Annotated in this window: 54 protein-coding genes and 1 tRNA gene (2 of these 55 only partly in view); 30 read left to right on the forward strand and 25 right to left on the reverse strand. The window is 64.5% G+C overall.

What is annotated here, in order from left to right; all coding sequences use genetic code 11:
* From J4G43_RS01575 to J4G43_RS01605, 7 genes are all read left to right on the forward strand, one after another.
* On the forward strand, positions 1–1299 hold the 3' portion of the coding sequence (locus J4G43_RS01575; protein ID WP_208083865.1) for a hydrolase. Its footprint begins 72 nt before the window's first position; 1299 of the gene's 1371 nt are visible here — the last part of the coding sequence; the start codon falls outside the window, past its left edge; its stop codon occupies positions 1297–1299.
* A gap of 34 nt (positions 1300–1333) precedes the next feature.
* A complete protein-coding gene (locus tag J4G43_RS01580; protein ID WP_208083866.1) occupies positions 1334–2701 on the forward strand; it encodes a cytochrome P450 in 1368 nt (455 codons plus the stop codon).
* A 51-nt stretch (positions 2702–2752) separates the two neighbouring features.
* Positions 2753–4162 carry an adenylate/guanylate cyclase domain-containing protein gene (locus tag J4G43_RS01585; RefSeq protein WP_208083867.1) on the forward strand — a complete coding sequence of 470 codons (1410 nt, stop codon included), beginning with the start codon at positions 2753–2755 and terminating at the stop codon, positions 4160–4162.
* 340 nt (positions 4163–4502) lie between these two features.
* Positions 4503–4991, forward strand: a complete 489-nt coding sequence (locus tag J4G43_RS01590; protein ID WP_063980339.1) for a tellurite resistance TerB family protein — start codon at positions 4503–4505, stop codon at positions 4989–4991.
* 231 nt (positions 4992–5222) lie between these two features.
* The gene (locus J4G43_RS01595) at positions 5223–6002 is read left to right on the forward strand and encodes an SDR family NAD(P)-dependent oxidoreductase (protein WP_208083868.1); all 780 of its coding nucleotides are present in this window, start codon (positions 5223–5225) and stop codon (positions 6000–6002) included.
* Positions 6003–6194: 192 nt separating this feature from the next.
* Positions 6195–6989 carry a glutamine amidotransferase gene (locus tag J4G43_RS01600; protein ID WP_208083869.1) on the forward strand — a complete coding sequence of 265 codons (795 nt, stop codon included), beginning with the start codon at positions 6195–6197 and terminating at the stop codon, positions 6987–6989.
* A gap of 112 nt (positions 6990–7101) precedes the next feature.
* Positions 7102–7914 (forward strand): enoyl-CoA hydratase, encoded by an 813-nt coding sequence (locus J4G43_RS01605; protein ID WP_208083870.1) that lies wholly within the window; start codon positions 7102–7104, stop codon positions 7912–7914.
* 124 nt (positions 7915–8038) lie between these two features.
* Here the strand turns inward: J4G43_RS01605 and J4G43_RS01610 are convergent.
* Positions 8039–8114 (reverse strand) — tRNA-Ala (locus J4G43_RS01610).
* 190 nt (positions 8115–8304) lie between these two features.
* Between J4G43_RS01610 and J4G43_RS01615 the strand changes: the two genes are divergently transcribed.
* From J4G43_RS01615 to folD, 3 genes are read left to right on the forward strand one after another with little or no spacing between them, the layout of a single operon-like run.
* Positions 8305–8595 (forward strand): YggT family protein, encoded by a 291-nt coding sequence (locus J4G43_RS01615; RefSeq protein WP_007598721.1) that lies wholly within the window; start codon positions 8305–8307, stop codon positions 8593–8595.
* Between the two features lie 15 nt (positions 8596–8610).
* Positions 8611–8979, forward strand: a complete 369-nt coding sequence (locus tag J4G43_RS01620) for a DUF167 domain-containing protein (RefSeq protein ID WP_208083871.1) — start codon at positions 8611–8613, stop codon at positions 8977–8979.
* Position 8980: 1 nt separating this feature from the next.
* A complete protein-coding gene (gene folD, locus J4G43_RS01625; protein ID WP_208083872.1) occupies positions 8981–9865 on the forward strand; it encodes a bifunctional methylenetetrahydrofolate dehydrogenase/methenyltetrahydrofolate cyclohydrolase FolD in 885 nt (294 codons plus the stop codon).
* A gap of 68 nt (positions 9866–9933) precedes the next feature.
* Here the strand turns inward: folD and ppa are convergent, their stop codons facing one another.
* Positions 9934–10470, reverse strand: coding sequence for an inorganic diphosphatase (gene ppa / locus J4G43_RS01630; RefSeq protein WP_014490715.1), 537 nt, complete (start codon positions 10468–10470; stop codon positions 9934–9936).
* A 178-nt stretch (positions 10471–10648) separates the two neighbouring features.
* A complete protein-coding gene (locus J4G43_RS01635) occupies positions 10649–11158 on the reverse strand; it encodes a GNAT family N-acetyltransferase (RefSeq protein ID WP_014490714.1) in 510 nt (169 codons plus the stop codon).
* A 261-nt stretch (positions 11159–11419) separates the two neighbouring features.
* Here J4G43_RS01635 and J4G43_RS01640 point away from each other — a divergent pair, with 261 nt between their 5' ends.
* From J4G43_RS01640 to J4G43_RS01655, 4 genes are read left to right on the forward strand one after another with little or no spacing between them, the layout of a single operon-like run.
* The gene (locus J4G43_RS01640) at positions 11420–12319 is read left to right on the forward strand and encodes an alpha/beta hydrolase family protein (RefSeq protein WP_208083873.1); all 900 of its coding nucleotides are present in this window, start codon (positions 11420–11422) and stop codon (positions 12317–12319) included.
* Positions 12316–12783: a DUF2269 family protein gene (locus tag J4G43_RS01645; RefSeq protein ID WP_208083874.1), complete on the forward strand. Its 468-nt coding sequence runs from the start codon at positions 12316–12318 to the stop codon at positions 12781–12783. The genes J4G43_RS01640 and J4G43_RS01645 overlap by 4 nt, the downstream gene beginning before the upstream one ends.
* 8 nt (positions 12784–12791) lie before the next feature.
* Positions 12792–14111, forward strand: a complete 1320-nt coding sequence (locus tag J4G43_RS01650) for an SDR family oxidoreductase (protein WP_208083875.1) — start codon at positions 12792–12794, stop codon at positions 14109–14111.
* A 60-nt stretch (positions 14112–14171) separates the two neighbouring features.
* Entirely contained in the window at positions 14172–14579 is a 408-nt protein-coding gene (locus J4G43_RS01655; RefSeq protein WP_208083876.1) for a thiol-disulfide oxidoreductase DCC family protein, read from the forward strand.
* Between the two features lie 12 nt (positions 14580–14591).
* On the opposite strand, the gene J4G43_RS01660 is transcribed toward J4G43_RS01655, so the two are convergent.
* The 3 genes from J4G43_RS01660 to J4G43_RS01670 form a co-directional block, all read right to left on the reverse strand.
* Complete coding sequence (locus J4G43_RS01660; protein WP_208083877.1) at positions 14592–15839, reverse strand: flavin monoamine oxidase family protein; 1248 nt, start codon at positions 15837–15839, stop codon at positions 14592–14594.
* A gap of 174 nt (positions 15840–16013) precedes the next feature.
* Positions 16014–17840, reverse strand: coding sequence for a translational GTPase TypA (gene typA, locus J4G43_RS01665; RefSeq protein ID WP_135213907.1), 1827 nt, complete (start codon positions 17838–17840; stop codon positions 16014–16016).
* Positions 17841–18129: 289 nt separating this feature from the next.
* Complete coding sequence (locus J4G43_RS01670) at positions 18130–18906, reverse strand: Crp/Fnr family transcriptional regulator (RefSeq protein WP_208083878.1); 777 nt, start codon at positions 18904–18906, stop codon at positions 18130–18132.
* Positions 18907–19094: 188 nt separating this feature from the next.
* Here J4G43_RS01670 and J4G43_RS01675 point away from each other — a divergent pair, with 188 nt between their 5' ends.
* Complete coding sequence (locus J4G43_RS01675; protein WP_208083879.1) at positions 19095–19478, forward strand: response regulator; 384 nt, start codon at positions 19095–19097, stop codon at positions 19476–19478.
* A gap of 24 nt (positions 19479–19502) precedes the next feature.
* Here J4G43_RS01675 and J4G43_RS01680 read toward each other — a convergent pair whose 3' ends face one another.
* Together J4G43_RS01680 and J4G43_RS01685 are read right to left on the reverse strand one after the other, a co-directional pair.
* On the reverse strand, positions 19503–21044 hold the full coding sequence (locus J4G43_RS01680; RefSeq protein WP_208083880.1) for an alkaline phosphatase D family protein: 1542 nt from the start codon (positions 21042–21044) through the stop codon (positions 19503–19505).
* A gap of 165 nt (positions 21045–21209) precedes the next feature.
* Positions 21210–22655 (reverse strand): TAXI family TRAP transporter solute-binding subunit, encoded by a 1446-nt coding sequence (locus J4G43_RS01685; RefSeq protein WP_208083881.1) that lies wholly within the window; start codon positions 22653–22655, stop codon positions 21210–21212.
* 151 nt (positions 22656–22806) lie between these two features.
* Between J4G43_RS01685 and J4G43_RS01690 the strand changes: the two genes are divergently transcribed.
* Positions 22807–23109 (forward strand): 4a-hydroxytetrahydrobiopterin dehydratase, encoded by a 303-nt coding sequence (locus J4G43_RS01690; protein WP_028152804.1) that lies wholly within the window; start codon positions 22807–22809, stop codon positions 23107–23109.
* A gap of 91 nt (positions 23110–23200) precedes the next feature.
* Positions 23201–23584 (forward strand): YkvA family protein, encoded by a 384-nt coding sequence (locus tag J4G43_RS01695; RefSeq protein WP_166105110.1) that lies wholly within the window; start codon positions 23201–23203, stop codon positions 23582–23584.
* A 253-nt stretch (positions 23585–23837) separates the two neighbouring features.
* Here the strand turns inward: J4G43_RS01695 and J4G43_RS01700 are convergent, their stop codons facing one another.
* The 3 genes from J4G43_RS01700 to J4G43_RS01710 all read right to left on the reverse strand — a co-directional run bounded on the left by J4G43_RS01700 (position 23838) and on the right by J4G43_RS01710 (position 27232).
* A complete protein-coding gene (locus J4G43_RS01700; protein ID WP_028152802.1) occupies positions 23838–24992 on the reverse strand; it encodes a TAXI family TRAP transporter solute-binding subunit in 1155 nt (384 codons plus the stop codon).
* Positions 24993–25010: 18 nt separating this feature from the next.
* A complete protein-coding gene (locus J4G43_RS01705) occupies positions 25011–25862 on the reverse strand; it encodes a hypothetical protein (protein ID WP_208083882.1) in 852 nt (283 codons plus the stop codon).
* Positions 25863–26257: 395 nt separating this feature from the next.
* On the reverse strand, positions 26258–27232 hold the full coding sequence (locus tag J4G43_RS01710; RefSeq protein ID WP_014490699.1) for an NADPH:quinone oxidoreductase family protein: 975 nt from the start codon (positions 27230–27232) through the stop codon (positions 26258–26260).
* Positions 27233–27472: 240 nt separating this feature from the next.
* On the opposite strand from J4G43_RS01710, the gene J4G43_RS01715 reads away from it, so the two are divergent.
* The 8 genes from J4G43_RS01715 (at position 27473) to J4G43_RS01750 (ending at position 36351) form a co-directional block, all read left to right on the forward strand.
* Positions 27473–28312 (forward strand): SDR family oxidoreductase, encoded by an 840-nt coding sequence (locus J4G43_RS01715; protein ID WP_208083883.1) that lies wholly within the window; start codon positions 27473–27475, stop codon positions 28310–28312.
* Between the two features lie 105 nt (positions 28313–28417).
* Complete coding sequence (locus tag J4G43_RS01720; protein ID WP_208083884.1) at positions 28418–29065, forward strand: invasion associated locus B family protein; 648 nt, start codon at positions 28418–28420, stop codon at positions 29063–29065.
* 218 nt (positions 29066–29283) lie between these two features.
* The gene (gene rlmN, locus J4G43_RS01725) at positions 29284–30486 is read left to right on the forward strand and encodes a dual-specificity RNA methyltransferase RlmN (protein WP_071908693.1); all 1203 of its coding nucleotides are present in this window, start codon (positions 29284–29286) and stop codon (positions 30484–30486) included.
* Between the two features lie 169 nt (positions 30487–30655).
* Entirely contained in the window at positions 30656–31150 is a 495-nt protein-coding gene (locus tag J4G43_RS01730; protein ID WP_063980357.1) for a hypothetical protein, read from the forward strand.
* Between the two features lie 54 nt (positions 31151–31204).
* Positions 31205–31981 (forward strand): phosphatase PAP2 family protein, encoded by a 777-nt coding sequence (locus tag J4G43_RS01735; RefSeq protein ID WP_085402964.1) that lies wholly within the window; start codon positions 31205–31207, stop codon positions 31979–31981.
* Positions 31982–32074: 93 nt separating this feature from the next.
* Positions 32075–33412, forward strand: coding sequence for an argininosuccinate synthase (argG, locus tag J4G43_RS01740; protein ID WP_208083885.1), 1338 nt, complete (start codon positions 32075–32077; stop codon positions 33410–33412).
* A 120-nt stretch (positions 33413–33532) separates the two neighbouring features.
* Positions 33533–35290 carry an alkaline phosphatase gene (locus tag J4G43_RS01745; protein ID WP_208083886.1) on the forward strand — a complete coding sequence of 586 codons (1758 nt, stop codon included), beginning with the start codon at positions 33533–33535 and terminating at the stop codon, positions 35288–35290.
* 104 nt (positions 35291–35394) lie between these two features.
* On the forward strand, positions 35395–36351 hold the full coding sequence (locus J4G43_RS01750; protein ID WP_208083887.1) for a homocysteine S-methyltransferase family protein: 957 nt from the start codon (positions 35395–35397) through the stop codon (positions 36349–36351).
* 54 nt (positions 36352–36405) lie between these two features.
* On the opposite strand, the gene J4G43_RS01755 is transcribed toward J4G43_RS01750, so the two are convergent.
* The 10 genes from J4G43_RS01755 to sdhC all read right to left on the reverse strand — a co-directional run bounded on the left by J4G43_RS01755 (position 36406) and on the right by sdhC (position 48328).
* A complete protein-coding gene (locus J4G43_RS01755; protein WP_208083888.1) occupies positions 36406–38565 on the reverse strand; it encodes an OmpA family protein in 2160 nt (719 codons plus the stop codon).
* Positions 38566–38751: 186 nt separating this feature from the next.
* Positions 38752–38994, reverse strand: a complete 243-nt coding sequence (locus J4G43_RS01760; protein WP_208083889.1) for a hypothetical protein — start codon at positions 38992–38994, stop codon at positions 38752–38754.
* Positions 38995–39078: 84 nt separating this feature from the next.
* Positions 39079–39465: a VOC family protein gene (locus tag J4G43_RS01765; RefSeq protein WP_208083890.1), complete on the reverse strand. Its 387-nt coding sequence runs from the start codon at positions 39463–39465 to the stop codon at positions 39079–39081.
* A gap of 22 nt (positions 39466–39487) precedes the next feature.
* The gene (locus J4G43_RS01770) at positions 39488–40312 is read right to left on the reverse strand and encodes an FkbM family methyltransferase (protein ID WP_208083891.1); all 825 of its coding nucleotides are present in this window, start codon (positions 40310–40312) and stop codon (positions 39488–39490) included.
* Between the two features lie 219 nt (positions 40313–40531).
* Complete coding sequence (locus J4G43_RS01775; protein WP_208083892.1) at positions 40532–42490, reverse strand: ABC transporter ATP-binding protein/permease; 1959 nt, start codon at positions 42488–42490, stop codon at positions 40532–40534.
* A 52-nt stretch (positions 42491–42542) separates the two neighbouring features.
* On the reverse strand, positions 42543–44699 hold the full coding sequence (locus J4G43_RS01780; protein WP_208083893.1) for a hybrid sensor histidine kinase/response regulator: 2157 nt from the start codon (positions 44697–44699) through the stop codon (positions 42543–42545).
* A 165-nt stretch (positions 44700–44864) separates the two neighbouring features.
* Entirely contained in the window at positions 44865–45647 is a 783-nt protein-coding gene (locus J4G43_RS01785) for a succinate dehydrogenase iron-sulfur subunit (protein ID WP_028151918.1), read from the reverse strand.
* Between the two features lie 42 nt (positions 45648–45689).
* Complete coding sequence (gene sdhA / locus J4G43_RS01790; RefSeq protein WP_208083894.1) at positions 45690–47525, reverse strand: succinate dehydrogenase flavoprotein subunit; 1836 nt, start codon at positions 47523–47525, stop codon at positions 45690–45692.
* Positions 47526–47528: 3 nt separating this feature from the next.
* A complete protein-coding gene (sdhD, locus tag J4G43_RS01795) occupies positions 47529–47933 on the reverse strand; it encodes a succinate dehydrogenase, hydrophobic membrane anchor protein (protein WP_028151915.1) in 405 nt (134 codons plus the stop codon).
* Positions 47930–48328: a succinate dehydrogenase, cytochrome b556 subunit gene (gene sdhC / locus J4G43_RS01800; RefSeq protein WP_028151914.1), complete on the reverse strand. Its 399-nt coding sequence runs from the start codon at positions 48326–48328 to the stop codon at positions 47930–47932. Before sdhC ends, sdhD begins: the two co-directional genes overlap by 4 nt.
* 508 nt (positions 48329–48836) lie before the next feature.
* Here sdhC and J4G43_RS01805 point away from each other — a divergent pair.
* Positions 48837–49697 (forward strand): sulfite exporter TauE/SafE family protein, encoded by an 861-nt coding sequence (locus tag J4G43_RS01805; protein WP_208083895.1) that lies wholly within the window; start codon positions 48837–48839, stop codon positions 49695–49697.
* Positions 49698–49806: 109 nt separating this feature from the next.
* Here the strand turns inward: J4G43_RS01805 and J4G43_RS01810 are convergent, their stop codons facing one another.
* Positions 49807–50316: a hypothetical protein gene (locus tag J4G43_RS01810; protein ID WP_208083896.1), complete on the reverse strand. Its 510-nt coding sequence runs from the start codon at positions 50314–50316 to the stop codon at positions 49807–49809.
* A 27-nt stretch (positions 50317–50343) separates the two neighbouring features.
* A complete protein-coding gene (locus J4G43_RS01815) occupies positions 50344–51873 on the reverse strand; it encodes a malonate--CoA ligase (protein WP_208083897.1) in 1530 nt (509 codons plus the stop codon).
* A 94-nt stretch (positions 51874–51967) separates the two neighbouring features.
* Here J4G43_RS01815 and J4G43_RS01820 point away from each other — a divergent pair, with 94 nt between their 5' ends.
* The 4 genes from J4G43_RS01820 to J4G43_RS01835 all read left to right on the forward strand — a co-directional run bounded on the left by J4G43_RS01820 (position 51968) and on the right by J4G43_RS01835 (position 55274).
* Positions 51968–52729 carry an SDR family oxidoreductase gene (locus tag J4G43_RS01820; protein ID WP_208083898.1) on the forward strand — a complete coding sequence of 254 codons (762 nt, stop codon included), beginning with the start codon at positions 51968–51970 and terminating at the stop codon, positions 52727–52729.
* A gap of 381 nt (positions 52730–53110) precedes the next feature.
* Complete coding sequence (locus tag J4G43_RS01825; protein WP_014490676.1) at positions 53111–53665, forward strand: fasciclin domain-containing protein; 555 nt, start codon at positions 53111–53113, stop codon at positions 53663–53665.
* Positions 53666–53848: 183 nt separating this feature from the next.
* Positions 53849–54478 carry a cytochrome b/b6 domain-containing protein gene (locus tag J4G43_RS01830; protein WP_071908680.1) on the forward strand — a complete coding sequence of 210 codons (630 nt, stop codon included), beginning with the start codon at positions 53849–53851 and terminating at the stop codon, positions 54476–54478.
* A 13-nt stretch (positions 54479–54491) separates the two neighbouring features.
* Complete coding sequence (locus J4G43_RS01835; protein ID WP_063980374.1) at positions 54492–55274, forward strand: molybdopterin-binding protein; 783 nt, start codon at positions 54492–54494, stop codon at positions 55272–55274.
* Positions 55275–55283: 9 nt separating this feature from the next.
* Here J4G43_RS01835 and J4G43_RS01840 read toward each other — a convergent pair whose 3' ends face one another.
* Positions 55284–56348 (reverse strand): IS630-like element ISRj1 family transposase, encoded by a 1065-nt coding sequence (locus J4G43_RS01840; protein WP_026192128.1) that lies wholly within the window; start codon positions 56346–56348, stop codon positions 55284–55286.
* A gap of 166 nt (positions 56349–56514) precedes the next feature.
* Positions 56515–56752 carry the end of a YbfB/YjiJ family MFS transporter gene (locus tag J4G43_RS01845; RefSeq protein WP_208083899.1) on the reverse strand. 965 nt of this gene lie beyond the right edge of the window, so 238 of the gene's 1203 nt are visible here — the last part of the coding sequence; its start codon lies off the right edge, out of view; it ends in the stop codon at positions 56515–56517.

Consider the following 56752-nt stretch of genomic DNA (forward strand, 5'->3'; position numbering starts at 1 on the left):
GGCGCGCTGGCGCAGACCGCGCCCACGGCTCAGAATGCCGAGGTGCCGCCGATCCTGTTCGTCCACGGCAATGGTGAATACGACGCGGTCTGGATGACGACGCTTTGGCGGATGGAATCCAACGGCGTCGCGCGCGATCGCATGATGGCGATCAATTTCACGGATCCGCTGGCGCGCAGCGACGACAAGGTCGAGCAGGCGGGCCGCTCCTCGACCGGGGACCAGCGCCGCGAGCTCGGGGCGGCCATCGCGGAATTGAAGCGCCGCACCGGCGCGGCCCGCGTGGCGCTGGTCGGCAGTTCGCGCGGTGGCTACGCCATTCGCAACGTCATCAGGAACGGCGGTGCCGGCGATGTCAGCCATGCCGTGCTGTGCGGCACGCCCAATCACGGCGTGTTCGCGACCGACGACCAGCCGAACAACGAATTCAATGGTCGCGGTACATTTCTGCGCGGCCGGAATGAGGGCGAGAGCGAGGTGACGCCGGGCACGGCCTTCCTCACCCTGCGCAGCGATGGCATGGACAAGTACGCGCAAGCCGACGGCCGCTTCATCGGCAAGCCCGGCACGCCGACCGGCGTTACCGTCGAAGGGCCGGAGTTGACGGGCGCCACCAATCTCGTGCTCGTCGCGCTCGACCATCGCGAAGTGGCGTTTCACCCGCGTGCCTTCCGCGAGATCTACAAATTCATTGCCGGCCGCGAGCCCGCGCGCATCGCAATTGTGCCGGAGCAGAGCGTCAGGTTGAGCGGCCTTGTGACCGGTACGCCAGGCGGCGTGTCGACCAATCGCCCGGTGGCGGGTGCAACCGTCGATGTCTTCCGCGTCGATCCTGATACCGGGGAGCGCAAAGGCGGCGCGGTGCACAGCGCGAAGACCGGCGCCGACGGCCGCTGGGGTCCGGCGCAGGTCGAGCCTTCCTGGTTCCTCGAATTCGCCCTGACGTCGCCGGACGCGCCGACGACGCATATCTACCGCACGCCGTTCGCGCGCTCGTCCGATATCGTGCATCTGCGTGCCGCGCGCCCGCTCGGGCCGGCGGACAAGGATGCCGGCGCCGTCGTGATCATGTCGCGACCGCGCGGCTATCTCGGCCTGCCGCGGGACGTGGTGCTGCTCGACGGCAAGGAGCCGGCCGACGTCAAGCCGGGTGTGCCCACGGATTCGGCAGCAACCTTGCGGCTCCCGGCCGCGGAGGCCGGGCGTAACATCGTGGCCCAGTTCGGCGAAGAACGAATTGTGGCGCGCGCCTGGCCCGCCTCCGAGAACAGGATTGCGATTGCCGAGCTGACTTACTAGCTATTGGCTTGGGTCACATCTGCGGGAGAGAGCCATGAACATCGCCAGTGTGCGTCGGCCCATCATCCCTCCGACCCCGCCGCGTGCGCCCGACGACATGTCGTTTCTCGGCCGGGTCGCGGTCCTCAAGCAGAACATGATCGCGACCTGGGGGCAGCGTGCCTACGAAGAAGAGGTCATCAAGGGCCGCTTTTTCCTCCACAACAGCTTCATTCTGAATCAGCCGAATGCAATTCGGCATGTCCTGCTCAGCAATTATGAAAACTACACGCGCACGCCGGCGGGGATCCGTATGCTGCGTCCGGTGCTCGGCGAAGGAGTTCTGATCGCGGAAGGCCACGCCTGGGCGCATCAGCGCCGTACGCTCGCGCCGGCCTTCACGCCGCGTGCGACTGCAAATCTCGTCCCGCATATGACCGCGGTGCTCGACGAGACCATCGCAAAGCTCGATGCGCGAACAAGCGAGCCGGTCGATCTGCGCGAGACGATGCAGCGTATGACGCTGGAGATCGCCGGGCGCACGATGTTCTCGTTCGGCATGGACCGTCACGGCCCGACCTTGCGCAACTTCGTCATGGAATACGGCGCGCGGCTGGGGCGGCCCTATTTCCTCGACATGCTGCTGCCGGTGTCCTGGCCGGCCCCGATGGATTTTGCCCGCGCCCGCTTCCGCAAACGCTGGACCGAGTTCGTCGCGATGCTGATCGCCGAGCGGCGCACGATGGGCAAGAAGGACGGCGCGCCGCCGCGCGACCTGTTCGATCTCATGGACGCGGCGCGCGATCCCGAAACCGGCAAGGGCTTTTCGGACGCGCAACTCGTCGACGAGGTCGCGACCATGATCCTGGCGGGTCACGAGACCACGGCGACGGCGCTGTTCTGGGCGCTCTATCTGCTCGCGCTCGATCCGGAGACGCAGGAGGAAGTTGCCTCCGAGACGCATGGTGAGCATCTCGACAGCATGGCCGACATCGATCGCCAGAAGTTCACCCGTGCGGTGATCGAGGAGACCATGCGGCTCTATCCGCCGGCCTTCCTGGTCGCGCGCGCCGCGCGCGAGAAGGACAATGCGGCCGGTGTCGAGATCGGCAAGGGCGACATCATCATGATCGCGCCCTGGCTGCTGCACCGGCATGAGAAGCTGTGGGATCAGCCGAACGCCTTCATCCCAAAACGGTTCATGTCGAAGGAGGCGCCCGACCGTTTCGCTTACCTGCCGTTCGGCGCGGGTCCGCGCGTCTGCATCGGTGCGCCATTCGCGCAAGCCGAATCCGTGCTGGCGCTGGCCCGGTTGATCGGCGCGTTCCGTATCGAGCTTGCCGACAGGGTTCCGGTGATCCCGCTCGGCGTCGTGACGACCCAGCCGGACCACTCACCTTTGTTCCGCATCACGCGTCGGTGACAGATATTCGTCTGCCCGATGGCGCGATCCACCCCAGATAGAGCCTCCGCCATGAGCGACATCCAGGCCCAGTTTTCCGTTCTGAAACAGACCGCCGATGCCAAGGTGGTCGACGCGATCGCGCGCCTCATCGAGGACGGCGAGGATCACGAGCTCAACCGCGTCAATGTCCTCGATTTCTCCAGGCAGCATGGCCTCGACGAAGAGCACACGATCTCCACCTTCCTGCATTCGGCGCGGCTCGGACTGTTCGATCTCGGCTGGAACGTGCTCTGTCCGGGCTGCGGCGGCGTGCTGGGCGCCCATTCGACGCTGAAGGCGCTCAAGCCGGACGATTATCACTGCGCGCTCTGCGCCTGCGGCTACAAGGCGTCGGTCGACGATCAGGTCGAGGTCTCCTTCACCGTCAATCCGCGCGTGCGGCGCATCGCAGCGCACGATCCCGATACGCTTCCGGTGTGGGAATATTTCAAGCAGGTGTTCTGGAGTTCCGGCGTCGACTTCAACAAGGAATCCTTCGCGACGCTCGCCAACGAGGTGACGCTCGATACGCTCGAGCTTCCGGCAGGCGAGAAGGCGACCATGTCGCTGCAACTGCCGGGCGACTTCATCATCATCTTCGAGCCGGTGACGCACGCCGCCCATTTCATCGACGTTCAGGGCGAGCCGACCAAGGAGCGCCAGCAGTTCGCGATCATGTACAACAAGGTGCAGGCTCCGACGGGGACGACGACCATGCGGCCGGGGCCGCTGCGGCTGTCGCTGGAGAACCAGGCCGGCGTGCGCGTGTTGCCGTCGGTGTTCATCGCGGCCGAGGCGCTCCATCATCTCATAGGCAAGCGCAAGCCGTTCCTCACCGCCAAGCGCATGCTGTCGAACCAGACGTTTCGCGATGTCTTCAAGGCGGACAATCTCAGCCTCGACCAGCGGCTCCAGATCACGTCGCTGACATTCCTGTTCACCGATTTGAAGGGCTCGACCGCGCTCTACGAGCGCGTCGGCGATCTCGCCGCCTTCGATCTCGTGCGCGCGCATTTCCATGCGCTGCTCGAGATCATCTCCTCCGAGAAGGGCGCGGTGGTGAAGACGATCGGCGACGCCGTGATGGCGACCTTCGTCCGCCCCGAGCACGCCATCGTCGCGGGCCTGCGGATGCGGGCCGCGATGGACGAGCTCAACAGGCAGCGCGGCACCGACGATCTCATCGTCAAGATCGGCATCCATGAAGGCCCGTGTCTTGCGGTGATGCTCAACGAACGCCAGGATTATTTCGGCCAGACCGTCAACATCGCCGCTCGCGTCCAGAGCCTGTCGACGGCGCGGGAGATCCACATCACGGGCCCCGTGCTCGATGCGCCCGCAGTCGCCGAGGTTCTCGAGCAACGCGCGATCAAGCCGATCCAGAAGCAGGCGGCCCTGCGCGGCATCGCCGACAAGATGGTGGTGTACGAGATACCGTGAGGACGGCACTCTCGATCATTGCGAGCGTAGCGAGCATCCAGAGTCTTTCCAGTGAAGCAGTCTGGATCGCTTCGCTGCGCTCGCAACGACGATGTGGGGACAGGTGCGTGCCACACCCTCTGTCGTCATGCCCGGGCTAGTCCCGGGCATCCACGTCTTTCTTCGCTGTGGCGCGTGGATGGCCGGGACTAGCCCGGCCATGACGGTAACCAGCTCGTCCAGGTTGCCGAAAGGTAATGCCCGCGCGGAGCTGACGCACGTTGCGGCGGTTGGGTTTCCCGCTCATATAATGCTGGTGGCGGCCGCACTCCCGCGGCTTCATCGTTTTTGGTAGGATCCTATGCTCGACGGCCTGCGCCAATTCATCGCTGACATTGTGGCTCCTCATGCCGCGGATCGTGCTTTCGGCGATGGCGATTACCGGCTTGCGGCCACCGCGCTGCTGGTTCACGTGGTCTCGCTGGACGGTCAGCCGACGGCGACCGAGCAGCGCAAGCTGCACAGCCTGATCGAAAGTCACTTCGGGCTGGATCGCGGTACCGCCGACCGCCTGATCGCGGACGCTACCCAGGTCGAGGGCGAGGCCGTCGACCTCTATCACTTCACCAGTGTCATTATGCGCTCGCTCGACGAAGAGGGCCGCAAGCGCATCGTCCAGATGATGTGGGAGCTGGTCTATGCCGATGGCCAGGTGTCCGAGTTCGAGGACAACGTCGTCTGGCGCGCCTCCGACCTGCTCGGGATCGCCCAGCGCGACCGGATCGACCTCAAGCATGCGGTCGCAAATCGCGCCGGTGGTCAGGTCAAGGACGGTGCCGTCGGGGGTTGAGCCGTCTCGACGCGGTATTATCGGCGGTTGTGCTGACCACATGACGAAACTTTAATATACTCCCGTCGGCCAGCCCGGCCCCGGATTTCCCCGTAAAATCCGTGGTTTTCCTGCTTCCCTGTTGCCCGCTCAAGCAGCCATGCTGCCGGTGACGCTTGCCTGTCGCGCTCGGCCTATGCTCTCGTTCCGCCATTGCGGGGCCAAAAAACTTCAATTCAAGAGACTTCGATCGTGACTGAGCGGGTAACATTGATCACCGGTGCCTCGGCGGGCATCGGCACGGAGCTGGCGCGTGTGTTCGCCGCCAACGGGCATCGCCTCGCGCTGACGGCGCGACGCGCGGACCGGCTGGAGGCGCTTGCGAACGAGCTCGCAGCCAAGGGCGGCAAGAAGCCGATCGTGATCGCCTGCGACCTGCAGGAGGCAGATGCGGGTGACAAAATCGCCGCCGCGCTCGCCGCCGAAGGCGTCGAGCTCGACCATCTCGTCAACAATGCCGGCTTCGGCGTGTTCGGCGATGCGATCGAGCGCGACCGCGTCGAGCAGGTCGGCATCGTCGATGTCAACGTCCGCGCTCTGACGGATCTGTCGCTGCGCTTTGCCGATCAGCTGATCAGGAACAAGGGCGGTCTTCTCAATGTCGGATCGGTCGCGGGCTTTCTGCCCGGCCCCGGCATGGCCGTGTACTACGCGTCCAAGGCCTATGTGATTTCCCTCACCGAGGCCCTGCGGGCGGAGCTCGCGCCGCGCGGCGTTCGCGTCACCGTACTTTGCCCGGGTCCGGTGCCCACCGAATTCCAGGCGCGCGCCGGCGTCGGGTCCGGGCATGACACAACTCTTCTCAACGTGTCTGCCGCCGATGTCGCGCAACAAGCCTATCGAGGCCTGATGGCCAACAAGCGGGCAGTGCTGCCTGGTCTCGGCATCAAGATCGTGCCGTTCGCGCTGCGTTTCTTTCCGCGCGGCTTCATCCTGTCCGCCACCAGCCGGTTCCAGAGGCAGAGGCACTAGATTTCTTGTCTTGACGCGTTTTCTTCACGCGAACCGGTATCCACTTCGCTCGAAAACGCTTTGAAGAAAGCTCAGAGCTCCGTAGTGGCCCGGAGCTTGCTTCATTATCGGGACGCGTGTGCGCGAACTCACACGATGTTAACTACCGCTTAGCTATGCTGGCGGTCTTAACCGATAGCACTCGCAGAGGCCATGTCGTTCCGAACGGACAGGTTTGGTGGCGCAGAATTGGTGCCCTTCCCAAGAAGGACGCCGAGCGCCGCCGCCTCCGAAGCCCGGTTGCCGGTTCTGATCATCCTGCATCAGGAATCCTCGACGCCCGGCCGCGTCGGCAATGCGCTGCGCGCGCTCGGCCATCACCTCGACATTCGCCGTCCCCGCTTCGGCGATCCCCTGCCCGATACGCTCGATCAGCATGCCGGCGCTGTTTTTTTCGGCGGTCCGATGAGCGCCAACGATCCCGACGATTACATCCGCCGCGAGATCGACTGGATCGAAATTCCGCTCCGCGAACAGCGGCCGTTCCTTGGTATCTGCCTCGGCGCGCAGATGCTGGCGATGCAGTTGGGAGCCCGCGTCGCAGCGCATGCGGAGGCGCTGACCCAGATCGGCTACTATCCGATCCGCCCGACCACCGCGGGCCACGCGCTCTGCCCGAATTGGCCGGCACAGGTCTATCACTGGCATCGCGAAGGATCTGAACTGCCCGTCGGCACTGAGCTGCTTGCGGAAGGCGATGATTTTCCGATCCAGGCGTTCCGCACCGGCAACGCTTTCGGGGTGCAGTTTCATCCTGACGTGACCTGCGCGATGATGCATTGCTGGACCACGCGCGGCTATGACGGCCTCAGCGCGCCCGGCGCGCGCGAGCGGCATCATCATTTCGCGGACCGTGCCGTGTACGACGTTGCGGAACGGGCCTGGCTCGATCATTTCATCGACGGCTGGCTGGCGCGCCGGCAGGTGCTGGCGCAAGCCGCCGAGTGATCGCGCCTCTGTGCAAGGCCTTGGCGCAAGCTCTTGCCTCACCGTTGGATATGCTAGGCTCGTTCCTAACGAGCGCGCGCGAACGCGTGCTGGCAGACACAGGGAGAGCGTCATGGCCTACGAACACATTCTGTATGAGATGAGCGACAAGGTCGCGACCATCACGCTCAATCGCCCTGATCGCATGAATGCGTGGACGCCGACGATGGAGCGCGACGTGCGTCATGCGATGGAAGCATCGAGCGCCGATGACAATGTCCGCGTCATCGTGCTCACCGGCGCGGGCCGCGCCTTCTGCGCCGGCGCCGACATGGATGCGCTGAAGGGGCTCGACCCCAACGACGTCAGGCGTGCCTCGAACCTGCCGCCCTTCGACATGAACCGCCGGCCGGACTGGCAGACGCGCTACGGCTTCTATCCGTCGATCGGAAAGCCCGTCATCGCCATGCTCAACGGCGCGACCGCCGGCATCGGCCTCGTGCACGCGCTTTATTGCGACCTGCGCTTTGCCGCCGACAACACCGTGTTCACGACAGCCTTCGCGCGGCGCGGACTGATCGCCGAGCATGGCATGTCCTGGATGCTGCCGCGCATCGTCGGCCACGCCAACGCGATGGATCTGCTGCTCTCGGCCCGGCGCGTCTCGAGCGAGGAGGCGCTGCGGATCGGCCTGGTGAACCGGCTCTGCTCGCCGGAAAAGCTGCGCGAGGAGACCTATGCCTATGCGCGCGACCTCGCGGACATGGTTTCCCCGAGCGCGATGGCCGTGATCAAGCGGCAGCTCTACGAGGTGCCGTTCCAGACCCTGGCGGAGGCCACGATCGAGGCCAACCGCGAGATGATGGTCGCGCTGAACGGCAGCGATTTCCGGGAGGGGGTGGCGAGCTTCATGGAGAAGCGGCCGCCGAGGTTTACGGGGAGGTAGGGGCTGAACTCGGGGAAAAGGTCCGCCGTCGCCCTTCGGGCTATGGCGGGACAGCCTTCGCTCGGTTCGCTACGAGGGAGCTCGGCCGGCTTGCCTAGCCGTAGCTCGCGAAGCGAGCGAAGGCTGGTGGAGCCAGGCGGGATCGAACCGCCGACCTCGTCATTGCGAACGACGCGCTCTCCCAGCTGAGCTATGGCCCCGTTTGGCGGCCGCTCTGGTGAATGCGGCCGACAACCGGGCGCCATTTAAGTCCCCGCCAAGGTCAAGTCAAGGACGGGTGTGACCCGGTTTTAACCATCCCCGGCACTGACTTCCCTTGTTTGGGCCGGGGGGAACCGATATCTAGCAAAAAGCGTCAATCCCGACCGAAAGCCAGAGTCTTCAAAAGCCATGCGTGCCGTTCTCGACATCGTCATCATCGTGCTCGACCTCTACGTCTGGCTGCTGATCGCCTCCGCGATCCTGTCCTGGCTGATCGCTTTCAACGTCGTGAACACCCGCAACCAGTTCGTTTCGGCGGTGGCGGAGTTCCTGTACCGGATCACCGAGCCGGTGCTGGCGCCGATTCGCAATTTCCTGCCCAGTCTCGGCGGCCTCGATATCTCGCCGATCATCCTGATCCTGCTCATCATGTTCATCGAGCGGGTGATCCTGTATTACATCTACCCGAACGTGATCTAAGCAGGCGGGAGCGCCTTGGTTGCGAAAGAGGCCTTCAAGGAACCCTGGCGCTATTCGGCCGCAGGAATCAGCATCGCGCTGCGGGTGACGCCGCGCGGCGGCCGCGACGACATCGACGGGATCGAGCAATTGGCCGACGGCCGCAGCGTGCTCAAGGTGCGGGTGCGCGCGATCGCCGATGGCGGCGAGGCCAACAAGGCCGTTCTGGTGCTATTGGCGAAATCGCTCGGCGTCCCCAAGGCCAGTGTAAAGCTGCTATCCGGTGCCACCTCGCGGCTGAAGCAGATCGCGGTCGACGGCGATCCGGCGCGGCTCGGCGAAGCCCTGCGCAAGCTCGCCCAAGCCAGATCGGCAGACGCCAAACCGACAGACCAAGGGAACTGACATGACGGCCAAGATCATCGATGGAAAAGTCATCGCTGCGGAACTCCGCGCGCGCGTCGCTGACGAGGTTGCCCGCGTCAAGCGCGAGCACAATCTGGTGCCGGGCCTCGCGGTGGTTCTGGTCGGCAACGACCCCGCCAGCGAGGTCTATGTCCGCTCCAAGCACACCCAGACCCAGGCGGCCGGCATGGCCTCGTTCGAGCACAGGCTGCCGGCCGACGTGTCGCAGGCCGATCTGCTGGCCGTCGTCGCAAAACTCAACCGCGATCCGGCCGTGCACGGCATTCTGGTGCAGCTGCCGCTGCCGAAGGGCCTGAATACCGAGGCCGTCATCAACGCCATCGATCCCCGCAAGGATGTCGACGGCCTGCATCCGAACAATGCCGGCCGGCTCGCGGGCGGCTTTGAAGCGCTGTCGCCCTGCACGCCGCTCGGCTCGATCATCCTGACCAAGAGCGTCCACGGCTCGCTCGAAGGCATGAATGCCATCGTGATCGGCCGCTCCAATCTGGTCGGCCGTCCGCTGGTGCAATTGCTGCTCAACGAGAATGCCACGGTGACCATCGCGCATTCGCGCTCGCGCGATCTGCCCGGGCTCGTGAAGCGCGCCGACCTGGTCTATGCCGCGGTCGGCAAGCCAGAAATGGTGCGCGGCGACTGGCTGAAGCCGGGCGCGACCGTGATCGACATCGGCATCAACCGCATCCCCAAGGACGACGGCAAGACGCGTCTCGTCGGCGATGTCGCCTATCAGGAAGCACTCGCCGCTGCGGGCGCGATCACGCCGGTGCCGGGTGGCGTTGGCCAGATGACGGTCGCCTGCCTGCTGGTGAATACGCTGCGCGCGGCTTGCGCGATCGCCGGGCTGCCGAAGGCGGCGGTGTAGCTCCACTCTGATGTCCCGGACGCGGTGCAGCGCTCTTGCGATGCACCGCAGAGCCGGGACCTGAAAGCTTACGCCTTCTTTTTCTTCTCGCGCTCGATGCCTTCGAGGATCAGCTTCTGCGCGTCTTCCGGGCCGCCCCAGCGCAGAATCTTCACCCACTTGCCCTTCTCGAGATCCTTGTAGTGCTCGAAGAAGTGCTGGATCTGCTGCAGCGTGATGTCGGGCAGGTCGGAGTACGACTTCACCTTGTCGTAGCGCTGCGTCAGCTTCGACGACGGCACAGCGAGAATCTTCTCGTCGCCGCCGGCTTCGTCTTCCATGAACAGCACGCCGACCGGGCGCACGCTCATGACGGCGCCGGGGATGATGGCGCGGGTGTTGATGATCAGCACGTCGCAGGGATCGCCGTCATCGGACAGCGTGTGCGGGATGAAGCCGTAGTTACCGGGGTAACGCATCGGCGTGTAGAGGAAGCGGTCGACAACGAGCGTGCCGGCTTCCTTGTCCATCTCGTATTTGATCGGCTCGCCGCCCACGGGGACTTCGATGATGACGTTGACGTCGTGGGGTACGTTTTTTCCGATCGAGACCGCATCGATACGCATTCAAGGCTCCGTTGTTGCCGAGGTTAAATCGCGCCCGGCAGCGATTTTGGCGCTGTCATACGCGGGCTTGGCCCACCAATCCATCGTGTTTTTGTGAAATAATGAATCCAGCGACTACCGGCTCAAAAGGCAACGGTATCGACGGATGGGAAGGGCTGCCGGCTAGACTTTCTGCAGCTCAATTGGTCCAAGCGAAGGCGACCTTGTCGAGCGACTTCGGCCCGAAACGCTCGGAGGAGCGCGCCACCATGCGGCCGCCCAAGGCGCGGTAGAACTCGGTGGCCGGATCGTTGTCCGAGAGCGCCCACACGACCATGCTCTTCAGGCCGCTCTGCATCAGGTCGCGGCGGGCTGCGGTGAACAGGCGGCGGCCGAAGCCGAGGCCCTGGAATTCTGGACGCAGATAGAGCTCGTAGATCTCGCCGTCGAAGTGCAGGCTGCGGGCGCGGTTGCGGCCGTAATTGGCATAGCCGGCGATCTTGTCGCCGAACACGAGCACGCTGACGCGGCTGCCTTTGCGAATCGCACTGTCCCACCACTGCGGACCGCGGCGGTTGATCAGCTTTTCCAGCTCGCCGCCGGGAATGATGCCCTGATAGGCGGAGCGCCAGGCTTCGTCATGGGTGGACGCCACCGCAGTTGCATCTGCAGCTTTGGCCGGCCGGACCTCGATCAGGGTTGTGCTCATGGACACGATCAAACCAAGTCGCCGCGCCGGCGGCAAGACCTATCGTTAATTATCGGTTAACGTGTGGATTTTGTGCATCAGTATTTTAACCATGTTGTACCGAAAGAAGACAAGACGCCATTTCGAACGGCACCGGCCTGCCATTGCCGGTGCAAAACTGCCCTGCGGCAACCAATGAACCGCGATGGCAACGCAAAAAGTCCGCCGAAAATGATTCGTTCCTGCAGATCCGTCGCTGTCCGTGTTCGCCTGCGGCGATTCATGCGCCTCTTCAACATCTTCGCCCTCCTGCCTCTGCTGCCCTTGCTGATGGCGTCGCCTCTGTGCGCACAGGTCACGTTTGGGTCATCGGCTGAGGAGGGCGAGCCGTTTCGCCGGCAACAATGGCGCGTGCCATCGCCGGATACCGACATTGCCGCGCATGCGCTGCTGTTTCGCCCCGTCGGCGCCGGTCCGTTCCGGCTTGCGGTGATCGCGCATGCCTCGACGCAGAATGTGCTGCGTCGGGCGCAAATGCCGCAGCCTGAATACCGCGCGCTGGTCGCGTTTCTCGTCGCGCGCGGCTTCGCCGTGCTGGTGCCGGAGCGGCTCGGCCATGGTGCGACCGGCGGCCGCTATGTCGAGGACCAGGGCGGCTGCGACGAGGCGGATTACGCGCGTTCGGGTCGCGCGACGGCCGCCGAAATTTCGCTCGCGCTGGATTTTTTGCGAAAGCAGGATTTCGTTCGTCAAGACTCGGCCGTCGTGCTCGGCCATTCCGCCGGCGGTTGGGGGACGTTGGCGCTCGCGAATGCCGATCCGAACGCGATCTCCGCGATCATCGCGTTTGCGCCGGGTCGCGGCGGCCACGCCAATGATGAACCGAACCAGATCTGCGCGCCGCAGACGCTTCTCGCCGCGGCGGTCGAGTTCGGCAAAGCGGCGCGCATTCCCGTCACATGGCTCGTGGCGACCAATGACAGCTATTTCGCGCCGGCGTTCTCGCGGCAGTTGGCGGATGCGTTTCGCGGCGGAGGCGGCAAGGTGGACTTCCGCACCTTGCCGGCCGTCGGCAGCGAAGGGCATTGGATGATCGAGAGCGAAGCCGGCGTCAAAGCCGCCAGCCGCGAGCTCGGGCTTGCACTGAACCAAGCCAAACCGGCGGTGGCCAAGAAGCCATGACGCTGTATCTCCTGGTCAAATACCTCCATGTGCTGGGCGCGATCGTCATTCTCGGCACCGGCACCGGCATCGCTTTCTTCATGCTGATGGCGCATCGCACGAACGACGCCGAATTCATAGCGCGCACCGCTTCGGTGGTGGTGATTGCGGACGCGATCTTCACGCTGTCGGCCGTGATCCTCCAGCCGGTGACGGGCGGCCTGCTGATGATGCTTTCGGCCATGCCGATTACGGAACGCTGGCTGCTGGCCTCGCTTGGGCTCTACGTCTTTGCGGGCCTGTTCTGGGTCCCCGTCGTCTTCATGCAGATCGAGATGCGAGATCTCGCGCGCAAGGCGGCCGAGCAGCGCGGCGCTCTGCCTGAACGCTACTTCGTGCTCTACCGCCGCTGGTTCGCGTTCGGTTTCCCCGGCTTCGGAGCGACGATGTTGATCCTGTGGCTGATGATCGCGAAACCGTTTTGAGAGATGCGATGACCCAGCAAACTGTTTTGGTGCTCGGCGCCTCCGGCCTGATCGGGCGCTTCGTCACCGACGATCTGCGCGTGCGGGGATTTCGCGTGGTCGGCGTCGCACGCAGCCTGTCGCCCGCGCAGAAGATGAGCGCACTGGACATCGAGCAGCCGATCCTGTCGCTCGACGCATCCGCGCTGATGCGCCTCTTCCGCGAGCACGCCGTCGACGTCGTCGTGAACTGTCTCGGTGTGCTCCAGGATGGTCCCGGCAGCGACACCGGCGCGGTGCATCGCGATTTCGTCGCGCGCCTGCTTCAGGCGATCGCCGACAGCGACCGCGTGATCCGGCTGGTGCACATCTCGATCCCCGGGACCGCGGAGGCGGATCGCACCGCCTTCGCGACGACCAAGCGCGCGGCCGAACGCCTGATTGCAGCCGCCGGCATTCCCCACGCTGTCCTGCGGCCCGGATTCGTCGTCGCACCCTCAGCCTATGGCGGCCGCGCCATGCTGCGCGCGCTCGCCGCCTTTCCGCTCGACCTGCCCGGGGAGGAGATGTCGACGCCATCCCAGTCCGTCGCAGTCGAGGACATTTCGGCCACCATCGCCTGGCTCGCCGCGCGCGATATCGACGACGCCTCGGTCAAAGCCGTGACGTGGGACCTGATGCAGGCCGAGGCACTCACCATGGCCAGCGTCATCAAACAGTTCCGCTACGCCTTCGGGACGGCCGGCTGGCCGCGCCTCGCGATGCCGTCCTTCATGCTCGATCTCGGCGCGAAAATCGGCGATCTCGCCAATTATCTCGGCTGGATGCCGCCGATGCGTTCCACCGCCATCGCCGAGCTGCGCCGCGGCGTGACCGGCGATCCCTCCACGTGGATCGCCGCCACGGGCATCGCGCCGAAGACGTTGGCTGATGCGATCGGGCGCCATCCCGCCACCATCCAGGACAAATGGTTCGCGCGGCTGTTCCTGATCAAGGCGCTGATCTTCGCCAGCCTGGTCGCGTTCTGGCTCGTCTCCGGCTTCATCGCGCTGTTCGTCTCCTATCGCGCCGCCGCCGGCATCCTGACCGCGCACAATTTTTCGCCCGCACTGGTCGATCCCATCACCATCGGGACCAGCCTGATGGACATGAGCATCGGCGCGCTGATCGCCTTCCGCCGCACCGCGGCGATCGGTTTGGTCGCAGGCATCGTCGCCTCGCTCGGCTATATGGTCGGTGCGGCGATCCTCACGCCGGACCTCTGGATCGAGCCGCTCGGCGCGCTGGTGAAGACAGGGCCGGCGATCGTGCTGATGCTGGTCGCGCTGCTGATGCTGGATAATCGATAGCGTTTTCGAGCGAAGTGGATCCCGGTTCGCGTGAAGAAAACGCGTAAGATAGAGAGACTGATGCCCAAATGGCCCGACGACGACGTGATCCTGTTCGACGGCGTCTGCATCTTCTGCTCGCGCTGGGTCCGCTTTGTTGCCAAGCGCGATACGGCGAAGCGCTTTCGCTTCACGCCGATCCAGTCGGAGTACGGCGCAAAGCTCGCGCGGACCTTTGGCATCGATCCTGACGATCCCGACACCAATGCCGTGGTTCACGGCGGAGTGGTCTTTATGAAGTCCGACGCTGCGCTGACCGTGCTGTCGCATCTGCCGGGATGGAGTTGGGTGCGCGCGTTGTTTGCCGTGCCAAAACTGCTGCGGGACCCCGTGTACAGCCTCGTCGCGCGCAACCGCTATCGCATCTTCGGGAAGTATGACGCCTGCTTCGTGCCGGATGCGGATTTGCGGGCGCGGGTGATTGAGTGACGTAGCCGGCGCTTACGGCTTGCCTGAAGCCGCCAGCACTTCCTTCGCCGCGCGCTCTCCGCTGTCCCTGGCCCCGTGCGCCGTCGTGAAGAAGCTTGGCGACGTCGCTTCCCCCGCGAAGAACAGCCGCCCATCCACTGGCGCAGCCAGCACGGCCCGGTCACCAGCGTGCCCCGGCAGGGCGTGTGAATACGATCCTCTCGCGAAGGGGGCGTGGGCCCAGCGCGACTCGTAGAGCGGCTTGAGCTTTCGCCTGATGTCGTTGCCGAGAAAGCCTGCGATCTCGTCGATGCTGTGCGCGGCGATGGCGCCGTCGCCGGCGTCTTCCAGCTCGCGGGCGAAGCTGCCGCCGAAAAAGCCCTCGATGCAGGGCTGGCCGAACGGGCGGATGTGGTAGGTGCCTATCTCGGTGCGCATGGTGGCGCCGCGCAGATTACCCTCTTTCGGAAAGGCTTCTGCATCGTCGAGCGCCAGCGTCACCTTGTCGTCGACGCCGAGCGGCAGGCCGGCTGCCGCATCGACCTTGGCGGGCAGCGGCGGTGAGAAGCGGATCGCCTCATCGGCGATGAGATTGGTCGGAACGGTGACGATCACCTTGTCGGCGGTCAGCGTGCCCTGCGATGTCTCGAGGCGGATGCGCTGGCCGGAATGATCGATCAGCGTGACATTGCAGCCCAAGGCCACCGGGTAGGGGGCGCCATAGGCCACGATCAGTGCGCCATAGCCACGGCGGACGCGCCAGTTGAGGTCGCTGTCCTCGTAGGCGTCCCAGTCCAGCGTCGACATGTCCTTCAGTTCGCAGCCGTTGATGTAGGTCGAGACGGCGTCGATCATGGGATTCCAGCGATTGCCGGGATCGAGGCTCAGGCTCGCGGGCTCGTCCTTGCCCTTTTGCGCGGCGTGCCACAGGCGTTCGTAGAACGCGTCCATCGCGCGCATGAAATCGTCGCGCTCGGCCTGCGGAAACGCGTTGCCGAAGGCGCGCTCGCGCCAGGGCGGCAGGTCCTTGTTGAGCTCGAGGCCGAGCTGCTTGGCGATTCCGACGAAGGAATTCTTGTCGGCGGAGTGCAGCCAGCCGCAGCCGACGTCGAAGGTCACCTCAGGCGAGGCCTGCACGGTCCAGGCGCGTCCGCCAATCCGGTCACGCGCCTCCAGCACGATCACGGAGAGGCCGGAGTCAGCCAGCGCATGCGCCGCGCCGAGGCCGGCTGCGCCGGCGCCGATGATCGCGACGTTGACGGAGGAGGGCAGGGAGGTCATGAGCGGGCTCTAGCACGTTCGCTGGGTGTGCTGAAGTCGCCACGCGCACAGCTGTCATCACCCGCGGAAGCGGGTGATCCAGTATTCCAGAGACATTTGTGGTTGAACCGATAAGCCGCGGCGTACTGGATGCCCCGGTCAAGCCGGGGCATGACAGCGTTGAGAACGGTGGCCTTACGCCACCGCTTCCTTGGACTTTTCCGCGCGCTTGCGCTCGTTCGGGTCGAGGTGCTTCTTGCGCAGGCGGATCGACTTCGGGGTGACCTCGACGAGCTCGTCGTCCTCGATATAGGCGAGCGCCTTTTCCAGCGTCATGCGGATCGGCGGGGTCAGGCGCACCGCTTCGTCCTTGGACGTCGTGCGGATGTTGGTGAGCTGCTTGCCCTTGAGCACGTTGATCTCGAGATCGTTGTCGCGGGTGTGCTCGCCGACGATCATGCCCTTGTAGACCTTCCAGCCCGGCTCGATCATCATCGGGCCGCGGTCTTCCAGCTTGAACATGGCATAGGCCACCGCTTCGCCCTGGTCGTTGGAGATCAGCACACCGTTGCGGCGGCCCTGGATCTCGCCCTTGTACGGGGCGTAGCCGTGGAACAGGCGGTTCATGATCGCGGTGCCGCGGGTGTCGGTGAGCAGTTCGCCCTGATAGCCGATCAGGCCGCGGGTCGGCGCGTAGAACACCAGGCGCAGGCGGTTGCCGCCGGACGGCTTCATCTCGACCAGCTCGGACTTGCGCTCGCTCATCTTCTGCACGACGACGCCGGAATGCTCCTCGTCGACGTCGATCACGACTTCCTCGATCGGCTCCATGGTGGCGCCGGTCGCTTCGTCCTTCTGGTACACGACGCGCGGGCGCGACACCGAGAGCTCGAAGCCTTCGCGGCGCATGGTCTCGATCAGGATCGCGAGCTGCAATTCGCCGCGGCCGGACACTTCCATCGCATCCTTGTCGGTGGCCTCGACGACGCGCAACGCGACGTTACCCTCGGCTTCGCGCAGCAGACGGTCGCGGATCATGCGGCTCGTCACCTTGTCGCCTTCAGTGCCGGCGAGCGGGGAGTTGTTGACGATGAACGACATCGACACGGTCGGCGGGTCGATCGGCTGCGCCGGCAGCGGCACCTCGACGGTCGGATCGCAGAAGGTGTCGGCGACGGTGCCCTTGGTCAGGCCGGCAATGGCGACGATGTCGCCGGCTTCAGCTTCATCGAGCGGCGTGCGCTCGAGACCGCGGAATGCCAGGATCTTGGTGATGCGCCCGGACTCGACCAGCTTGCCGTCGGCATGCAGCACCTTGACTTGCTGGTTCGGCTTGAGAACGCCGGACGAGATGCGGCCGGTGATGATGCGGCCGAGATAGGGGTTGGCCTCCAGGATGGTACCGATCATCCTGAACGGGCCTTCCTCGACCGTCGGCGGTGCGACGTGGCGCAGGATCAGGTCGAACAGCGGCTCCATGCCCTTGTCCTGCGGACCCTCGGGGCTTTCAGCCATCCAGCCCTGCTTCGCCGACCCATAGAGGATCGGGAAGTCGAGCTGCTCCTCGCTGGCGTCGAGCGCCGCGAACAGGTCGAACACCTCGTTGATGACTTCGGTCGGGCGCGCATCGGGCCGGTCGACCTTGTTGATGACGACGATCGGCTTCAGGCCGACCTTGAGCGCCTTGGAGACCACGAACTTCGTCTGCGGCAGCGGGCCTTCGGCGGCGTCGACCAGCACCAGGGCGCCGTCCACCATGTTCAGGATGCGCTCGACCTCACCACCGAAATCGGCGTGGCCGGGGGTGTCGACGATGTTGACGCGGGTGTCCTTCCACTGCACCGAGGCCGCCTTGGCCAGGATGGTGATGCCGCGCTCACGCTCCAGATCGTTGGAGTCCATGGCGCGATCCGTCACCTTCTGGTTCTCGCGGAACGTACCGGATTGCTGGAGGAGTTTGTCGACCAGGGTCGTCTTGCCGTGGTCGACGTGGGCGATGATGGCGACGTTACGGAGGTTCATGAGTGAGCTTCTTTGCGGTCGGACAATGGGTTAAGCGCGATCTCGCCGGTCGGACCGGGACCTCTTCTCGAAACAACGCTGGAAGACTGGAAACGGGCGCTTTCCGCCCAAAAAGGGCCGCCCGGCCATCTCGACCAGGCACCCTACGCGTTGCGGCGCAATATATGCAAAAACCGCCAAAAAACAATGTGTTCTTTGCTGGTTGGTTGACTGAATTTTGTCCGGGAATCTCCGGGGGTTAGGGTAAATCCAGCACCAAACCGGCCTTTGCTCGGGGACGGGGCCTCGATCAGCCCTGCACCGAGCCGGGGCTGGTCTCCTCGGTCGGATAGACCCCGCGCAGCACCTCCTCGAAGTGCATCTTCACCGCTTCGTTGCACAGGCAGGCGCGCAGGCGCAAGCCGTCGAGATTGCGGACCAGGATCGCGCCGCGTCTTGTATCGAGCACGCCCTCGGCCTTGAACGACTGGAGCACGCGGCTCGCATAGCTGCGGCCGACCCCGAGCAGCGTCGCGAGCTGCTCATGCGTCAGCGGCACGCTGCTCTCGTCGCCGGTCCGCTCCATCGCCGCGATGATCCACTTGGCCGTACGCTGTTCGATGGAGTGGATGGCGTTGCAGGCGGTGGACTGGAACATCTGCGCCAGCATGCAGTCGGCATAGCGGGCGAAAATGTTGCGCAGCGAGGCCGAGCGCATCTTGGCAGCTTCCAGCTTGGCGACGTGAATGCGCGCGAATGGTCCGCCGAATTTCACGCAGATGCGGGTATAGGCCGGCAAAAATCCCTCGCTGACGATGCCGCCCACTGCGCCTTCGCGTCCGACCAGGATGGTCTCGACGTCGCGGCCGTCCTCATTGGGAACGAGAAATGTCGCGAGCGACGGTCCGCAGGGAAAGTGCACGACCTGGACATCGTCGCCGGGACTGTAGAGCAGCTCGTTGGGCCCGGCGGTGTCCAGGGTGACGTGCGGTGCCAGCAGCGCGTAGTCAGCCGGACTCAAGCGCCGCAGCAGATTGTTGGCCGGCCGGCTACCGACTTCGGTTGTCTTGCTGATACGCGCGTCCATCGTAAATCCCCTGCTCTCCTTTCAACACTAGCGAGGTCCGATCATGGGCTGTGTGCACAAGTGGACAGACGTGAAAAACTGTTCTGTGGTGAGTTTCGTTCCGGGAACCCTCCGATGCGCTGGGCGCAGGCGTCGGGATGAGGCTATCCTCGATCGGTAAGAACATGCAGCCCTCGATATCCACCATCATGATACCTGCTCCCCCGGACGGCTCGACCGGCATGCCCGCCGATGTTCTGATCGTTGAGGACTATCCGATCATTGCGATCGATTTCGAGGATCGCCTGCTCGGATTTGGCGTGAGGAGCGTGCGCACCGTGGGGTCGGTGGCGCAGGCGCTGGCGGCGATCGCAGCGCGAGCGCCGGATTTCGCGCTACTCGACGTCGAGCTCGGCCGCGAGAAAAGCTTTGCCGTCGCCGACCGGCTGGCGGCTGCGCAAATTCCCTTCGTCTTCGTGACGGGCTACGGCGCCGAGGATCGGATCGCTCCCGAATTCAAGACGCGGCCGCGGCTGCAAAAGCCGTGTTCGAGCGAAGCGCTGGAGGCCGCGCTGCGCTCGGGCGGCTCCTGATCGCCCGTCGGCGTTCTCCCGGCTTCAGGCAGATTTCGGATCGAGCGTGGTCGACCACAGCGCGACGTCGGCGCGGTCGCGCAAGGTCACCGTCATCTGGCCGGATGCGCCGTCGATCTTGACGTGACCGAAGAACTGCATGCCCGCAGACGGCGGCAGGTTCTGGTTGTCCTTGCCCGGCGCTTTGACGAAGCGCACCTCGGGCCCAAAGGTGTTGTCGAGGGCGTTCGGACCGAAGGGACCCGCATGTAGCGGGCCGGAGACGAATTCCCAGAACGGCTCGAACTCCTGGAATTGCGCCTTGTTCGGATCGTAATAATGCGCGGCGGCGTAGTGCACGTCCGCGGTCAGCCATACCGTGTTGCTGATCGGCGCCATCTTGATGAAGCGCAGGATGTCGGCGATCTCGAACTCGCGGCCGCGTACCGGGCCGTCGCCCTGCGCAATGGCTTCCGATCCGCCCTTCGGCGTGTCCGAGACGACGAGGCTGAGCGGCATGTCGGAGGCGATGACTTTCCATGTGGCGCGCGAGTTGAGGAGGCCGCGCTTGAGCCAGGCGATCTGGTCCGGGCCGAGGAAGTAGCTGGCGGGCCCGTAAGCGGTTTCGAGATTGGCGCCGTTCGGGCCGCGATAGCTGCGCTCGTCGAGCATGAACACGTCGAGATGCGGGCCGTAGGAGATCTGGCGATAGACGCGGCCCGGCTCAACGATGCTCTCCTGCATCGGATACATCTCGTGAAAGGCGCGGCCGGCGCGGGCTGCCAGCAGAGAGATGTCGCGCACCTTGTAGGACGCCGGCAACTCCTTCGACAGCGACCAGTTGTTGGTCACTTCATGGTCGTCCCACTGCACGAAGATCGGCACTTCGGCATTGAAGGCGCGGACGTTGTCGTCGGTGAGATTGTATTTGTGCGCGGCGCGGTACTCGTCCAGCGTCTCCGCGACCTTGGCCTTCTCGGGGATGGTGACGTTCTTCCAGGTCTTGCCATCGGCGAGCTTCACCTCGGATTCGATCGGACCGTCGGCATAGATCGTGTCGCCGGAATGCAGGAAGAAATCCGGGCGATGCTTGCGCATCGCGGAGAAAGTGAACATGCCGCCATCATCGGGATTGATGCCCCAGCCCTGCCCTGCGACATCGCCGCCCCAGACGAAGCTGACGTCGCGACGGTCGGCCGGCGCGGTGCGGAAGCGGCCGACCACTGGTTCGCCCTCGATCGCGGTATGCGAGAGATCGCGAAAGCGGACGCGATAGAAGATGTCCTGTCCGCCCGGCAGGTTCTCGATCAGCATCTTCGCGGTGAAGTCGCTCTCCGGCAGCGCCGCGATCGGCGGCAGCGCGCGGACATCCCTGAAGGACTCGGTCGTGGCCACCTCGACCAGCATCTGCGATGGCCGGTCAGTGCGCGCCCAGACCACGCCACCGTCGACCGTGACGTCGCCGGACTGCACGCCATGCGTAACCGCCGGCCGGTCGGCCGCGCGCGAGAGATGGGGCATCGCGATCACGCCGAGTGCGCCGGCGCTGGTGGTGAGGAAGCGGCGGCGGGAGAATTTGATGTTCATGGCGGCTTCGCTTTTTGTCTCGTGCGCATCTCGCGTCGTCATTCCGGGACGGTCCGAACGACCGGACCCGGAATCTCGAGATTCCGGACTCGCGCTCCGCGCGCTCCGGAATGACAGCGAAAGCTATACTGAGACAGTATGACGCAGCAATAACGCGGCAGGCGTTTACGCGTTGCCGGCGGCCCTGAATTGCGCGCCTGCGCGCTGCAGGCTTTGCGGCATGGCAAACAGCACGGCCTTGCGGTCGGCGACGGCGGCGTGGAACTGGTCGAGCACGATGTTGATGGCGGTGAGCCCGCCCTCTTCGATCGCGCCGTGATCGAAGCAGCGCAGCGTGTCGCGCAGGATTTCGTCAGCCTCGGTTTGCATCTGGTCGAGCTCGTCGGTCGTCCCGCTCTTGCGCGCCGCCGCGATCAGGTCGAACAGGCGGTCGCGCAAATGGCTGTTGTTGTCGCGCTCGTCCTTCTTCAGGTAGCCCGCGAACCAGGCGCCGATCGAGCCCATCGCCGAGAGCGCCATCAGGGTCCACCAGATGTAATCGCTGTATTTGTCGAGGAAGGTCTTTTCCTCGCCGTCGACGAACGCGGCGGCGCCCGGATGCACGGGGATCACCGCATCCTTGTCGGTGTCGGGCGTCTCGATCTTCGCCGCCATCGGGAATTCCGCCACCAGTTGCTGGCGCACGGCGAAGAGCTGGCGCGTGAATGCCGCGATGGTGGTATCGGACACCCCTTTGCGCGCCACGATGTGGTGCGAGAAGCTGATGGTCTTGACCTCGTCATCGGGACGATCGGGCGAGCCGCCATAGGTGCCGGCGGGAATCTCCGATGCTTCGTAGACGGGATGGTTTTGCGCGATCGCGTCCGCGGAATCGATCGCGAGGAACGTCGGCGTGCCGCTGTCCTTGGCGGAAGCCGCGATCGCATCCGAGGTGATCTTGCTGTTGACGGGGCCGGCTGCGAGATAGGCATCGGCCTTCTGGGCCTTGATCGCCTCGGCGGCTTCATTGGCCGGGAACTGTATGACCTCGACCTTGGCGGGATCGACGCCGTATTGCTGGAGGATCACCTTGAGCAAATTGACGTTGGCCTGGGTTCGGCCGATCACCCCGACGCGATGGCCGGCGAGCTGCGCGATCTTGGTGATCTTCGCGCCCTTCTTCTTGCCCTTGCCGGGCACAGACCACAGCACCACGACGTTCTTGCGCAGGGTCGCAACGGCTTGCGCGTTCTTCGGCACGTCGACGTCGCCGCGCACGATGGCGAGATCGACCTTGTTTTCCGCGAGCGCATCGGCGCTGGCGGTGGCACCGTCGGTCTGGATCGGGCGTAGCCGCACAAAGCTCTTGTGCTGCGCGAAAGCCTGCGTCAGCGCCTGCACCACCTTGAGGTCGTCGCTATTGGCCGGACCGACCGCGATCTTCAACGTCACCGGACGCATCGCGAAGTAGTATCCGCCGACGAGCGCGCCGATGATCGCAAGCACCAGCGCCAGAGACACGAGCGCCGTCTTCCGCGCCGCTGATCGCGGCGAAGGCGGGGTGGGCGCTTCGGCCAGGTCCAATCCCCCGGTCATCGATCTCCCAAACAGGCGCTTGAGGCTCAGTTTCATCTTGGCCGGCGATTTACACCTGTAATCATAGCAAATTTCTTGTCCCGCGGGGTTACATCTCCGTCATGGTTAGCGGATGGACGAAATCCGGTCTGAACCAGGGCCATATGCACGGTGTTAGGGTAAAGTTCCCCTGAAAATGGAGGCGATCATGGCAGAGCGGCTGACGCCGGAAGCACGCAAGCAGGCACTGGGCGCCATACCGGGCTGGACCGAGGTTCAGGGCCGCGACGCCATCGGGAAGACCTTTGTCTTCAAGGATTTCAACGAGGCGTTCGGGTTCATGACCCGCGCGGCGCTGGTTGCCGAGAAAATGGATCACCACCCCGAATGGCGCAACGTCTACAAGACGGTGGAGGTGGTGCTGTCGACCCATGACGCCGGCGGCGTCACCAAGCTCGACATCGAGCTCGCCAGGACGATGAACACGATCGCCAAGCTGACAGCTACCTGACACCTTGCGAGGATCGGCTGCATCCCCATGTTGTGATCAGCAGGAGATGCGGCCATCTGCCGCCCCTGGCTGAACGGGGAGTTTGTCGAACATGGCTGCCGAACACAGCGTCGGCTTCGAGCCGGCCGATCGGCTCGCGGAGGATCATGAGAGCGTGCGCCGCCGTTTCTGGCGCAAGCTGAAGCGTGTCGCCGTGCAATTGCCGTTCGCGGAAGACCTGCTCGCGGCTTATTACTGTGCGTTTGACCGGCAGACGCCGCGCCATGTCCAGGCGTCGCTGCTCGGAGCGATCGCCTATTTCATCCTGCCGTTCGATTTCGTCCCCGACGTGATGCCGATCCTCGGCTTCACCGATGACGCCGCCGTGCTCGCCACCGCCATCCGCATGGTCGCCAGCCACATCACGACGGAGCACCGCGAAGCCGCCCGCGCCGTGCTGAAGCGCGGGGTGGATGGTGCGGAGGCGGCGCAGTAGGCGTTGTTGGCGACACGCCGTGGCCACGTCCACCGCTGTCATTCCCCGCGACCCGGCTACGCCAAGGCTTCGCCGGGGTTGCGGTCCAGGGCAGCCGAAGCTTTAGCGTAGGCGGCAGGCGGGGAATCCAGTACGCCGCGGCCTCTCGATTCAATCACTGACGTCACGGAGTACTGGATCGCCCGGTCAAGCCGGGCGATGACAGCGAGTGTGTGAGTGCCGCTTGCGACACCATCGGCCGCAATGCCGCTCGTTACTTCTTCTCCGCCCGCGCGTTCCCCGCGTCCCATGCCTGGAATTGCTTGAACAGCGCTTCCCTGTCTGCGTCGGACACCTTCTGGGCCGCGGGGTTCTGCTTGAGGAACGCCTCGAAGCGCTCCCGGGTCACCGGTTCGACGCCGTGCTTGTCGAGCCATTGCTGCGCCACCGGCAATCTGTTCCAGCCCGTCAGAGGTGCCGGGAGCGAGACTTCCTTCCACTTGGGATGGAAAGGCGGGTTCTGCAGGGTCGGGAATTTCGTGAAGAACGCATCCACGAACAGCGCAAGCTTACGGTAACGGTCGGTGTTGGGCGCCCAGTTGTAGGCCGCGAGCACCGCCGGCACCGCGATGGTGTCCACGTTCTCGCCTTCCTTGATCAGGTTCGGATAGTCTTTGGCGGTCAGCGTCGCCGGCAGATAGTCGCTCTGGAGCGGCTTTGCATAGTCGACCCCCGCGAGGTGGAAGCGGCCGTCATTGCTGAAGGTCGACACTGACTTGTACGGCTTGCCGCCGACCACGATGACGGCGTCGATCTCGCCGGCTTTCAGCTTCTCCATTGCGATGCGCTGCTCGACATAGACGAAGTTCGCCTTGATCCCGAGCCGTTCGAACACCGTCAGCGCGGTGACGAAGGTCCCGCCATTGGGCAGATCGACGCTGACCTTCTTGCCCTCGAGATCCTTCAGCGTCGCGACCGATTTCGGCGCGATCACCTGCATCTCTTCATTGTAGAGCTTGGTCACATAGGTGAACTGCTTCTTGATGTCCTTGGCAAAGCCCTTGCGCTCGAGATAGTCGAGCGTGTCCGCCCGCACGATGCCGAGATCGACGCCTTGCAGGAACAGAATGTCGGCGACGCTCTGCACCGAGCCGCGGCCGACGATCGGTAGCACGCGGATCTTGTTGCCGTCGTCGAGCACGGAGGCGAGGTCGGCGCCGAACTGCACGTAGGTGCCGCCGATCGTGCCGGTGATCAGCGTGACCGTATTGGCGTTCAGCGACTGCTTGGTCGAGGTCGAGCCGAACTGGAAGATGGCCTTCAGGCCGTCCGAGACCTTGGCCGGATCGTACTCGGTCTGCTCGGCGCGTGCCGCGAACGCGCAAATCGTCATGATGGCGGCAACCGCCATTCCCAAAGCGTTACGCATGATACCCTCTGAAAAGTTCTAGTTCTGAAGCTGAGCGAGGCGCTGCCGCGCCTCCGCCGATCCGAGTGCCGCGGCCTTCTGGTACCAGTCACGCGCGACGGTCGCGTCGCCGGCGATGCTCCGCGCGTCGCTGGTGCCCAGCACGGCCGGGTCATAGGTCTGCGCCAGCAGAAACGCGGCCGTTGCATCCTGTGCATTGGCCGCGCGCTCGAGCAGCAGGCGGGCTGCAACAATATCGCCGATCCTCAACAGGCTCTTCGCGCGTGTCATCAGCCCGGCCAGCGTGTCGGCATCGAGCGTCTTGGCTAGCGTCTTGGCGGGCGGAGTGGGCGCCGCGACGGGTGCGGGCGCAGGTATGGGTGCCTGGGCTTGCAGCGCCGTCTGATAGGCGGTCGCGATCGCTTCGCGGCTCGGCGTTGACGGTGCAGGGAGAACCTGCGTGTCGGCGCTCGCCAGCGTCGTGTTGGTCGCGCGGTCCGAATCCTTCAGCGAGCTCTGCGTCATGGCCGGCGTGTTGGCCGACGCCATGGCTTGCTCCGGCGCGATGCCCATCCAGCTAACGGCATTGGCGGGGAAGAGGCCGCGAAAGTCGGACTGATACAGTGTGACCAGAATTGCCAGGGTGGATGCCGTCAGAACGGCCGCGAGAACGCGCGGGACAATTCTGGAGCGCACCTCAATGGGCGCATATTCGCCTGGGTCCGGCGCACCGAGCGGATCGGACAGGAAGAGTGGAATTGGATCGTCCTGCGAAAGATCGGCCCGCGCGGCGCGCGCACGGATAAAGGACGCGGTCGGCGGATGTGATGTGGCTCGATCGGAGTCGAACGCCTTCGACTCCTTCGACGGGCGATGTGCCGTCGTCTCCATGGTCATGCTCCCCATTACTAACGCAACGCAGGGGCAATTCGGCTTAAGTCTTCTTGCTTTTGTCCAAAGTGTCCCGCAAATGGAACCGGTAAAACGCAGTTGGAATCAGCCCAAAAAACGACGACGGTTTGCGCGAATTAGGAAATATTTGGGTTTGATTGAGGCGGAGCGGAGGAATGCACCACGATTTTGGCGGTGATGGTTGAGGAAGGTTTTCCTAGACTCTGCTGACTTTGACCCCGGGGCATCCAGTGGGCCGCGGCGTCTCGGCTGAAATCTCTGGCGTCTCTGAAATCTGGACCGCCCGCCTCAGTACGCAATTGCGCAGAAGGCGGGCGACGACGGTCGCATATGTGGCGAGTGCGTGTGGCAGGCAAGCGCTGCGGCTCACACCATCACGGATGCAGGATCACCTTGCCCATGGCCTGGCGTCCCGCCAGAACCTTCAGTGCGTCGGCGGTTTGTGCCAGCGGGAAGGTGCGGTCGACATGCGAGGAAATCTTTCCTTCCGCGGTCCACTTCACGAGCTTCTCGAGATTGGCGCGGTTCTTGGCCGGGTTGAGCCGGGTCCATGCACCCCAGAACACGCCGCGGATGTCGCAGCCCTTCAGTAGCGCGAGGTTCAGCGGCATCTTCGGAATGTCGCCGGCGGCAAAACCGATCACCAGGAAGCGGCCTTCCCAGGCGATCGAGCGCAGTGCCTGCTCGGCATAGGCGCCACCCACGGGATCGAAGATGATGTCGACACCCTTGCCGCCGGTGAGCTTGCGCAGGCCTTCTTTCAGATCTTCCTTGCCGTAGTTCAGCGTCAGCTCTGCGCCATGCGCTTTCGCGAATTCGAGCTTCTCATCCGACGAGGCGCAGGCGATCACCTTCAGGCCCATCAGCTTGCCGAGCTCGCAGGCGGCCAAGCCGGTGCCGCCGGCTGCGCCCAGCACCGCGAGCGTCTCGCCCGGCTTCGGGCTCGCGCGGTCTTCCAGCGCATGCAGCGCGGTGCCGTAGATGATGATGATGCCGGCTGCGCGGTCATAGTCGAGATTGTCGGGAATCTTCACGATCGATGCCGCCGGCAGCGCGATCTTTTCGCGCGCCCCGTTGTGGCCGCAAGAGGCAACGACGCGATCGCCGACCTTCAGATCGGTCACGCCGGGACCGATGCTCTCGATCACGCCGGCGACTTCGGCCGCGGGCGAGAACGGGAACGGCGGCTTGATCTGGTACTTGCCCTGAATCATCAGGATGTCGAAGAAGTTCAGCGCCGCCGCCTTGATCGCGATCACCGCTTCGCCGGGACCTGCCACCGGATCCGGCACGTCGGCAAGCACGAGATCATCGGGCTGGCAATATTGCGAGCAGAGGATGGCTTTCATGGCGGCACCTTCTTGAGAAGTAAGCAGTGGGCGTTTCGAGCGGAATTATAGTTGATTGGGTTTTGCCGGATTTAGGCACGGGCGACAATCCGGATTCTTTGTCTGAGGCTACGCGCCGGCTTATCCTCGTCATTGCGAGCGAAGCGAAGCAATCCAGAGTCCGTCCCGCGGAAATAGTCTGGATTGCTTCGTCGCTTCGCTCCTCGCAATGACGGCTTACGTGGAAAGAGGATTCAAACGATGTTTGAAACAGGTCTGCTCAGGGACAAGCGCATCCTCGTCACCGGCGGCGGCTCCGGCCTCGGCGCCGCGATGGGACGTCGCTTTCTCGCGCTTGGCGCCGAGCTCGTGATCTGCGGCCGCAAGCTCGACCGGCTGGAAGCGACGGCGAGCGAGATGCGCGCGCAGACCGGCGGCAAGGTCACCACGATCGCCTGCGATGTCCGTGACGGTGGCGCCGTCGAGAGCATGATGGACGCGATCTGGCGCGAGGCGCCACTCGATATTCTCGTCAACAACGCTGCCGCAACCTTCATCGCGCAGAGCGAGCATCTGTCGTTTCGCGCCGCGGACGCGATCCTCGCGCCGACGCTGCATGGCGCGATGTATTGCACGCTCGCCGCCGGCAAGCGCTGGATCGACGGCAAGAACAATGGCGTCGTGCTCTCGATCCTCTCGACCTCGACCATCACCGGCCGCGCCTTCACGGTTCCCTCGGCGATGGCGAAGTCGGCGGTGCTGGCGATGACCAGGAGTCTCGCGGCTGAGTGGGGCCCGAAGGGCATCCGCACCGTCGCGATCGCCCCGGGCCCGTTCCCGACCGCGGGCGCCTCGGGGCAGCTCCGTCCTGAGGGCCGCGACGAAGGGTGGACCGCCCGGAACCCGATGGGGCGTACCGGCGAGCACAGTGAGCTCGCCGACCTCGCCAGCTTCCTGGTCTCGGACCGTGCCGGTTACATCAATGGCGAGATGGTCGTGATCGACGGTGGCGCGCATTTGCGCAGCTCCGGCGCCGAGGATTTGTTGCGCTGGACCGACGCGCAATGGGCCGAGCAGCGGGCTGCGCGATCCAAAGGCTAAGCCGCTAACTGCCTTCCCAAATTGGACTTTCCCGGTTATCCCTGCCGGGGGACAAAGCGCGGCCGGGCCATCTTCCAGTCACAATATTGAGGGAACCACTCCAGCATGTGGCGGGTGCTGATTTTAGCCTTGATGACGGGCGCTATGGCCGTGGGAATCACCGATTCCGCGCGGGCGCAGACGACGCAACCGGCGCCCAAAGCCGCGCCAAAGGCGGCTGCACCGGCGGCCAATACAGCTCCAAAGACCGCAGCAAAGCCCGAGAGCAAGCCGGTGGCTCCAGCCACGGCGGTTGCGGGCGGCGCGGAGCCGACCCTGATCGGCCAGTTCGGCACCTGGGGCGCCTATTCGGCCACACCCAACGGCAAGAAGGTCTGCTTCGCGCTGGCGAAGCCGTCGTCGTCGAAGACCAACCCGCCGAACCGCCCGCGCGATCCCGCCTATGCCTTCGTTTCGACCCGGCCGGCGGAAAAGGTGAACAACGAAGTCTCGGTCATGATCGGCTATGCGCTGAAGCCGGGCTCGGAATCCTCGGTCGAGGTCGGCGGCGCCGCTTTCGCGATGTACACGCAGGGCGACGGCCTCTGGATCAAGAACGCGGCCGAGGAAGAGCGGATGGTCGAAGCCATGCGCAAATCCGCCGATCTCGTGGTCAAGGGTGTCTCGGCCAAGGGAACGGAGACGACTGATACGTTTTCGCTGAAGGGTCTCGCTCAGGCGCTCGACCGGATCGCCCAGGATTGCAGGCGGTAGGACTGCCGGCGTTAAGCCTGCAGGTGGTATCACGGTCGCAATCGGCGGTTCCGGTTGCTATATAAGGGTATCCCAAAGGTGTAGCCGTCATGGCCGGGCTAAAGCGCGAAGCGCGTCTTCGCACCAGATGTCCCGGCCATCCACGCGCTAGCAACGGGCGGAACAGAACGTGGATGCCCGGGACAAGCCCGGGCATGACGAGAGATATCAGGCAACCAATGCAACCGACGACCGAGCCGCACAACGCAATACTGGTGGAGAAGACTCCGCTCGAAACCTATGTGCCGCCGGCCAGGCCCTCGCTGATCGGCCTGTCGCGCAGCGAGCTTGCCGACCGCCTCGGCGAGATCGGCGTTGCGCCCGCGCAGCGCAAGATGCGCGTCCAGCAGCTGTGGCACTGGCTCTATTTCCGCGGCGCCCAAAGCTTCGACGATATGACGTCGATCTCGAAGGGCATTCGCGCCGAGCTCGCGCAGCATTTCACCGTCGACCGTCCCGAAGTCGTGGCCGAGCAGATCTCCAACGACGGCACCCGCAAATGGCTGCTGCGGCTGCCGAGTGGCGACAATGTCGAGCGTGCCCATGAAGTCGAGTGCGTCTACATCCCCGAGACCGATCGCGGCACGCTTTGCGTTTCCTCCCAGGTCGGCTGCACGCTGAACTGCTCCTTCTGTCACACCGGCACGCAGCGGCTGGTGCGCAATCTCACCGCCGGCGAGATCGTCGGACAGGTGATGGTCGCGCGCGACCGCCTCAATGACTGGGCCGATCGCGAGGACGGCACGCGCCGCGTCACCAACATCGTGATGATGGGCATGGGCGAGCCGCTCTACAATTTCGATGCGGTGCGCGACGCGCTGCTCATCGTCGGCGACAATGAAGGCATCGGCATCTCCCGTCGCCGCATCACGCTGTCGACCTCGGGCGTAGTGCCGAACATCGTGCGCGCGGGCGACGAGATCGGCGTCATGCTCGCGATCTCGCTGCATGCGGTGCGCGACGAGCTGCGCAACGAGCTTGTGCCGCTCAACCGCAAATACCCGATCAAGGAGCTATTGCAGGCCTGCCGCGACTATCCCGGCGCATCGAATGCCCGCCGCATCACCTTCGAATATGTGATGCTCAAGGGCGTCAACGATTCGCTCGACGATGCGAAGCTGCTGGTGAAGCTGCTCAAGGGCATTCACGCCAAGATCAACCTGATCCCGTTCAATCCCTGGCCCGGCACCGCCTATGAATGCTCGGACTGGGACCAGATCGAAAAATTCTCCGAATACATCTTCAACGCCGGCTATTCCTCGCCGGTGCGCACCCCGCGCGGCCGCGACATCCTCGCCGCCTGCGGCCAGCTCAAGTCGGAGACGGAAAAGCTCAGCGCCCGCGAGCGCCAGGCGCTCCGCGCCATGGCGATGACGGATTGAGGATGCGTGCCCACGCTCTCGCATCCCCGTCATTGCGAGCGCAGCGAAGCAATCCAGATTCCCTCCGCGGAGACAGTCTGGATTGCTTCGTCGTGGAGCCTGTCATCCGGCCCGCCGAAGGCGGGACCGGGTGGCTCCTCGCAATGACGGCGAGGTGAGCTTTCCCGTCATGTCCCTGATCGGCCGCCTCATCGTCATCTTCATCGGCTTCCTCGCCGCCTGCTTCGTCGGCGGCATGATCGTCGTCGTCGCGCTGTTGTTTCCGGAGTTTGCCGATCTCGGCGCCGGTCCGGTCGACCAGGGCGCGATCGACATTCTGCTCGGCTTCGGCTTCATCTTCGTCTCGGGCTTTGCGCTGGTTCCGGCGGCGGTGATCGTCGCGATCACCGAAGCGCTCTATATCCGCAGCGCGCTCGCTTATGCCGTGGGTGGCGGCGTAGTTGGCCTAGCCTGCTATCTCGGCCTCATCCCCTTCCACTCCGATACACTCCAGTTCGAAGGCATCGTGCGGCGGCATCTGGAGATCATGACGGGCGCGGGCATCGTCTCCGGCGTGGTCTATTGGCTGATTGCCGGCCGCAATGCCGGCGCCTGGCGCAATCCGCCGCCCCCGCACAAGCCGCCTCCGCCGCTCCCGTCGAATTCAAGGCCGGATGCGCGATGAGTCGCGCCGCTTCCGGGGTTTTCATCTCCTCCCCACTCCGCTAAACCGCGCGCCATGAACCGGACTGGACTCTTCATCGCCCTGGCGCTGTGGCTTGTAATCGGCGTCGTTTTCGGCCTCTATCCCGAGCTCGATCTCAAGCTCGCCGCACTGTTCTTCGACCCCGAGACGAAGACGTTTCCGCTCAAGCTGAATGAGTGGGCGGGCGTCGCGCGCGACGCCGCCATGTGGGTCGCCTGGGCATTCGTGCTGCCGCCGCTGGTCGCGCTTGTGGTCAAGATGATCCGACCCGACCGGCCGCTGATGGTATCGGGGCGCGCGATCGTATTCCTGCTGGTCACCATCATCATGTCGGCAGGCATCCTCACCAATCTCACCTTCAAGACCTATTGGGGACGGCCGCGTCCGGTGGTGGTGACTGAGTTTGCCGGCGACCAGCAATTCGTGCCGTGGTGGGATCCGCGCGGCGATTGCGCGCGCAACTGCTCGTTCTTCTCGGGCGAGGGCGCGACCGCGTTCTGGACGCTGGCGCCGGCTGCGCTGGCGCCGCCGGCATGGCGGCCGCTCGCCTATGCCGGTGCGGTTGTGTTCGGCATGGTCACCAGCGGGCTGCGGATGGCCTTCGGCGGCCACTTCTTCACGGACGTCTCGATCGCCGGCCTCGTCACCTTCGTCGTGATCTGGTTCGCCTACGCGCTGATTTACCGCTGGCCGCGGACCCGGTTCTCGGACGAGGCGGTCGATGCCGCCCTGACCCGGCTGAACATGCCCGCCTACCGGCTCCGCCAGCGCCTGTTCGGCCGCAAGACAGGCCCCGAGCCGTCGATTTGAGGCATTAAATGCGTGCCGAGGCGTGCGAAATTTGATATTCGCGCGGTCAACCCACAAACGCCATCAGCCCCTTGAGACCCGATTGGAAGCTCCATGACCACGATCCTGAAAAGCCTGCCCAAGGGTGAGAAAGTCGGCATCGCGTTTTCAGGCGGTCTCGACACCAGCGCGGCGCTGCTCTGGATGAAGCAGAAGGGCGCGCGCTGCTACGCCTACACGGCCAATCTCGGCCAGCCCGATGAAGCCGACTACAACGAGATCCCGCGCAAGGCGGAAGCGTTCGGCGCCGAGAAGGCCGTGCTCGTCGACTGCCGCACGCAGCTGGTCCACGAAGGCATCGCCGCGATCCAGTCGGGCGCCTTCCACATCTCGACCGGCGGCATCACCTATTTCAACACCACGCCGCTCGGGCGCGCCGTCACCGGCACGATGCTGGTCGCGGCGATGAAGGAGGACGGCGTCAACATCTGGGGCGACGGCTCGACCTTCAAGGGCAACGACATCGAGCGCTTCTACCGCTACGGCCTGCTGACCAATCCATCCTTGCGCATCTACAAGCCCTGGCTCGACCAGCAGTTCATCGACGAGCTCGGCGGCCGCGCCGAAATGTCGGCGTTCATGACCGCGCAGGGCTTTGCCTACAAGATGAGCGCCGAGAAGGCGTACTCGACCGACAGCAACCTGCTCGGTGCCACGCACGAAGCGAAGGATCTCGAGAGCCTCGACAGCGGCATCAAGATCGTCAACCCGATCATGGGCGTGCCGTTCTGGCGCGACGATTGCGCCGTGAAGGCCGAGAAGGTCGTGGTGCGTTTCGAGGAAGGCCAGCCCACGGCGCTGAATGGCCAGACCTTCAGCGATCCTGTCGCGTTGTTCCTCGAAGCCAATGCGATCGGCGGCCGTCACGGCCTCGGCATGAGCGATCAGATCGAGAACCGCATCATCGAGGCGAAGAGCCGCGGCATCTACGAGGCGCCCGGCATGGCGCTGCTGCACATCGCCTATGAGCGCCTCGTCACCGGCATCCACAACGAGGACACCATCGAGCAGTACCGCATCAGCGGCATGCGCTTGGGACGCCTGCTGTATCAGGGGCGCTGGTTCGATTCGCAGGCCCTGATGTTGCGCGAGACCGCGCAGCGCTGGGTCGCACGCGCCGTCACCGGCGAGGTGACGCTGGAGCTGCGCCGCGGCAACGATTATTCGATCCTCAACACCGAGAGCCCCAACCTGACCTATGCGCCGGAACGGCTCAGCATGGAGAAGGTGGAAGACGCCGCATTCACGCCGGCCGACCGTATCGGCCAGCTCACCATGCGCAACCTCGACATCGCTGACACGCGCACCAAGCTGAAGCTCTACACCGACACCGGCCTGTTGTCGGGCAGCGAAGGCTCGCAGATCTTCCCGCTCGAGAGCGACAAGAGCTGAGGCCTTTTTGGGCTGAGGCCTTTAGTCGCCCGACCGGGCGACGCGCGATTTAATGACGGTGTCATTCTCGATCGCTACGCTACCCGTTTCTGTCGGAAACGGGATTGCGGAGCATCGAGCATGGTCAAGGGGTCGGCACTCGCCTCACTCATCGTCCTCTGTTGGACAACGTCGCTGTCGGCGCAGACGATCTATCCGATCGATCGTGCCGAGATCCTGGCTGGCGCCCGGTTCGACTTCAAGGTCGAGTTTCCCGGGCCGGTCGATCCGGCCAGGCTGAAGGTGACCGTGAACGGCACGGACTATGCTGTCGCGTTCGGACGTAGCGGGACCTTCATCGATCGCGAGGACGGCAAGGACCAGTCGGCGCTGATTTTGCGCGACGTCACGCTGACCAAGCCCGGCACCGTCACGGTGGATGTCAGCGACGGCACGCAGCAGCGCAGCATCGCATGGACGGTTTACGACACCGGTCAGCGCAAGGCGAAGAACGTCATCCTGTTTATCGGCGACGGCATGTCGCCGGCGCATCGGGTCGCGGCGCGAATCCTGTCGAAGGGGATTGCGGAGGGCAAGAGCCGCGGCAAGCTCGCGATCGACGACATGCCCCATATGGCGCTGGTGGCGACCGCCGGCTCTGACTCGATCATCACGGACTCCGCGAACTCGGCCAGCGCCTATGCGACCGGCCACAAGAGCGCCGTCAACGCCCTGGGCGTCTATGCGGACCGCACCGCAAGTCCGTTCGACGATCCTCGCGTTGAAACCATCACCAGCCTCGCCAGGCGGCGGCATGGCATGGCGATCGGTGTCGTCACCAACACCGAGATCGAAGACGCGACGCCGGCCGCGATGGTTGCGCACACCCGCCGGCGCGCCGCCTATGACGAGATCGTCGAGCAGTTCTTCGCGGCGAAGCCGGATGTGCTGATGGGCGGCGGCAGTGCGAATTTTCTGCCGAAATCCGCGGCCGGCTCCAAACGCAAGGACGAGGCCGACTACATCGCGAAGTTCCGCGACGCAGGCTATCAGGTCGCGACGACCGCGAGCGAGCTCGGCGCTTCTGCCGCAAAGCCGGAGACAAGCAAGCTGCTCGGCCTGTTTGCGACCGGCAACATGGATGGTGTGCTCGACCGCAAATTCCTCAAGGGCGGCGGCGTGAAGAAATTTCCCGAGCAACCTGATTTGACCGAGCAGGTGCGGGCGGCGCTGAACATGCTCTCGAAGAACGAGACCGGCTTCTTCCTGATGGTCGAATCCGGACTGATCGACAAATACGCGCATGTCCTCGACATGGAGCGCGCCGTCTACGACACGATCATGCTCGACAATGCGGTGCGCCAGACACGCGAATGGGCGAAGGCGCGTGGTGACGACACGCTCATTCTGGTGCTGGCGGACCACAATCATCCCAACAGTCTTGTCGGCACCGTGAATGACGACATGGGCGCCGTGCCCAATGTGCCGCTGCGCGAGCGCGTCGGCGTCTACGAGCAGGCCGGATTTCCCAATTATCCGGCGCCGGATGCCGAGGGCTATCCGTCACGCGTCGATGTGAGCCGCCGGCTCGCCATCTTCTCGGCCAGCCTGCCGGATCACTACGAGACGTTCCGCCCGAAGCTCGACAATCCCAACGAGCCGACCGTCAAGGCTGGCGACGACGGGACCTTCAAGGCCAACGACAAATACAAGGACGTCCCCGGCGCGGTGCTGCGCCCGGGCAATCTGTCGGCGATGATCGGCGCCAGCGTGCATTCGGGCGAAGACGTCATCCTGACGGCGACCGGGCCGGGCAGCGAGCGCGTGCACGGCTCGATGGACAACACCGAAGTGTTTCGCGTGATGGTCGATGCGCTTGGGCTCGCCGCAGGGCAGTAGGAGCAGTAGCGTACCGCGCGACATTATGCGGCACCATCTCGCATGAGACCGGAAGGAGGTTGAAACGACGGAATGAGGGGGGCCTCGCAGCGACGGAGCGACCAATGGCGAAGTACAGAGACAATCTGCCTCAGCGCCGCGGCGGCATCTTCCTGACCGACGGCGGCATGGAGACCACCCTGATCTTTCACAAAGGTCTGGAGCTTCCTCACTTCGCTGCCTTCGTGTTGCTCGAGAGCGAGGCCGGCCGCTCGCATCTGAGGCAGTATTACGAGGCCTATCTTGCGATCGCGCGTCAGCATGGGCTCGGCTTCGTGCTCGACAGCCCGACCTGGCGCGCCAATCCTGATTGGGGTGCTAAGCTCGGCTACGATATGGACGCGCTCAGGGCCATCAACATGCGGGCAATTCGTTTTCTTGAGGAATTGCGCAGCACATGGGAGACCTCCGGCCTGCCCTGTGTGATCAACGGTGCGATCGGTCCGCGGGGCGACGGCTACAAGGCCGGCAACATGGATGCGACGGAGGCGATGGACTATCATTCGTCCCAGATCGCCTCCTTCGCCGAGGCCGGCGCCGACATGGTGACCGCGTTCACGCTGAACAGCGTCAATGAAGCCATCGGCGTGGTGCGCGCTGCAAAGATGCACGCGATCCCGGTTGCCATCTCCTTCACGGTCGAAACTGACGGTTGCCTGATCAGGGGAGAGACCCTGCGGGAGGCGATCGAAATCGTCGATCGTGCAACGGAACGTGCTTGCGAATATTTCCTGATCAACTGCGCTCATCCGACCCATTTCGAGAGTGCCCTCCAAGCTGGCGAGCCATGGGTCGAACGCATTCATGGCGTCAGGGCCAATGCGTCGGCCAAGAGTCATGCCGAGCTCGATGAGTCCGAGGTGCTCGACAGCGGCGATCCCGCCGATCTTGGCCGCCGTTATGGGGCGCTCAGGCGGGCATTCCCGCGCATGCAACTGCTCGGCGGCTGCTGCGGCACCGATCACAGGCATGTCGCAGCGATCTGCGCTGCCTGCGTGCCGCTTCAGGCAGCGGGCGCCTGATCCAAGCAAAAATGGCCGGGATTGCTCCCGGCCATTTTGCATTTGTGCTTCGCCTCAGCGCGGCGGCGCGGTGCCGGGCGGGGGCGGCGGCAGCGAGGCCTGGCCACCGTTGAGCAGCGGCGTGATGTTGCGGACGGTGACGCGCCGGTTGATCAGGCTCGGTCCTTGCGTCTGCTCCTTCAGATACTGCTCGCCATAGCCCTGCGAGGTCAGGTTCTCGGCGGGCACCCCGAACTGCTGGGTCAGCAATTCGGCCGCGGACTGCGCACGGCGATCCGACAATGACAGATTGTCGACCTCGTTGCCGACCGCGTCGGTGTGTCCCTCGATCAGGAACACCGCACGCGGGTTGCGCTGGATCGCACGGTTGAGACCGTCGGCGATCCCCTGCAGCCGGGCCGCCTGGTCCGGCGGGATGGTCCACGAGCCCGTCTCGAAGGTGATCGTGTTGACGTCGATGCTCGGCATCTGCATGCGAACATTGGGGCTGTAGCGGATCTCGTCGAGCGTGTAACGCCGATCGATCCGCTGTACCGGCGGTGCCTCCATGGTCTGGTAGATCAGGTCCGGCGATGCTTCCTCGGCGTCGACGATGTAGCGATCGTAGGGAATGTTCACGACCGGCGGCGGCGCATCGACATAGAAGCCGCCGACCGACCGCGGATCGCGGTAGCTGTTGTCGATGATGATGATCTCGCGCCCGCCGGGGTCCCTGCGGATTCGCCGCAGCAACGAACCGTCGGGACCGACCACGGTGATGACCTCGCTGCCATCAGGACGGATCACGACCGTGCGGGTTTCGCCGCCGACGGTGTCGGTGCGGATGTCGCGGGCGCCATAGCGGAAGCGATAGAGGTCGTTGCCGCGGACATAGGCCTGCCCGCCCGGATCGCGGATGATGATGCGATCCGGTTCGGTGTAGACGGTGCGGCCGCCTTCGATGGCCTCGCGTCGCTGGTTGTGCAGGTCGGCAATGGTGGCTCCGATCACGACACCGGCCACCACGCCCGCACCGATCGCGAGCGGTGTCAGGTCACGCTGCGGCGGGCGCGGCGGAGGTGGCAGCGGTGCGACGACTGTCGGCCTTGCCTGGAAGGCAGGCGTAACTGTCGGCGGAGCGAATTGCGCCCGGTTGGGCGGCGGCGTTGCGGCCGCCGAGCCCGGGACTGTGCTCGGCGCTGCGGCACCGGCGGGCGCCGCGGGCCGCGGCGGGAGGCCGCCGGCCTGGGGCGGCGCAGCCGGAGTTCCGGCTGCGGGCGCGCCAGCAGGAGGCGTTCCGCCCTGTTGACCAGGGGTCGGCGTCGCCGCCGGGGCTGTGCCGGGGGCGGGCGTCGGTCCTGCGCCGGGACGGCCGGGCAGCGGCGTCGGAGCGCCACCGGGGGCCGGCGTGGCCGTTGGAGCGGGCGCGGCACCGGGAGCCGGTGTCGGTGATCCTGCAGCCGGAGGCGTGCCAGGACGTCCGCCGGGCGGCGGGGTGCCCGGGCGTCCAGTCGGCGGTGCGCCGGGCGTGGCGCCCGGTGCCGGCGTTGCCGTCGGCGCAGGTGTCGCCGTCGGAGCGGGCGTGGCGGTCGGTGCAGCCGCGCCAGGGCGGGCCGCAGGCGCGGCCGGTGAAGGCGATGGCGTAGCCGCAGGTGCCGGACGTGCGGGCGCAGCTGCGGGCGGCGTTGCTGCTGCCGGCGGAGTCGGAGCGGGACGCGCGGCAGGCGGAGCTGCGGCGGGAGGCGGTGTCGGCGTGTGCGGCTGCGCGGCCGGGGGCGGCGGAGTTGGCGCAGGCGCATGCTGCTGGGGTGCCGCAGCCGGAGGCGGCGACGGCTGCTTGGGAGCTGCCGGCGGTGGGGGTGGCGGCGGAGGCGGAGGTGCCGGACGTGCCGCAGGCGGAGGAGGCGGTGGTGGAGTCGGGCGCGACGGCGCGGCAGCCGGCGGCGGCGGAGCGGGAGGATGCGGAGGTGCAGCCGCGGGCGGCGGCGCCGTGGGGCGCGCAGGAGCTGCGGGCGGTGCCGCTGCAGGAGGAGGTGGTGCGGCAGGACGTGCGCCAGGCGGCGGTCCCTTCGGCGCTTCCTTCGGAGGCTGCTTCGATTTGTCGGTCTCTGGTGGTTGTGTCTGCGCTTGCGCGACCACGAGCGGCGGCGCGCTTTGCGCATGCGATGCGGAGCTTGCGAATTGCATCGCGGTCAGAGCCGTCGTTGCAAGCAGCACGAAACGAAGGTTGGTCATGATGGTGAACTTCCCCGGAAGGTTCTTTGACGAAGTGTCGGGATGAACAGCTACGCGTTAGGCCGGAATGTGGCGGGCGAAGAGGTCGCGGGCCGATTTATTTCTGCACGCAAATCACCTCACTATGGTGACGTTCATTGCGCATTCAGACGCAGGTTGCAATTGCCTCACATGTGATGCTTCGCCTCACATGTGATCGCGCAGCGAACTTGCATCTGTCGCGGGATTCGGCGTGAGCGGTCCGTTCGGTCCGCGCGATGGAATCTCTTCCGGCACGTGGCCCGGCGATTCGTCGGGCCGCGGTGATTCGCCGGGTTCGCGCACCGGCGGCGCGATTTCAGGCTGCGGATTGCCCGGCGGAATTCCAGGCGGCGGCTCGGTGGGGGTGCCCGGTGTTGCCGGCGGAATCTCGGGCGGTTCGATCGGCATCGGCATCATCGAGGTCAGTTGTCTGGAGAATGACAACGATGATGCCGCGCCGATGTTCCTTGTCGTGTCGTGCCTGAGCGCGCGCTATTCCGGCGCGTGGCAGACGGCCTCGATGTTGTGTCCGTCAGGGTCGAGCACGAACGCGCCGTAATAGTTCGCATGATAATGCGGGCGGATGCCGGGTGCGCCGTTGTCGCGACCGCCGGCCGCCATGGCCGCCTTGTAGAAGGCGTCGACCGTGGCGCGATCCTTCGCGAGAATCGCGATATGCACCGGCTTGTTCATCGCGCCTTCGGCACCGAACCAGAGGTCCGGCTTGCCGTTGGCGCCAAAGCCTGCCGCCGGAGCGTGGCCGGTCTGCTCCGCCGTTACCTCCATGATCAGGCTGTAATCGAGCGGTGCCAGCGCCTTGGCGTAGAACGCTTTCGCGCGCTCATAGTCGGAGACCGAAAAACCCAAATGGTCGATCATCGCAAATCTCCCTTGCTCACGGTTAGCGCGACAGGAACGTATTGCTCCGTGTCTTGCGCGCGATCGCAAAGCCGCGCGCGACCATGTCAGCGATACAATCCTGCTGCCATTCGTTTTGTGACAGATGCTCGATCACCACCGCGCGCGGCCACAGCGATTGCGGCGCGTCGCGGAAGAAGCCGATCAGCACGCGGTCCTCAAACCCTTCGACGTCGATCTTGAGCGAATCGACCTGGCCGACGCCGGCCTCGTCCAGAATGCGCGTCAGCCGCAGCGACGGCACCTTGATGGCCTCCGCGCTGGCCGTGCCGGTGACGACGTGCGTGGCGCCGAGATTGCCGCCGCCGCTCTCGATCATGAGCTCGCCGTCGCTGTCACCGGCGGCAGCCTGTACCAGGCGGACCTGCGTCGTCTTCGACGCGGCGTGATTGAACGAGAGCCGTCCAAACGTCATCGGATGCGGTTCGATCGCGACCACCTTGCCATTGGTGCCGACCTGCTGCGCCATCACCAGGGCAAAGGTCCCGACATTGGCGCCGACGTCGACGAACGTGCCGCCTGTTGGGGTGTGCCGGCGCAGGAAGTCGAGCTCGTCGAGATTGTAGTCGGGATTGAACAGCGCGCCGCGCTCGGTCGCGCTGCCCTGGTGATAGAAGCGGAACGAGGCGCCCTGGTACTGCACATCGATCGGCCCGCCGCGCATCAGGTTGACCAGCCGCGACATCCACGGGCGGAACGCACCGCGCTTCAGCCCCGACTGTTGCGCAAGGCGGATGATCGCAGCCTGCGCCGCGTTCGGCGCAAACGCGCCAAACGGCGCGGACGAAGGGGCGTTGTCGGGCGTCAAGCAGGTGGTCCTCGTTGCAAGCGGCGCATGCATAGCCGGTTTTGCCGGGGACTCCAACGCTCCATCACCGGTGTCGTCCCGGGGCGCGAAGCGAGCCCGGGACCCATAACCCCAGGGAGAAGTTGTGACATGGACTGGTAACTACGAGTCCTCACCAAACTCAATCTTGTGGCTATGGGTCCCGGGCTCGCGCTTCGCGCGCCCCGGGACGACAGAGCCTTACGCCGCCTTTTTTGGCGCCGCCTTGCGCTGCCTCAGGAATCGCCCAAGCAGCTTGCGCTTGCCCTTGCGCGGGATCAGGTCGATATCGCTGACGAGTTTTGCTCCGCCCTTGCGGCGTTCCAGCACGATCTTGCGGCTGTGGAAGGCTTCCAGCTCGACGCGATGGGCGACACTGACGATGGTCGCCTTCGGCAACTCGTCGGTGACCATCTGCATCATCTTGTCCTGGCTCTTCTCGTCGAGCGCGGAGGTCGCTTCATCGAGCACGACGATGTCGGGGTTGTGCAGCAGCAGCCGCGCGAAGGCGAGGCGCTGCTTCTCGCCGCCGGACAGCGTCTGGTCCCACGGTCCCTCTTCCTCGATCTTCTCCTTGAGGTGGTCGAGGCCGACCTTGTGCAGGGCCTCGCCGATCTCCTCGACGGTCCAGTCGTACTCGGCACCGGGATAGGCGACCGCGCGGCGCAAGCTGCCGGACGGCACGTAAGGCCGCTGCGGCAGCATGAACAGGCGGCGGTCGGGATGGAAATTGACGCTGCCGCCGCCCCATGGCCAGAGCCCCGCGATGGCGCGCACCAGCGTGCTCTTGCCGGTGCCGGATTCACCGGCGACCAGCAGCCGCTCGCCCGGCTCGATCACCACCTCGGTTTCGCCGACCACGGCGGTGCCGTCATCTAACGTGACGGAGAGATCCTTCATCTCCAGCATGGCCTCGTTGCTGGTCTTGCCGCGCTTGATGCGGCCGAGGCCGTCGCCCTGCTCGGCGCGCTCGAGGCCGTCGAGCGACATCATCAGCGAGGCGATGCGGCGCGCGCAGGCGTTCCAGTCGGCGAGCCGCGGATAATTATCGACCAGCCAGCCGAACGCGCTCTGCACGATGGTGAAGGCGGATGCCGCCTGCATCACCTGTCCGAGCGTCATGCTGCCGTCGAGGAATTTTGGCGCGCAGAGCAGGAGTGGGACCACGGGAGCAACAAGGCTCGAGCCTTGCGAGACCAGCGTTGTGCGCATGTGCTGGCCGGCCAAACGCGCCCACTGCCGCAGCACGTTGGTGAAATTGCGGTCGATGCCGCCGCGCTCCTCCTCCTCGCCGCCGAGCAGCGCGATGCTCTCGCCGTTCTCGCGCACGCGCGTCAGCGCGTAGCGGAAATCCGCCTCCGCCTGGTTCTTGTCCTCGGAGACCTGCACGAAGCGCCGGCCGATCACCAGGATCGAACCGGAGGCGATCGCGGCGTAAAGGATCGCGGCGATGACGAGGAAGCCGGGGATGGTGATGGCGGAGCCGCCGAGCGTGACCGTGAGCGCGCCGCCGATGGTCCAGAGCACGATGATGAACGTGACCGCAGACAACAGCGCCGATGTCACGCCGGCGAGGAAATCGACCGGGGAATCGGTCGCAACGCGCAGATCCTCGGCGATCCGGTATTCCGGGTTCTTGTGGTCGCCGCCGACCAGGTTGAGCTGATAATAGCGCCCATTGGCCAGCCAGCGCGTCAGCACACTTGCCGTGAGCCATGCGCGCCAGCGGCGCTGAATGCCCATGCGCGCGAACACCTGCGCCACGCCGAGCACGATGCTGCCGATCGCGAGCGGGAAGAACACCGCCGTGAGATGGAAGACGGTGGCTGCCTCGCGCTTCTCGATGGCGTCGAAGATCGCGCGATTCCAGACATTGATGCCGTATTGAAAGCCGACGGTGAGGACGATCAGCACGACGAGGCCGATCGAGTAGAGCCACGCCAGCCGGTCGCCGTTGCGGCCCCAGAAGCCACGTGCGCTGATCCAGAAGCGCGTCAGCAGATAGTCCTTGCGAACCTGCTCGGCCTCCTCGGGCGAGAGTGCAGGATCGGGCTCAATAACCGCCGGCGGCGGCGGCGTGACCTCGTCGCCGTTCTCGCCCTTGATTTCGACAATGGGGGGCTTCCTGCCCTGTTCGCGCTTTGCGGCCGGCTTGTGCATGAGCGGATAACGCGAACCAAATCAATCGGTTCCCGTTGGTTCCGCGCCAGCCTCACTCGGCCGCGCCGTCGCGGACCGGCCGGAGCCTCGCGGCCCGATGGAGAACCCGCGACAATTCCTCGATCGAATAGGGCTTTTGCACGAGATCGAAGCCGGCGGCGCCATCTTGTGACAGGGCCTGACTGTAGCCGGTGGTCAGCACGATCGGCACGCGGATGCCGCGATCGCGGATCGCCTGCGCAAGATCGAGCCCGGTCATCCCGGGCATCACCACGTCGGAGAACACGACGTCGAAGCGATCTGTGTCCACGGTGAGCTCGGCAAGCGCGTCGGTGGCGTTGTCCACCAAAGTGATGCTGTAACCGAGCTCGGTGAGGCCGTCGGCCGCGAAATTGGCGAGCTCGATATTGTCTTCGACCAACAGCACCGACATGCCGCTGCCGGCCACCGCCGGCGCGGTGTTGGGCGCCTGCCGCTGCGGCAGCAGGTCCGCCGGCACGCGCGGCAGATAGAGTGAGAAGGTGCTGCCCTGGCCGACCTCGCTCTCGACGGTCACCTCGCCGCCGGATTGCCGGGCGAAGCCGAATACCTGCGACAGGCCGAGACCGGTGCCCTGGCCGATCTGCTTGGTGGTGAAGAACGGTTCGAAGATGCGGCCCAATCGTGCGGCGGGAATGCCGATGCCGGTGTCGCTGACGGCGACACTGACGAAACCATCGCCGCCTGCAAGATCATGGCTGCCCGAAACGTGCACCAATGTATCGGGTATGGTCGCCGCCGCCTGCACGGCGAAGGTGATCCTGCCTTTGCCCTGCATGGCGTCGCGCGCATTGGTCGCCATGTTGATCAGAGCCGTCTCGAACTGGCCGGCATCAGCCTTGACGAGGCAGGGCTCGGTCGGCAGCCGGATTCCGATCTCGATCGCCGGCCCGAGCAACGTGGCGAGCATGTCGTGCAGCGACTGCATCCGTTCCCCGACGTCGAACACTTCCGGTTTCAGGGTCTGGCGCCGCGCGAACGCCAGCAGCTGCGAGGTCAGCTTGGCGGCGCGCGCGACCGCGTCCGCAATGGCATTGATGTAGCGCTGCCGCCGCTCCTCGCTCAGCTGCGGCCGGTTCAACAGGTCGACCGAGGCGCGGATCACGGTGAGGAGATTGTTGAAGTCGTGCGCGACACCGCCGGTGAGCTGGCCGAGCGCTTCCAGCCGCTGGCTGTGCTTGAGCGCCTCCTCGGCCTCGCGTCGCGCTGCGGCCTCGGCGTGGAGATGCTGGGTGCGCCGGAACGCGAGCGCAAGCAGCAGAAACAGCAGCGCCGTGGCGGGAATGCCGAACACCAGATGCTGGCCCATGGTGGCGAGCCAGCGCGCGCGGATCGCCGCGGTCTCGAGCCCGGCGCTGACATAGATCGGATATTCGGCGACGCGCCTGTAGCCGACGCGCCGCTCGATTCCGTCCGAGGGCCAGGCGATGGTGATGAGGCCGTGCTCGGGGTGAGCGGCGATCTGCTGCCCGACCGGCCCGGTCGGATCGAGCCGGAAGTCGCGGTCGAGCCGGGGAAAATGGGTGAGCACCACGCCGTCCGTGCGTCCCATGGCGAAGAAGCTGCCGGGATCGGAGCCGATCCTGGCATAAAAGCTCTCGAAATATTCCGGCAGGACGGAGGCCTGGATGACGCCGATGAAGCTGCCATCGTCGGTTTCGCGGCGCCGGCTCATGCCGAAGAAGCGTGCCCCCTGATAGGGCGGACGCGGCGTCAGGGCTGCGCCGACGAACGTGCCAATGTTCTGGTCGACATGGGCGTAGAAGTAATCGCGGTCCGCAAAACTCAGATCCTGCGGTGGCGAGGCGAGGCTGTTGACCAGCGATTTCCCGTTCGAGTCGAAGATCCAGGCCGATTTGAGCTGCGGCAGCGCATCGGTCAGCCGTTTCAGGCGGCGATGCAGCGCCGGTTCGCGCGAGCGGATGACCTCGTCGGGAAGGCCGCGCACGACTTCGTTGAGTTCGGCCAAGCTGCGGTCGATGGTCTCGAACACCTTGAGCGCGTGCTCATGGGCGACATCGAGCGTGCGCTCGATCTCGCGGTCGGCGATGTCCTTCGTCGATGTGTAGGAGATCGTGGAGGTGAAGACGAACAGTGCAATCGGCAGCGCCAGGGATGCCGCCATCATCCACTGCAACAGTCTCAGCGAGTTGCGTTGCGCACCCTGCACAGTCGCTCCGGTCCCTGACCGGAGAGCTTACTTGAAATTCCCGCTGGGAAGGAAGTGGCCTGTCGATGGAACCGGAGGTTGTAATCCGGACGTTCGCGCGTGGTGCGGGCTATGGCGTAGAATGCCCCGGCCGTCGCGGCCGGGGAGCCGTAGCATGAATGAGGCCTAGATCTGGCGCTCGACCATCTTGAGCTTGAGCTCGGCGATGGCTTCCGCCGGATTCAGGCCCTTCGGGCAGGCCTTGGCGCAGTTCATGATGGTATGGCAGCGGTAGAGGCGGAACGGGTCCTCGAGATTGTCGAGCCGCTCGCCGGTCGCCTCGTCGCGGGAGTCGGAGACCCAGCGGTTGGCCTGGAGCAGGGCGGCCGGGCCGAGATAGCGATCGCTGTTCCACCAATAGCTCGGGCACGAGGTCGAGCAGCAGGCGCAGAGGATGCACTCGTAGAGGCCGTCGAGCTTCTCGCGGTCCTCATGGCTCTGGCGCCATTCCTTCTGCGGCGTCGGCGAGGTCGTCTTCAGCCACGGTTCGACCGAGGCGTACTGCGCGTAGAAATTGGTGAGGTCAGGAACGAGGTCCTTCACGACCGGCTGGTGCGGCAGCGGGTTGATCTTGACCGCGCCGTCCTTGACGTCATGCATCGAGCGCGTACAGGCGAGCGTGTTCTGGCCGTCGATGTTCATCGCGCAGGAGCCGCAGACGCCTTCACGGCAGGAGCGGCGGAAGGTCAGCGACGGGTCGATGTTGTTCTTGATCCAGATCAGGCCGTCCAACACCATCGGACCGCAATCATGGGTGTCGACGTAATAAGTGTCGACGCTCGGATTCTTGCCGTCGTCCGGATTCCAGCGATAAACGCGGAATTCGCGAACGTCTGTCGCGCCGGCCGGCTTCGGCCAGGTCTTGCCGCCGGTGATCTTAGAGTTCTTCGGAAGTGCGAATTCAACCATTTCGATAAAGCTTTCGCTGTTCGTTCAGTACACGCGCGACGTTTAGTAAACGCGAGCCTTGGGCGGGATGTACTGCACGTCGTTGGTCATGGTGTAGTCGTGAACGGGGCGGTACTCGATCTTGACCTTGCCCTTGTCGTCGAGCCAGGCCAGCGTGTGCTTCATCCAGTTCTTGTCGTCGCGCGCGGAGAAGTCCTCGCGGGCGTGCGCGCCGCGGCTCTCGGTGCGGTTGGCGGCGGAGTCCATCGTCAGCACCGCCTGCGAGATCAGATTGTCGAACTCGAGCGTCTCGATCAGGTCGGAATTCCACACCAGCGAGCGGTCTGACACGGCAATGTCGGTGATGCCGCTGTGGACCTTCTCGATCAGGTTCTGGCCTTCGCTCAGGATGTCGCCGGTGCGGAACACCGCGCAATTGTTCTGCATCACGTGCTGCATGCCCTCGCGCAGCTTCGCGGTCGGCGTGCCGCCGGAGGCGTAGCGGTAATGGTCGAGGCGGCCGAGTGCGAGCTCGGACGAGTTCGCCGGCAGCTCCGGCTGCTTGGCGTTGGGCGTGAGCTTGTCGGCGAGACGGAGCGCAGCCGCGCGGCCGAACACGACGAGGTCGATCAGCGAGTTCGAGCCGAGGCGGTTGGCGCCGTGCACGGAGACGCAGGCGGCTTCGCCGATCGCCATCAGGCCCGGGATGATGGCGTTGTCGTCGCCGTCCTTCTTGGTCAGCACTTCGCCATGATAGTTCGTGGGGATGCCGCCCATGTTGTAGTGCACGGTCGGCACGATCGGGATCGGCTCGCGCGTCACGTCGACATTGGCGAAGATTTTTGCGGATTCGGAGATGCCCGGCAGGCGCTCGGCGAGCACCGCGGGATCGAGATGGTCGAGATGCAGGAAGATGTGGTCCTTCTTCTTGCCGACGCCGCGGCCTTCGCGGATCTCGATCGTCATCGCGCGCGAGACGACGTCGCGTGAGGCGAGGTCCTTCGCGGACGGCGCATAGCGCTCCATGAAGCGCTCGCCCTCGGAATTGACGAGATAGCCGCCTTCGCCGCGCGCGCCTTCGGTGACGAGACAGCCCGAGCCGTAAATGCCGGTCGGGTGGAACTGGACGAACTCCATGTCCTGCATCGGCAGGCCGGCGCGCAGCACCATGCCGCCGCCGTCGCCGGTACAGGTGTGTGCCGAGGTGCAGGAGGCGTAGGCGCGGCCGTAGCCGCCGGTTGCCAGGATCACGGTCTGGGCGCGGAAGCGGTGCAGCGTGCCGTCATCCAACTTGAGCGCGATGACGCCGCGGCAGGTGCCCTGGTCGTCCATGATCAGGTCGATGGCGAAGAACTCGATGAAGAACTCGGCCGCGTGGCGCAGCGACTGGCCGTACATCGTGTGCAGCATGGCGTGGCCGGTGCGGTCGGCGGCGGCGCAGGTGCGCTGCGCCTGGCCCTTGCCGTAGTCCATGGTCATGCCGCCGAACGGACGCTGGTAGATCTTGCCGTCCTCGGTGCGCGAGAACGGCACGCCCCAATGCTCGAGCTCGTAAACGGCCTCGGGCGCGTTGCGCACCATGTACTCGATCGCGTCCTGGTCACCCAGCCAGTCCGACCCCTTCACGGTGTCGTACATGTGCCAGCGCCAATCGTCCTTGTGCATGTTGCCGAGTGAGGCCGAGATGCCGCCCTGCGCCGCAACCGTGTGCGAGCGGGTCGGAAACACCTTGGTGATGCAGGCGGTGCGCAGACCGGCTTCGCTGCAGCCGACCACGGCGCGCAGGCCCGCGCCGCCGGCGCCGACCACGACGACGTCATAGGTGTGGTCTTCGATCGGATAGGCTTTGCCGTTGGTGGCGGGAGCGCCGTTGCCCTTGCCATTCGTCGCTGTGGCCATGGGTTACACTCCGGATGAAAGCTTGAGGATCGCGTAGGTCGAGGCGAGCGCCACGGCGATCGAGAAGAAATTGTTGAGCATGATCGAGATGAGCTTCAGCTTCTCGTTGTGGACGTAGTCCTCGATCACGACCTGCATGCCGATCTTCATGTGCCAGGCGCTGGCGGCGATGAAGAGCAGCAGGATCACCGCGATCGGCAGCGAGCCGAGGATCTGCGCGGCGCCGGCCTGGTTGCGGCCGAGCAGCATCATGATGATCACGAGCACCGGGATCATCAGCAGCGTCATGGCGACGGCGGTGATGCGCTGGCGCCAGAAATCGGACGTACCCGAATGCGCCGCGCCGAGATTGCGGACGCGGCCGAGCGGGGTGCGCATGCTGCGCTTGGGCGTATCGGTCGCGCTCATCGTCCGCCTCCGATCGCATAGGCGATGATCCAGATCAGGACCGTGAGCACGATGCCGCCGATCAGCGCGCCCCAGGTCAGGGCCTCGCGCTCATTGGGCTTGAAGCCGTAGCCGAGGTCCCACACGAAGTGCCGGATACCGCTCAGCATATGGTGCATCAGCGCCCAGGTGTAGCCGAACACGATCAGCCGGCCGATGATGCTGCCGGTGAAGGCCTGGACGTGGGAATAGGCGGCGGGGCCGGAAGCCGCCGCGATCAGCCACCAGGCCAGCAGCAGGGTTCCGACGTAGAGCGCGATACCGGTGGCGCGATGGACGATGGACAGCGCCATCGTCAGCGTCCAGCGGTAGACTTGCATGTGGGGGGAAAGCGGTCGTTCGATCCGTGCGGTCATGGGCTTTTGATGTTTATTGCGGCCCAGCAGGGGGCACGCGGGGATCGCGAAAGGTCGGCTCTATTTACGGAGTCGATTTCGCCTGCGCAATCACCAAATCGCCATAAATCGAACCGCGGTTCAGCTCTAGAGCGTTGATGATGCAAGGCCAATCAGTGGCTTGGTATACCAGCACTTCTGTCCGCCAACGAAAAACAGAATCTATATTCATTTTTTCTGAAGGGACCGATGCGCGTTGAAATTGCTATTGGAACGCCTCTAAACGGACCATGCCGTCCAAACCTGCCCGGGGCCGGTCTTTTGAGCCGCTAACGCCATTCGGACGGCGCCAACCCGCTCCCGCCCGGGCCCGGTTTGACCCCTGTCCGGATATGCGCACCTTGCATTCCACCCCAGCCGCAAGACGTGGCGTGTCGACCGCGAGAATCAGATCGCCTAAAGCTCCGCACGCAGCTTTCCGAACGCATGTTTCGGAGAAGTTGCGACCAGTCGCCGGGGCAGGTCAGGGGTGATTGCAGGTCTTGATATCAAGGAGATCGTCGAGCTCGCGCTGTTGCTGATCGCAACCGGCGCGCTGTCGGGATTCCTGGCCGGCGTGTTCGGCATTGGCGGCGGCGCGATTCTCGTGCCGGTGTTTTACGAATGCTTCCGCATCGCCGGCGTGCCGCTCGAAGTGCGCATGCCGCTCTGCATCGGCACCTCGCTCGCCGTGATCATCCCGACGTCGATCCGTTCGTTCCAGGCGCATTACAAGCGCGGCGCCGTCGACATGTCGATCCTGCGCGTGTGGTGGCTGCCGATCGTGATCGGCGTCGTCGCCGGCAGCGTCATCGCGCGCTACGCGCCAGAGAAGCTGTTCAAGATCGTGTTCGTCTGCGTCGCCTATTCCGCGTCGGCGCGTCTCATCTTCGCGCGCGAGGGCTGCAAGTTCGGCGACGACCTGCCCAAAGGGCCGCTGATGCGCGTCTACGGCTTCTGCGTCGGTATCCTCTCGACGCTGATGGGCATCGGCGGCGGCCTGTTCTCGAACCTGCTGATGACGTTCTACGGCCGGCCCATCCACCAGGCCGTGGCGACCTCGTCGGCACTCGCGGTCCTGATCTCGATCCCCGGCGCGCTCGGCTACATCTATGCCGGCTGGCCGGCGGCGGCGACCTATCCGGCCGTCGCAGCGCTGCAAATCCCGTTCGCGCTTGGCTACGTCTCGCTGATCGGCGCCGTGCTGGTGATGCCGATGAGCCTCGTGACAGCGCCGCTCGGCGTGAGAGCCGCGCATGCGATGTCGAAGCGAACGCTGGAGATGGCGTTCGGGTGCTATCTGTTCATCGTCGGAAGCCGGTTCGTGATGAGCTTGGTGGGCGGGCAGTAAGCGCTGGCATCGTAGGGTGGGTTAGCGCAGCGTAACCCACCACTTCTCGCATCGCGGAGACTAAAGTGGTGGGTTACGCCTTCGGCTAACCCACCCTACGGATTGCGTGCTAGTTGACGGATCGGTCCTTCAATCTCACTTCGCTGCGGCCCCACATTTGAAGATTGCCTTGCGCTTCCAGAAGATCGGCCTCGACCAACGCCTGAATGCCGGCCGCAAAGACCTCAAAGTCGACAGGAGCCGCTAGCGCTTCTTCCTTTTCGACCTTCTCAACCGCGCAGTACAGAACCATCGCGACCTTCTGCCATCGTGGCTTCATGACAGAGAAAATGACGCGATCCAAATCAGTCTCCAGCACAGACGATGGAAGAAAAACATTCTCCCATCGGAGCGTGCTGTCGATTGTGGGAGGCGGGCCTGGTGGCTCAAGGTCCGGATATCTTTTGTAGATCAGTCGCAGAAGCTTGAACTGCAAATGGAAAACCGCCGTTATAAGCGGTTCTGCAAACAGCTTTCTGCCGTCGTCGCCAACATCGACGATCGCGGCCTCAGCTCGCCGGAATGCTGCTGCGGCATCAAGCAGGTGCTTGTGTATCTTTTTAGCTTGCTCTCGGTTCATGTCCCCCACCCCCGGAGCGATTGAGCTCTATTTCTTCGCGTAAATATCCTTGTACGTATCCCGCAGCACGTTCTTCTGCACCTTGCCCATGGTGTTGCGCGGCAATTCGTCGACGACGAAGACGCGCTTGGGCATCTTGAACTTTGCCAGCCTTCCGTCGAGCGCCTTCAGCACGGCGGCTTCGGTGACGTCGGCGCCCTTGTTGCAGACCAGAACCGCCGTGACGCCTTCGCCGAAATCGGCATGGGGCACGCCGATCACGGCGGACTCGACCACGCCGGGCATGGCGTCGAGCTCACTCTCGATTTCCTTGGGGTAGACGTTGAAGCCGCCGGAGATCACGAGATCCTTGCCGCGGCCGAGAATGTGGACGTAGCCCTTGTCGTCGACCTTGCCGAGGTCGCCGGTGATGAAGAAGCCGTCGGGCCGGAATTCGGACTTGGTCTTCTCCGGCATGCGCCAATAACCCCTAAAGACGTTCGGGCCCTTCACCTCGATCATGCCGATTTCGTCGCGCGGCAGCTCCTTGCCGGTCTCGGGCTCGGTCACGCGCACGGAGACGCCGGGGAGGGGAAAGCCGACCGCGCCGGGCACGCGCTCGCCGTCATACGGGTTCGACGTGTTCATGTTGGTCTCGGTCATGCCGTAGCGCTCGAGCACCGCGTGTCCGGTGCGCGCCGACCATTCGCGATGGGTTTCGGCGAGCAACGGCGCGGAGCCCGAGATGAACAGCCGCATGTGCTTTGTGGTCTCGCGCGACAGCGCGGAGTTCTGGAGCAGCCGCGTGTAGAAGGTCGGCACGCCCATCAGCACCGTGGCGCGCGCCATCAGCTTGATGATGAGATCAGGGTCGAGCTTCGGCAGGAAGATCATCGACGCCCGCGAAAACAGCGTGACGTTGGTCGCCACGAACAGGCCGTGCGTATGGTAGATCGGCAGCGCGTGGATCAGCACGTCCTTGTCGGTGAAGCGCCAATAGCCGACGAGCGAGAGCGAGTTCGACGCGAGATTGTCGTGCGTCAGCATCGCGCCCTTGGAGCGGCCGGTGGTGCCCGACGTGTAGAGGATCGCGGCGAGATCGTCGTTTACCCGTGAGACGGTCGCGAATTCGCTGCTGGCCTTGTCGGCGGCTTCCGTCAGCGAGCCGTTGCCGTCGGGTCCGAGCGTCTCGACCTTGGCCTTCACCTTGGCGGCGATCGGGGCGAGCCCTTCCGCCTTGGAGGGATCGCAGACCACCAGCGACGGCTCGGCATCGCCGATGAAGTAATCGAGCTCGTTCAGCGTATAGGCCGTGTTCAGCGGCAAATAGACCGCGCCGGCCCGCACGGTGGCCAGATACAGCACGATATTGGCGACCGATTTCTCCACCTGCACCGCGACGCGGTCGCCAGGCTTCACCCCGCGCGCGACCAGCACGTTCGCCATTTGCCCGGCCCGCGCGATCAGATCGCCATAGCTGATATGGGCGCCGTCCTGCGTCTCGACCGCGAGGCGTTTGGGATCGTCCAGGCCGTCGAACAGGCGGGAAAACAGGTTGGCGTTGGCAGCTTGGTTCATGCAAGATTTCCTCGACCGCAAGGCAACAAGGCCGGTCAAAACCGAGGGCTGGATTAGCAAAAACCGCCCCAATGAAGCAACGGAGACAGTTTGCATGACCAAAAACGGGAAACGCGTGGCCTGGGTAACGGGCGGCGGCAGCGGCATCGGGGAGGCCGGCGCCGAGGCGCTCGCGGCCGACGGCTGGATAGTCGTGGTCTCGGGGCGCCGCAAGGACGCCCTGGATACCGTGGTTGCCAGGATTGCCAAGGCAGGCGGGGCGGCCGAGGCCATTGCGCTCGATGTGTCCAACGCCGCCGAAGCCCAGAAGGCGGCCGATCAAATCGTCGCAAAGCACGGCCGCATCGACCTGCTCGTGAACAATGCCGGTATCAATGTCCCCAAGCGGAGCTGGAAGGACATGGAACTGGAGGGCTGGGACAAGCTCGTCCAGGTCAATCTCAACGGCGTGCTGTATTGCATGCGCGCAGTGTTGCCCACGATGCGCAAGCAGCAGGATGGCTCGATCATCAACGTCTCGTCCTGGACCGGCCGCCACGTCTCGAAGATGCCGGGCCCGGCCTACACCACCACCAAGCATGCGGTGCTGGCGCTGACTCATTCCTTCAACATGGACGAATGCGTCAACGGCCTGCGCGCCTGCTGCCTGATGCCGGGCGAAGTGGCGACCCCGATCTTGAAGCTGCGCCCGGTGGTGCCGAGCGAGGAGGAGCAGGCCAAGATGCTGCAATCGGAAGATCTGGGCCGCACCATCGCGTTCATCGCATCGATGCCGCCGCGCGTCTGCATCAACGAGCTCCTGATCAGCCCGACGCATAATCGCGGATTCATTCAGACGCCGAACAACAGGGATTGATTGTCGGCCCGTAGCCCGGATGGAGCGAAGCGCAATCCGGGACAAGTCGATCCGAACGCGACAACCCCGGATTACGCTTCGCTCCATCCGGGCTACACCTCGTCATTGCGAGCGCAGCGAAGCAATCCAGGACCCTCCGCGGAAAGACTCTGGATTGCTTCGTCGCTTCGCTCCTCGCAATGACGGTGTGGATGCACACGGACACTCCCCCGCTTAGTTTCACGCATCACGATAAATTATTTCCCGAAACCCCATCGCGAACCCTCCCGTAGTTCGGTCCAACGACGGCACTGCTGCTTCACGCCAAAAGGTCGCAGGCGCCGTTGTTGCCCAACTCAAGCACCGGCCATTGCCGGTCACAATTCAATCGGGAGACTCTCCATGTCGAAGCGTATTGCCTATCTCGCTGCCGCCGCCTTCAGCGCCCTGGCCATCACCGCGACCGTCGTCGCGCCTGTCCGCGCCGAGGAGAAGACCGTCATGGTCGGCGGCGCCGCGATGTTCCCGTCCAAGAACATCGTCCAGAACGCCGTCAACTCGAAGGATCACACCACGCTGGTGGCGGCGGTGAAGGCGGCCGGCCTGGTGCCGACGCTGGAAAGCAAGGGCCCGTTCACGGTGTTCGCGCCCACCAACGCCGCCTTCGGCAAACTGCCGGCCGGCACCGTCGACAATCTGGTCAAGCCCGAGAACAAGGCGACCTTGACCAAGATCCTCACCTACCATGTCGTGCCCGGCAAGCTCGAGGCCTCCGACCTCACCGACGGCAAGAAGATGAAGACCGCCGAAGGCGAGGAGCTGACGGTGAAGAAGCAGGACGGCAAGGTCTGGATCGTCGATGCCAAGGGCGGCACCTCGATGGTGACGATCTCCAACGTCAACCAGTCGAACGGCGTGATCCATGTGGTCGACACCGTGCTGATGCCGGCGACGTAACACCGCCCACCCCTGTTTCATCCCCGGAACAGGATGCTTTGAGACGGCGAGCCGGGGGCACCCGGCTCGCTTTATTGTGACCAAGGTCGCCCGCAGACTCGATTCGCCGTCGTGCGGGGGCGTAACGAAAGCGGAAGTATCGGCGTATATTCGGTGTCAGACGACCTTCAGGACGGAACCATCATGTCGAGCCTCACAGTCAGCGACGAGCAGGTCAGCGCCACCCCCGCCAAAGTGATCCAGCCGGCCTGGGTCCGCGTCATGCACTGGACCAATGCGGTCGCCATGATCCTGATGATCCTGTCGGGCTGGCAGATCTACAACGCCTCGCCGCTGTTCGGCTTCAGTTTTCCGCGCGAATATACGCTTGGCGGCTGGCTCGGCGGCGGCCTGCTCTGGCACTTTGCGGCCATGTGGCTCTTGATGATCAACGGCCTCGCCTATCTCATCACCGGCTTCGCCACCGGCCGCTTCCGCAAAAAATTGCTGCCGATCACGCCGTCCGGTGTGCTCCACGACGTCAGGGCTGCCCTGACCTTCAAGCTCGGCCATGACGATCTGAGCGTCTACAATTACGTGCAGCGGGCGCTGTACGCCGGCATCATCGTGGTTGGCGTGCTGATCGTGCTGTCGGGCCTGTCGATGTGGAAGCCGGTACAACTGCATTGGCTCGTGATGCTGTTCGGCGACTACCCGACCGCGCGCTACGTCCATTTCTTCTGCATGGCCGCGATCTGCGCCTTCCTCGTCGTTCACGTCTTGCTCGCGCTGCTGGTGCCGAAGAGCCTGCGCGCGATGATCATTGGTCGCTGAGAGGGAGGAAGTCATGGCGAAACGTTCATTCCTGATCCCCGGCGTCGACAAGCGGCTGCTGATCAAGGACTCCATCAAGTCCATGCCGGACTTCACCCGCCGCCGCTTCATCGCCGGCGGCGCCAGCCTCGGCGCGCTGACGCTGCTCACCGGCTGCGACGTCGTCGATTCCTCGTCGGCCGATACCCTGCTCGCGAAGGTCTCGAAGTTCAACGACGCCGTGCAGGCGTGGATGTTCAATCCCGACGCGCTGGCGCCGACCTTCCCCGAGAGCGCGATTACGAAACCGTTCCCGTTCAACGCCTATTACGATCTCGACGACGCGCCCGATGTCGACGGCGCCGACTGGAAGCTCGAGGTGCGCGGCCTCGTCGACAACAAGAAGTCCTGGACCCTGGACGAGCTCTACAAGCTGCCGCAGGTCACGCAGATCACCCGCCACATCTGTGTCGAGGGCTGGAGCGCGATCGGAAGCTGGACCGGCACGCCGCTCCGCGATTTCCTCAAGCTGATCGGCGCCGACACGCGTGCGAAATACGTTTGGTTCCAGTGCGCCGACAAGGACGGCTACAACTCGCCGCTGGACATGCGCAGCGCGCTGCATCCGCAAACCCAGATGACGTTCAAATACGCGAACGAGATTTTGCCGCGCGCCTACGGTTTCCCGATGAAGATCCGCGTGCCGACGAAACTCGGATTCAAGAACCCGAAATACGTGGTCTCGATGGAAGTCACCAACGACTACAAGGGCGGCTATTGGGAAGACCAGGGGTACAATTCGTTCAGCGGGAGCTAGTACCCGGAATCAGAGCTGAGTGATACGGCGGCCTTTGAAACGGCGTTGACGGACCTTTTTCTTGGTCCAGACGAAGGGCTCGGCTCTGTCGTTGTATGCGTTGACGTAGGCATCGATGTGTTCCTGAAGCTGCTTGAGGCTCGTGAAGGAGGTGCCGCTGAGCGACTGCCCCTGCAAGATGGAAAACCATACTTCGACCTGATTGAGCCATGACGCACTTGTCGGCGTGAAATGAAATTGCACGTTGGGGTGGGCCTTGAGCCAGTCCTCGTTCTTTTTATGGGTGTTGAGGTTGTCGAGGATGACGTGAAGCTTGCGGTTCGGAAAAGCCGCGGTGACGCTGTTCATGAAATCGAGAAACTCGACGCGGCGCCGGCGTTTTGAATGGGTCGCGATGATCTTTCCGGTGGCGACTTCGAGCGCCGCAAACAATGTTGTGGTGCCATGCCGCTTGTAATCGTGGCTTTGGCCGGTTAAGGCGCGGCCATTGGGCAACTTCAGATAACCCTGCGCTCGCTCCAAAGCCTGGATCGAGGGCTTCTCGTCCACGCACAGCACAATGGCCTTCGCCGGCGGCGCGACATAGAGGCCGACAACATCGGCGGCTTTGGCCGTAAAGTTCGGGTCGTTGCTCTCGCACCAGGACTTGCGAGCCACCAGGTCAATCTTGTGGCTGCGCAGGAACCGCCAGACATATTGGACATCGACATCGCCCAGCGCCTCGGCCAGCAGGGGGCCGGTCCAGCGCGCAAACCCTTGCGGTGGCGGCTTATCCAGCAGCTTCAGAATCCGCTTGTCGGTCGTCTTCGTATAGATCGGCTGCTTGCCAGGCCGCGGCTTGTCTTGCAGCCCTTCAAGGCCATGGTCGGCATAGCGATGCCGCCAAAGGCTGACAATCCGCGGCTGGACCCCAACTTCCTTGGCGATCGACCGGGTGCTGCGCCCATCCGCCGCCAACAGAACTATCCGCGCCCGCTTCAAATCGCGCTGCAACGTCACCGGTGAGCGACAGCACGCCTCAAGCACCTTGCGATCTTTCCTCGAAAGGTGGACTTCTCTTGCTTCGGGTATCATCCCGACCTTGAATCACGACTCACGTTCCAAGAAAAGTGGGTACTAGGCACGCTGCCGTAGGGTGGATTAGCCCTACGGCTGCGCGAAGCGCGGTCGCACGGCGTAATCCACCTCTTTCGTTTCCGCAGTGGCAGAAGTGGTGGGTTACGCCTTCGGCCAACCCACCCTACGGCACCGATTGCTTGGCCGGCCCCACCTTGCGCTGGCACAACGCGGCCACCGCCCCCAGCGCCAGCAGCGCCGCTGACACATTCAATGCGTAACTCAGACTCCCCAGTGCATCCGTGATCGCGCCGACCTCGATCGGGCCGAGCGTCTGCCCGACGCCGAACGAGATCGTCATTGCCGCGATCGCGGTAGGCCACATCTCGGGCGGATAGTTGAAGCGCACGAAGGCCGTGGTC

Source organism: Bradyrhizobium barranii subsp. barranii (genome assembly GCF_017565645.3).
GTDB classification, from domain to species: Bacteria; Pseudomonadota; Alphaproteobacteria; order Rhizobiales; family Xanthobacteraceae; genus Bradyrhizobium; species Bradyrhizobium barranii.

Bases quoted from the DNA above. Each gene is read 5' to 3' on its own strand.
- J4G43_RS01810 (WP_208083896.1), bottom strand. From the start codon at position 50,316: ATGAACCGAGAGCAAGCTAAAAAGATACACAAGCACCTGCTTGATGCC.
- sdhC (WP_028151914.1), bottom strand. From the start codon at position 48,328: ATGACCGCACGGATCGAACGACCGCTTTCCCCCCACATGCAAGTCTAC.
- J4G43_RS01715 (WP_208083883.1), top strand. From the start codon at position 27,473: ATGTTTGAAACAGGTCTGCTCAGGGACAAGCGCATCCTCGTCACCGGC.
- J4G43_RS01700 (WP_028152802.1), bottom strand. From the start codon at position 24,992: ATGCGTAACGCTTTGGGAATGGCGGTTGCCGCCATCATGACGATTTGC.
- J4G43_RS01830 (WP_071908680.1), top strand. From the start codon at position 53,849: ATGTCGAGCCTCACAGTCAGCGACGAGCAGGTCAGCGCCACCCCCGCC.
- J4G43_RS01815 (WP_208083897.1), bottom strand. From the start codon at position 51,873: ATGAACCAAGCTGCCAACGCCAACCTGTTTTCCCGCCTGTTCGACGGC.
- J4G43_RS01820 (WP_208083898.1), top strand. From the start codon at position 51,968: ATGACCAAAAACGGGAAACGCGTGGCCTGGGTAACGGGCGGCGGCAGC.
- J4G43_RS01690 (WP_028152804.1), top strand. From the start codon at position 22,807: ATGGCAGAGCGGCTGACGCCGGAAGCACGCAAGCAGGCACTGGGCGCC.
- J4G43_RS01645 (WP_208083874.1), top strand. From the start codon at position 12,316: ATGACGCTGTATCTCCTGGTCAAATACCTCCATGTGCTGGGCGCGATC.
- J4G43_RS01720 (WP_208083884.1), top strand. From the start codon at position 28,418: ATGTGGCGGGTGCTGATTTTAGCCTTGATGACGGGCGCTATGGCCGTG.
- J4G43_RS01650 (WP_208083875.1), top strand. From the start codon at position 12,792: ATGACCCAGCAAACTGTTTTGGTGCTCGGCGCCTCCGGCCTGATCGGG.
- rlmN (WP_071908693.1), top strand. From the start codon at position 29,284: ATGCAACCGACGACCGAGCCGCACAACGCAATACTGGTGGAGAAGACT.
- J4G43_RS01755 (WP_208083888.1), bottom strand. From the start codon at position 38,565: ATGACCAACCTTCGTTTCGTGCTGCTTGCAACGACGGCTCTGACCGCG.
- J4G43_RS01655 (WP_208083876.1), top strand. From the start codon at position 14,172: ATGCCCAAATGGCCCGACGACGACGTGATCCTGTTCGACGGCGTCTGC.
- argG (WP_208083885.1), top strand. From the start codon at position 32,075: ATGACCACGATCCTGAAAAGCCTGCCCAAGGGTGAGAAAGTCGGCATC.
- J4G43_RS01840 (WP_026192128.1), bottom strand. From the start codon at position 56,348: ATGATACCCGAAGCAAGAGAAGTCCACCTTTCGAGGAAAGATCGCAAG.
- typA (WP_135213907.1), bottom strand. From the start codon at position 17,840: ATGAACCTCCGTAACGTCGCCATCATCGCCCACGTCGACCACGGCAAG.
- sdhD (WP_028151915.1), bottom strand. From the start codon at position 47,933: ATGAGCGCGACCGATACGCCCAAGCGCAGCATGCGCACCCCGCTCGGC.
- J4G43_RS01825 (WP_014490676.1), top strand. From the start codon at position 53,111: ATGTCGAAGCGTATTGCCTATCTCGCTGCCGCCGCCTTCAGCGCCCTG.
- J4G43_RS01605 (WP_208083870.1), top strand. From the start codon at position 7,102: ATGGCCTACGAACACATTCTGTATGAGATGAGCGACAAGGTCGCGACC.
- J4G43_RS01750 (WP_208083887.1), top strand. From the start codon at position 35,395: ATGGCGAAGTACAGAGACAATCTGCCTCAGCGCCGCGGCGGCATCTTC.
- J4G43_RS01615 (WP_007598721.1), top strand. From the start codon at position 8,305: ATGCGTGCCGTTCTCGACATCGTCATCATCGTGCTCGACCTCTACGTC.
- J4G43_RS01580 (WP_208083866.1), top strand. From the start codon at position 1,334: ATGAACATCGCCAGTGTGCGTCGGCCCATCATCCCTCCGACCCCGCCG.
- J4G43_RS01590 (WP_063980339.1), top strand. From the start codon at position 4,503: ATGCTCGACGGCCTGCGCCAATTCATCGCTGACATTGTGGCTCCTCAT.
- J4G43_RS01670 (WP_208083878.1), bottom strand. From the start codon at position 18,906: ATGGACGCGCGTATCAGCAAGACAACCGAAGTCGGTAGCCGGCCGGCC.
- J4G43_RS01695 (WP_166105110.1), top strand. From the start codon at position 23,201: ATGGCTGCCGAACACAGCGTCGGCTTCGAGCCGGCCGATCGGCTCGCG.
- J4G43_RS01680 (WP_208083880.1), bottom strand. From the start codon at position 21,044: ATGAACATCAAATTCTCCCGCCGCCGCTTCCTCACCACCAGCGCCGGC.
- sdhA (WP_208083894.1), bottom strand. From the start codon at position 47,525: ATGGCCACAGCGACGAATGGCAAGGGCAACGGCGCTCCCGCCACCAAC.
- J4G43_RS01675 (WP_208083879.1), top strand. From the start codon at position 19,095: ATGATACCTGCTCCCCCGGACGGCTCGACCGGCATGCCCGCCGATGTT.
- J4G43_RS01835 (WP_063980374.1), top strand. From the start codon at position 54,492: ATGGCGAAACGTTCATTCCTGATCCCCGGCGTCGACAAGCGGCTGCTG.
- folD (WP_208083872.1), top strand. From the start codon at position 8,981: ATGACGGCCAAGATCATCGATGGAAAAGTCATCGCTGCGGAACTCCGC.
- J4G43_RS01705 (WP_208083882.1), bottom strand. From the start codon at position 25,862: ATGGAGACGACGGCACATCGCCCGTCGAAGGAGTCGAAGGCGTTCGAC.
- J4G43_RS01585 (WP_208083867.1), top strand. From the start codon at position 2,753: ATGAGCGACATCCAGGCCCAGTTTTCCGTTCTGAAACAGACCGCCGAT.
- J4G43_RS01600 (WP_208083869.1), top strand. From the start codon at position 6,195: ATGTCGTTCCGAACGGACAGGTTTGGTGGCGCAGAATTGGTGCCCTTC.
- J4G43_RS01635 (WP_014490714.1), bottom strand. From the start codon at position 11,158: ATGAGCACAACCCTGATCGAGGTCCGGCCGGCCAAAGCTGCAGATGCA.
- J4G43_RS01765 (WP_208083890.1), bottom strand. From the start codon at position 39,465: ATGATCGACCATTTGGGTTTTTCGGTCTCCGACTATGAGCGCGCGAAA.
- ppa (WP_014490715.1), bottom strand. From the start codon at position 10,470: ATGCGTATCGATGCGGTCTCGATCGGAAAAAACGTACCCCACGACGTC.
- J4G43_RS01775 (WP_208083892.1), bottom strand. From the start codon at position 42,490: ATGCACAAGCCGGCCGCAAAGCGCGAACAGGGCAGGAAGCCCCCCATT.
- J4G43_RS01710 (WP_014490699.1), bottom strand. From the start codon at position 27,232: ATGAAAGCCATCCTCTGCTCGCAATATTGCCAGCCCGATGATCTCGTG.
- J4G43_RS01640 (WP_208083873.1), top strand. From the start codon at position 11,420: ATGCGCCTCTTCAACATCTTCGCCCTCCTGCCTCTGCTGCCCTTGCTG.
- J4G43_RS01685 (WP_208083881.1), bottom strand. From the start codon at position 22,655: ATGAAACTGAGCCTCAAGCGCCTGTTTGGGAGATCGATGACCGGGGGA.
- J4G43_RS01660 (WP_208083877.1), bottom strand. From the start codon at position 15,839: ATGACCTCCCTGCCCTCCTCCGTCAACGTCGCGATCATCGGCGCCGGC.
- J4G43_RS01735 (WP_085402964.1), top strand. From the start codon at position 31,205: ATGAACCGGACTGGACTCTTCATCGCCCTGGCGCTGTGGCTTGTAATC.
- J4G43_RS01745 (WP_208083886.1), top strand. From the start codon at position 33,533: ATGGTCAAGGGGTCGGCACTCGCCTCACTCATCGTCCTCTGTTGGACA.
- J4G43_RS01760 (WP_208083889.1), bottom strand. From the start codon at position 38,994: ATGCCGATCGAACCGCCCGAGATTCCGCCGGCAACACCGGGCACCCCC.
- J4G43_RS01785 (WP_028151918.1), bottom strand. From the start codon at position 45,647: ATGGTTGAATTCGCACTTCCGAAGAACTCTAAGATCACCGGCGGCAAG.
- J4G43_RS01730 (WP_063980357.1), top strand. From the start codon at position 30,656: ATGTCCCTGATCGGCCGCCTCATCGTCATCTTCATCGGCTTCCTCGCC.